Source organism: Streptomyces sp. NPDC020192 (assembly GCF_044388685.1).
Taxonomy (GTDB): domain Bacteria; phylum Actinomycetota; class Actinomycetes; order Streptomycetales; family Streptomycetaceae; genus Streptomyces.
On sequence record NZ_JBIRXG010000021.1, the window covers coordinates 1 to 57,671 of the forward strand.

The window sequence follows — 57,671 nt, forward strand, 5'->3', positions numbered from 1 at the left end:
GTCGTCACCGCCGGCGCCCTGCTGACCCTCAGTGTGGTCATGTCGCTCCTGCTGCTCGTCCCGATCAACAACCGGAACAAGACGTGGACCCCCGAGAACCGGCCCGCCGACTGGAAGGAGCAGATGAACCGCTGGAACCGCTGGCACTACGTCCGCGTCGCCGTGATCATCGCCGCCTTCGCCCTGCTGGTCGCCGCCCTCGCCTGACCCCGCGGACCGGCGCCGCGCAGGCGACGCACAACCCCCGCTCCCCGGGCGGCAGCGGGCCACCGGAATCCCAACATCCGGGAATGCGGCTGCCGCTCAGATCCCACAACTGCGACCCCGACACACCACGCCCCTCGATCAGCCGCGTCCGCGCGGCCTGATCAGGCCCCACACGACTCGGCAGGCTCCACGAAGCTCACCAAGTCGGCGAAGACTCGCAAGGAGAAGAACAATGTCGCTGAAGAAGATCAACACCGTCCTGGCCGCCGCCTTCGTCCTCTTCATCCTCTGGTTCGGGACGGAGTTCATCCTGAGCCCGGAGACGACGGCGCCTGGCTTCGGCCTGCCGAGCCGGCCGTCCGGCGACGGAGAGGGCTTCCTGATCATCAAGGGAATCCGCGACGTCGTCTTGGCCCTGGTCCTGGGCATCCTGCTGGTGACGGGCCACCGCCGGGCGCTGGGCTGGGTGCTGCTGGTGGAGGCCCTGGCCGCGTACGGCGACATGGCCACCGTGCTGGCCCACCACGGCTCCGTGGCCACCGCGCTCGGCGTCCACGCCCTGACCGCGACACTGATGGTGGTCAACGGCCTGCTGATAATGCGCGAGACCCGCAAGGTCGCGGCCGCTCCGGCAACGTCCGCCCCGCAGCCCGCCTGACGCCACCTTGGCGCGTGTCGGTATTCGCCTGCCGGCGCCCGCCGGGAAAGGCGAGGCGCACGATTTTCTTCCAGTGGGCGGCGGCCTGGTCCCCCTCTCTCCGGGATGGCGCAGCGCGGCCCCCTGTCGCCAAGCTCCTGCGCGTGCTGGCGCCCGCCAACCGCGGGCCCGGACAGCCGGGGCGGCCTGGCACCTCCGTTCCGCTCGCCCTCGCGCCGGACACCCCGAACGCCGACATCCGCATCGGGTACGCGAGGTGCTCGACGCTCACCCACGAACTTCAGTCCCAGCCCGACGCGCTCGCCAAGCACGGCATCCCGCGCGACAAGGTGTTCTCCGAGAGGATCAGCACCCGCGTACGGGTCCGCCCCCAGTTCGAGGCCGCGCTCGCCGACCACCTCACTGCCCACGGCCTGGTCTTGGAGACCAGCCCGACCTGATCATCCCCACCGGCAAGCGCAAGGGCCAGGCCCCCAGCGTCGCGAGCATCTACCGCGCACTCGACGAACACGAGAAGAAGGGGGCGTACCCCGAAGCCGTCGCGGCGGCCCCCGCCGACTTCGTCGACCTTCAGCCTCCGCCAGCACCTCCAGGACCAGGTCCTCCAGCCCACACAGACTGAGTAGCCAGCAAGATCAATCGCTTGGCGCCAACCGCTGTTCCGTTGTTCCCCGGGGCCGCCCTCAGTCTGGGACAGCAAACTGCAAGGCGCCAAGACATGACGGTGGCCATGGCCTGTTCACCCAGGGCCCGGATCTTGGCGTGGGAACGGTTGCCCACCTGCTGGCCGACGGACAGTTCGTCCCAGCGGCCCCGGGTAGATCACCCGGCCAGACGGATCGGTGATGACCCGCACGTTCACCCCGCGCCTCTTGCGCTTACCCGAGTAGGAGGGTCGGTCGACGGCGATCCGGTCGATCGGTAGCAGGGTGCCAAAGTCCCCTGTCCAGTCCTGGTTGAGTTGGCCAGTTGGGCTTTCCTCTGCATGAGCTCAGGTCCATCCACCCTGGCCAGATGAGGAGTATGTCGGCCTGTCTGCTGAACCCCTGAGCCGGACGCCACGTACCAGTCACGGCGGGTGGCATCGTGCCGCCCGCCGTACCGCCAGGGAAACGGGTCGGCAGGCACACGCATGCCGCAGGTCGCGTGGTGCAACGCCTGACAAGGCGTCGGCTGCATGCGGCAAACGGTGCCCGGAGAAAGGGTTGAACGATTTCAGTGGATTCGAGTCGTCCGGTCGGCAGTTCTCTCGACTTGGCCACGCCAACGGGGCAGGAGGTGACGGCGAGCGGAGCACCAGTCCGTCGGCAAGTGCTGGGGCTGGATGGTCTCCGGGGCCTGGCTGCCCTGTATGTGGTCCTGTTCCACTGCTGGCTGTACACCTTTCCGGGATACCCCGACAGTTCGGCCCCTCCGTGGCTGGAAGGGCTGATGTTCGGGCGCCTCGCCGTCGTCTTCTTTCTGGTACTGTCCGGCTTCTCCCTGGCGATCTCACCGGCGCGTCACGGCTGGCGGTCCGGTGGCTTCGGCCAGTTTCTGCGCCGCCGCGCCTGGCGCATCCTGCCTCCGTACTGGGCGGCACTGGCCATGAGTCTGATCATTTCCTGGTCAGTGGTGCCGGCTTCGCACTCCGGGCCACCTACCGGCACGTCAATTCTGGTGTACGGCCTCGTTGCTCAGGACATGTTCACCGCCCCGACACCCAACGGCGCATTCTGGTCGATCGGCGTGGAAGCCGAACTCTATCTCCTCTTCCCCCTTCTCCTCTTTATCCGGCGGTGGTGGGGCGCGGCGGTCCTGGTCGCGTGCGTGACGCTTCCGGTGATCGCCCGAGGCCTGATGGCAACGGACGCATCCCCTGTGGAAGGCGACAACTGGCTCGCTCCACATCTCGCTCCCGTGTTCGCCGCAGGCCTGGTAGGCGCAGGGATCGTCGTTGCGTCGGACAGAGTCCAGCGCCTGCCGTGGGGATGGTTCGCTGTCCTGGCCGCCCTGCCCGTCCTGGCTCTCGGCGTCATGCAGGGCTCTGTTTGGACGGTGAACCACTACTTCTGGATCGATCTCGCCATCGCTCCCGCCCTGACGATGCTGCTCGCCGCGGTCGCCACGGGCAGACCCGCCATCCTGGTACGGCTCCTGACCACACGCCCCATCCAGAGTCTCGGCAGCTTCTCCTACAGCCTCTACCTGATTCATCTGCCGATCGTCATGACCGTAATTCGCCGACTGGCCCCGCATTTTGTCTCGCCCGGCCTGCCCGTCTTCTGGTTCACGCTTATCGTGGCACTAACGGCTTCGGTGCTCGGGGCATGGCTCTTTTCCAAGACCTTCGAGATACCTTTCCAGCGGAACAGGTCATGGAGATCTCTGATCGAAGTCCTACCGCGAGGTCGCCGGCGCACTGGGGCCGGACTCCCCCGATGACGACGGCGGCCTGCACATCGTCGTCGGAGCAGACGTACACCTCCTGGGACTGCCTCAGGTACCAATTGTTGTTGTGGGGGTACTGGTCGGAGAAGGACAGGATCGGGCCGAGGACTCCGTCAACGTGGGCCGGCCCACGTGCGGGTCCAGGATGCCGATGCCGAGCACCGCGGCCGCGCTCGCGTGGCGCCAGACGTCGGTATCGCTGTCCAAGCCAGCCCGTGGGTTCTCATGATCGGCGGCTTCGGCAACAGTCGTGATCCCGACCGCCCGCGAGCTCCTCGCATCCGGCCTCAACCCCCACTGCGGTCACATGGCGCAACCGCAGAGCTCCTTCCTTCCCGCCCGTGCCCGCTCACGTTCGAGGACCCGGTTAGCGCGGATGGCTCATGGGTATGGCAGAGACGCATTCCCCCACACCTCGTAGCGACCGCATGTGTCGGGCAGAGCAGACACCGTGGCCGGCGGTGCAGTGCAACGAGAAGACGAGCGACACGTCCGCCGAGGCGGAGCACATCGCCTCTGGCCATCGGGGGGTGGTCCGTGGAGGAGTCCGAGTTCCATCGGGTGTGCCGAGACGCGATGCGTGAAACCGCGTCCCGGATGGAGAAGCCGAGCCGCCGCCTGCTCGAACTGATCGAGCGGCTCCGCGAACTCGCGCCGTTCGGGGGACAGTTCGCGGCGCTGCTCACCGAAATCGCCGGCGAACTGGCTCGTGTCCGCGCAGAGCGGCTGACGGACCTGCGCACCTTCAACATCGTGCTGTTCGGCAAGACCGGCGTCGGCAAGAGCCAGCATGTCGTCCATGGCGATGATCAGCACGACGCTGGGCGCCAAGGAGATCTGGACCATCAAGAACAGCACCCAGCTGGAGCACTCGTTCCACCTGCACGACGTGCCGTTCCAGGTGGTCTCCGTCAACGGCGCGGATCCCAGCGGCGTCGACCTCGGCTGGTACGACACGTTCGAGGTGGTCGGCGGCGGATCCATCGAGATCGCCATGGAGTTCGCCGACTTCGCCGACTTCGCCGACGACACATACATGTACATGCTCCACTGCCACCTCCTCCAACACGAGGACGAGGGCATGATGGCCGCCCTCATGGTGACCGAGAGCTAGCGTCCCGGTCCTGACGTCCTGGGCCGCCCCGTGCTCGCGGCTGGTCGACCGGCCCTGCGCTCGCAACGGCTGACGCTCCCCCGGCCGCTCGACTACTCAAGGCGGCACAGCGCCGCGCCGCCGACGCGCCGCTGCTCGACCTCGTCGTCGAGGCCGAGGCCGAGGGCCCCGTATGGCGCGGCGAGCCCGCGGACGCCGAATGGCGGCTGGGCACAGCCACCACCACTGACGCGCCTTCGTCGACGGCGTCGGCACGAGGTGTCAGGTGCCGGACGGAATCTCCGGACGATGCGAGGGTCCGCCCGCAAGGAGAAGGACTCCTGGTAGGAGGGGGGTTGTCCAGGCATGGGCCTGCCCCGCCTCGGCAAACAGGGTTCGGAGAGTTCTTCTCGGCCGGCGGTCGTGGAACCGGACAGAGCCCCCGCGCATCCTCCCGTTCGGCCCGTCGACGCTGGACAAGGGGAGACCGCCTCCTCATCGGAGGCCGGGGAAATGGGGGGGACGTACGCATAGTCGGCAGGCGGAAAGTGTTGCTCGGCGCCGGAGTCGGGATCCTCGGCGTGGGTGGAGCAGTCCTTGCCGCGGCCCGCCCGTCGGGGACCAGCACCCCCACAGCCCGCGGCAGGCCGGTCAAGCCACGCGCCGTCGTGTTCCGGGGAAAGAGCCGGATCGATGCATCGTGTGCCGAAGCTGCGTATCAGCTGATAAAGGATCACGGGGGCTTCACCGTCGAGTACGCCAGGCCTGGATTCGACTCCGACACGCTCAAGGGCGCCGCTTTGTACGTCCAGCCCGGCGGCGGGGACGTCGCCGCCGAAGTCCTCCATGACATGGGCGCATCCGCCGTTCGTGCCATCCGTGACTACGTCGCGGCAGGTGGCCGCTATCTCGGCCTGTGCCTGGGCGCGTACCTCGCCGGCCCGTCAGTCGACGACGACCCGACGAAGCCGGGTATCGGACTGGTCCGGTCCGTTCCCCAGCAGTTCCTGGACAGCGACGCCTCGGAGGTCATCCCCGTCATCTGGCTGAAAGGCCAGCGCGCACGGATCTATTACCAGGCAGGTCCGTACTTCAGCCGTCAGGACGGCAGCGTTCTGGCCACGTATGCCAAGAACGGCGCACCCGCCGCGGTGATCACACGCTTCGGCTCCGGCACCGTCTGCCTGGTCGGCCCGCATCCGGAGGCCGACGAGTCGTGGTACGAGGACGAGGACCTCGACTGTCCGCAGGGGGCCTACCCCGAACTCGGACTGCAACTGATCGACAAGGTCATGGCCTGGAAGCGGCGGTGAGGACCTGTTGGGTGAAGGCCGCGGCGGGTACGAGACGGGGTTGTTGACGTCGGCCATGGCGTACGCGGCTGTCCGGCTCGCGGTTCGGCGGTGCCGGATCTCCGGGGGCTCGCCCGGTTTTCGCAAGGGGCTTGTCGGCGGGAATCTCACGTCCGGGGCGCTTCGGAGGCTGGGAGCCGAGGCCCGGTCGCTGGCACCCGGACACCGCCGCGTCCGGGACCGCGTAGGGCCACCGGTGGATCTGCGACCTGCTCCCGGACGGGGCCGGCTCGACGGTCGTGACCGAGATCTTCGGCGGTTCGCGCAGGCCGGAGGACAAACGCGCGGAAGTGGACAGCGGGCACGCCTGGTGGCACACACAAATGGCGAGCACCCTGGAACGCCTCGCCGAACTGTGCGCCGCCCGGTGAACGCCGAACTCGACGCCGTCAAGGGCGCCCCAGCAACCCCTTCGTCGGCCAGAGGGTACTGAAAAGCCGGTGAGCGGGCATCACGACTGGGTCCGGGAGGACACGCCCCCGCGCGCATTGCCAAGCGGCTTTCCGTCACCCTCTGGATCAATGATGCTCGGCAGTATCCGCATCGCCTGATCACATCGCAGGGCACTGACGATCGCCGCCCCGGCCCCGGATACCGTGCTGTCCGACGGTTCACCAGGGGGGCAGATGGCAGCACCGCAGCGGGGACTGAACGACCAGCTCGTGGCGGCCGTGACCGCCAAGGACTCCGACACGGTACGGGCATGTCTGCAGGACGGCGCCGATCCGGACACTCAGGGCCCCGACGGCCTCCCGCTGCTCTGCACTGCCGTGGCCGGCTTCGACCACGAGACCGCCGAGGCCCTGACGGAGGGCGGCGCCGACTCCGACTCCGAGCTGCCGGACGGCACGACGCCGCTCCTGCGGGCCGTTGACCTCGGCTCCCCGGCGCTGGTCGACGCCATGCTCGGCAAGGACCCTCGGCTGCGACTCGCCGAGGCCGACCGGAAGCGGCTGCTCGACCTCGCCCGGCACTGGTACGAGACCGGAGAGGTCGATGAACTGCGCCGCCGCACGGGCGCCTCGGGCCCGGCCACCCGGCGCCTGATCGAGGACACCGAGGACACGTGCGTCGAGGAGGTCTCCCTCGGCGGGCTCACCGTCCGGGCAGGCCACAGCGCCGTCCTCACCTCGATGGAGCGGGCGTTCGGCGTCCTGCCGCCGGTGGCGGAGCTGGTGGCACGCGCCATCCCGTACCCGGACGAGACGCACGTCAACTGGTCCACCGCCAGCTACACCCTCGCCCACCGCCAGAGCCCGCAGGCCTGGTCCGCCCTGGCGGCCCTGCGCCACCACCCCGAACCCGTCCACCGCCGGTTTCTCGCCGGCGTCCTGTGGGACCGGAACTTCCTCGCGGGCATCCACAACCGCCAGGACACCGGCCAGGACCTCGAGTTCCTGGCCGCGTGGGCACTGGACGAGCCGGACGGCGAGGTGCTCGCCAAAGTCCTGGACGTTTACACGAACGAGGACCACGCCGGCCAGGAGGCCATCGGCCTCCGGTACGCCGACCACCCGGACCCGCGCGTGCGGCGTGAGGTGCCGTACTGCCTGAGCCAGTACCAGACCCCGCGGAGCGAGGCCGCCACCACCACCCTGCTCGCCCTGGCGCACGACCCCGACCCCGTGGTTCGGACCGTCATCGCCAGGGTCTTCGCTTTCCCGCGCGATCTCACCCCGGCAATCCGGGGGACCCTGCTCACCCTGATCCGGGACCCCGATCCCGGCGTCCGTGCCTGCGCCGCCGAATCCCTCTCCGGCTCGCATGACCGGACGGTCGCCGTCACGGAGGCTTTCGCCGCCCTGCTGGACGAGGAGGACCAGCTCCTGCCTGTGGAGGCCGCCTGCGCGCTCGCCCGTCGCGACGACCCGCGCACCGAGCAGGCCTACGAACGCGTCGGCCCGCTCGGCCCCGGGTTGGAACATGATCACCGCGTGGCCGCCCACTGGCGCTACCAGTGGCGCAACCGGCCCGACCGGACCTGAGTAGGCGCGGTCGGCGGTCTCGCGGCGACTCGGAGCAGGTAGTGCAGGTCGTACTGGTCGCGGGTGTACCAGATCAGAACCCATAAGTAACGGCGGGGCAGGTCCAGGGGCTCCATGCGCTGGTGGAACACCGTGCCGGGGTCCGCGCCTTCACCGGCTCTTTCGCCATCCGCACGGGCACCACGGCAGACAGTCCGCTATCGGGGCCGCGAATCCGGATCTTCGGGCAGGTGCGGGAGCTGCCTTCGGGGCCCGGCAGCGGCAGGTTCGAACCTTCGGGTGATGAAGCGTTCTTGTCCGCGCCGGCGCTGGGCCCGCAGCATCCCTGATCCGGCACGTACCTCGTCGGTCCTGGGGAGCGACAGTGCGTCGACGGGCGCCTGAACCTGGGTCAGTAGGCGGAGTTGACGTTGTCGATGGAGCCGTAGCGGTGGGCGGCGTAGTTGGCGGCCGCGGTGATGTTGGCCACCGGGTCGGTGACGCTGCGAGCGGTGCCGGAGACGTGGTAGGCGTTGAAGGTGGGGTCGATCACCTGGAGCAGACCCTTGGAAGGGGTGCCCTTCTGGGCGTTGACGTCCCAGTTGTTCTGGGCGGCGGGGTTGCCGCCGGACTCGCGCATGATGTTGCGCTTGAGGCCCTCGTAGCTGCCGGGAATGCCCTTGGCCTTCATGATCTGCAGAGACTGCTTGATCCAGCCGTCGAGCTTGTTGGCGCTGCCGGTCTTCTGCTGGGAAATGGCGCGGCTGCCGTTCCCGGAGGCCGTGACCGCGCTGGTGGTGTGCACCTGCGTCGCTTCGGCGGCCTGCGCGCTCGTCGGCATCAGGGTGAGGGCGGCGGCCGCGGCGCCTGTGGTGGCGATGCCGGTGAGGCCGAGGGTACGCAGGCGGGCGATGCGGGTGCGAGTGGTCTGGGTCATATGAAAGGCACTCTCCGGTAGGGGACATCGTCGGCGCTGGCCGCTGCTGGCGGCCGCGTGGGGTGGGGCTCCGTGCTACGGGCGGGAGAGGGAAGACCGGGCGGGAATCCGCTCGGTCCATCGCCTGGCTCCCGGCGACGACAGCAATGGTTAGCGGTGGCCGGAGCGGGGCGCAATGATGTGACGTACTACCCCACTTAGGAGAAATGTCTGGAATGCATGCTTATAGACATCTTTTTTCCTGTTCAAGGCGTTCTGCTTCTACGACCCTGGATAGGATGTGATCTGGCTCCTATGGGCAGCGTCACGACGCGACGCCCTCCACGGGCGGGCGGCGGCCCGGTTCGGCGGCCGTTTTCAGCACCCGCGCCCGGTCCGGACGGCGTCATCCCTGTCCGTGCGCCGATCCGGGACAGACACCGGCGAACACGGCCCGGACCCGGACCCTGGGCAACGTTGTCGTCACGGAGCGCCCAGGGCACGGGATCTTCCAGGGCGGCCCGGCCGCCGTGATCACGCCAGACGGGCAGAGATCAGCGGCCACCTGCCGCGTGGGCGCGGAAATCCCTTTGCCGGGACTCGCCGCGCGACTTCAGACTGAGGCCATGCTCGGATTCGTCAGGACCGACAACGAAGCCCTCGTCTCGTGCCTGGGCGATCCTCAGCGCACGGCTCCGGCATACCGCGAGCTGCTGCGACGCGGGGAGAACGCAGCGAGCGCCATCCGCGCCGGCCTGCGTGACGCGAATCCGGCCGTCCGCGAGCATTGCTGCCGTCTTCTCGACCACCTGGTCGATGCCGAGTCGATGGACGACCTCATCACCATGGCCGACGACCCCGATCCCCGCGTCAGGATCGCCGCATTCCACGCCCTGGCCTGTGACCGATGCAAGGACGACACCTGCGCACCGGGCCCGGACCGGGTCCTCGGACCCGCACTGCATCACCTGGACTCGGACCTCGACCCCCACGTCCGGGCCATGGCCGCCGAACTCGTCGGCAAGTTCGCCCACTCCGATGCACGCGCGACGGAGGCATTGAAGCGGGCCCACGCCCACGACCCGAGCCCCGCAGTACGGAAGAAGGCCGGTTGGTTCACTCCCGGCGGGACCATCTACGAGCGGACCCTGCCACCCACGACCAGGTAGAGGGACAACCCTTCGTCGTGGTGCTGCCGTTGTCCGGCAGGATGGCGGGATGAAGATCGAACTACTGTGCCGATACCCGGTGAAATCCCTGCTGGGCGAGGAGTTGCCGCGCGCCGAGGTGACCGAGCGAGGGCTGGCCGGGGATCGGGCGCTGGCTCTGCTGGACCTGGCGACCGGCAAGGTGGCCAGCGCCAAGTACCCAAGCCGCTGGCGGGAGTTGCTCCAGCTGTCGACGGCTACGGGACCGGACGGGGTTGAGATCACCGGACCCGAAGACCTGCGGCTGCGTGCCGCCGACCTCTCGGACGCCTCGGTGACACTGTCTCGGCTGCTCGGGCGCAAGGTCGCGCTGATCGACGAGCCGCCCGCCGAGGGCGAGCTCGACCGGGCCGTACCGGAAGAGGTGCTCGCCGCCGGGACAGCGGCCGACGTGCCCTACACCGTGAGCCGCTTCGGCAAGGATGCGCCCACCGGGACGTTTTTCGACTTCGCGCCCGTACACCTGATCACCACGGCCACGCTGGGCCGTACGGGCATGGCGTGGCAGCGGTACCGGCCCAACCTGGTGATCCGGACAGACACGGCCGAGGGCTACGCCGAGAACGACTGGCTGGACCGGGAGTTGCTGGTCGGCCCGCAACTGCGACTGCGGGTGACCGCGTTGACCCCGCGGTGTGCCGTCCCGACCCTGGCGCACGGCGAACTGCCGCCGGATCCAGAGGCGTTGCGGGTGGTTGCCCGGGAGAATCGGGCCGAGCCGCTGCCGGGGGCGGCCGCGCTGCCGTGCGCCGGGGTGTACGCGCAGGTGGTGCGGCCGGGCTGGATCGAGCTGGGGGACACGGTCAGCTTCGGATGATCTGACCGAGTACGTTGTCGAGCGACCGGGAGATCCCCGTCGCGGCCGCCCGGATCTCGGTGCTGAGCCGGTACGCGTCTGCCGACACGACGGCCCGCTGTACCTGCAATCCGCCGACACCCCTGGTCATCCCCTCGACCACCGGTGGCGCATGCGGTGTGGGGAAGTACACGGTCGGCTCCCGCACCTCTGGCCTGGAAATCTCTCCGCCGCGACGTGAAGAGGGGGCGCAGGGGTACCTCGACGATGTCGTCCTTGCAAGTCCCTCAGGCTCGAGCGGCGGCGCGAGGGCCGGCTGACGGCCACGGGACGGGGCGCTGAAGTCGACCGTTCTCGGCTCGGCTACTCTCGGCGCCACCGACGTTCACTCTGCGATCCGGGCAGACTGCCACCGAATCGTCACTCGGGAGACGGCAACGCATGAATGCGCCACCATCGGCACCTGGAGCGGAGCGGACTGACGAATCAGCCGTCCGGATCGGCGCTCTCGTTCCGCTGACTCGGCCCGGCTGGGTCGAGGCAGGCCGACACTTGCTCGCCGGACTGGAGCTGGCCGTTCGCGACGTCAATGACGCCGGCGGGATCGTCGGAAGGCCACTCGAGCTGGTGGTCCGAGACACCGCGGCTGATCCACACAGGGCCGCGGCGGCCGTGGACGAACTGGCTCGCCTGGGTGTGGCTGCCTTGGCAGGGGAATATCACAGCGTCGTCGCTCGCGCCGCTGCCGCCAGGGCCGACGCCCTCGGCCTGCCGTTCCTCTGCTCGTCAGCGGTTCTCGACGGGCTCACCGAACAGCCGACGGAATGGGTCGCGCGCCTCGCGCCGGCGCAGTCCCACGGCTGGCAGATCTACGCGGACTTCCTCCTCAGCGCGGGCCACGGTCGAATCGCCGTGGCAGCCCAGCCGAGTGTCTACTGGGCATCTGGAGCCCGCATTCTGCGGGACTACCTCGCTCCACGCGGCGGCACCGTCATCGAACTCGACATGGGCGCGCTCACCCCCACGGAGGTGTGCGACGAACTCGTCGACAACCGCGCGACAGCACTCCTTCTTCTGGTCGGCCACCCGGAGCCGGCGGTGTCGATCGTCACGTCCGTCCGCCGCGACCGGCGCCTCGCCGAGATCATGATCGGTGCTCCGGCCGGGCAACCGGAGTTCGCCGAATGGGGGGCGTTGCTGGGCAACGAGAGCGCCGGGATCCCGTTCCTGCGCTATCTGCCCGAGCGCCTCAGCCCACTCGGTTCACGGGTCGAGACGGCTCTGCGCGAGCGGCTGGCCGAAGCGCCCTCCTTCGTCGCCTTCGAGGGCTACGACACGGTCGCCGTCCTCGCCGATGTGCTGCGTTCTCACGGCGCGGACCGGGCGCGCACTGCCGCATCCTGGCCGCGCGTCGCAGTCGACGGCACCCGCGGGAAGATCCGGTTCTCCCGCACGCCAGGCATCAGCGTGTGGCAATGGACTTGGCCGCCGGTCCAGGTCGTTGATCGAGATCCGGCGGAACCCGATCGCTTTCGGATCCTCCACGCCGGCTGAGAGAGCAGGGAGATCCGACGCCCCTGGTAGGACAGGTCTCGCCACAAGATCATGCCCGCAACCACCAGAGGCCGGCCGCGCACCGACCGTATGAGTACTGCGGTACTGGTCCCCGGACGGATTCGGTCCCGCGGTGCCGGAGAGGCGCGGAGGTCTGCTCATAGCTTGGGCGCAGGGCCGAGCGGGCCCTGATTCTCGTACCGCCCCTCTTCTCCTGGTGGGAGTACTTCCGTGGCCACCTTCCTCTACCGCCTGGGCCGGCTGGCCTTCCGGCGGCGACGGCTGTTCCTGATGGCGTGGATCGTCGTGCTGGCCGCCGTCGGCATAGGCGCCGGCAGCGTCTCCGGCACCACGACCGACGACTTCACCCTCCCCGGGACCCAGTCCCAGAAGGCGGTCGACCTGCTGGGGAAGGAGTTCCCGCAGGCGTCCGCCGCCGGCGCCACGGCCCGTGTCGTGTTCGAGGCACCCGGCGGGCAGAAGCTGTCCTCCGCGACCAGCAGAAGTGAAATCGCCTCCCTGGTAGGCGAGTTGAAGGCCACACCGCAGGTGGCGAGTGTCTCCGAGCCCTTCTCCAGTGGCCTGGTCAGCAAGGACGGCACGATCGCCTACGCCCAGGTCACCTACGACGTCCCGAAAGCCGACCTCACCGATGCCGCCCACGACGCCCTGAACAAGGTCGCGAAGGAGGGTGAGAAGGCCGGGCTGAGCGTCAGCCTGGGCGGCAACGCCGTACAGGACAAGGCCAAGAGCAAGGCAGGCGAACTGATCGGACTCGCCGTCGCCGCCGTCGTCCTGGTGATCACCTTCGGCTCGATGATCGCCGCCGGTCTCCCGCTCGTCACGGCGGTGTTCGGCGTGGTCGCGGCCATTCTGTGCATCACCATCGCGACCTCCTTCGTGGACATGGCCTCGGCTTCGTCAACGTTGGCGCTGATGCTGGGCCTGGCCGTCGCGATCGACTACGCCCTGTTCATCGTCTCCCGCTACCGGAGTGAGATCCGTGAGGGGCACGAGCCGGAGGAGGCCGCCGGACGCGCGGGTACGCCCTGTTCGCCGTTGCCCTCACAGTCGGCGTTCACCTGGCCTTCGGCCGCCGCACCATCCTCAGCGTCGGCATCGGCATCGGCACAGCCGTGTACGTCGTCCTGCTCGACACCCTCTGAACCACCTGGGAGAAGCGCCCCAGCCCACAGGGCGGGCTCATCGTGCACGCCCTCGACCACCATCAGGCCGCCGGCCCGGACAACGGCCTGCTCAAGGCACGAGGCAAGGCCCGCAACTCCCTGCGCGCCGTGCAGTTCTACGGCCTCCTCACCGTCCGATCCGTCCGCCAGCTCGGCTGCGGCAGCAAGTGCCGACATCGCATCGGGTCGCGGGCGCAGGGAGCACAACCGCTCCGCCAGGCCGGTGAGCCCGAAGTCGCCGCCGTAGCCGAGCGTGACATGCGTGCGATGTTCGTGTGTCATGAATCCTGTCCCCGTGATGGTCACCAGTCACTGCTCGCCGTCCCCGGTCCTGGCGAGCCATTTCTCGGGTGGTGGAGTCGGGGGTTCTCATCGATGGCGTGACCGGTCACCTCCGCCTCGGCTAGCCTTGAGCCGACAAGCTGATACGTCATCACATCGGGGGCGCTGATGACGGACGGGGCACAGAGCGGCCAGTCCGGCAACGGCCCGGGCTCGCACGGCGGCGGAGCCTGGCGTCACGTACTGACACCTGTCGTGATTTCCGTGGTCACCGGGCTGATCTACCAGTTCCACGGGTGCAGCCCCGACACGTCGGACCCAGCTCCGTCGTCCACCGTGACCGAGACCCTCGCCGCCGGTACGCCGGGCCCCTCCGACGAGGACGTGTCCCCGGCCCCCAGTGTGTCTGCCCGCATCACCCGCATCGTCAGCAGGGGGACGGATTCGGGGAACTCGTCGTACGTGGACATCCGGGTCGACACCGACATCGTGGGGCTGCGGGGCCAGGAGTGCGTGATCAAATGGTCCTCCTACTACCCGGCCGAGGACGGCCGGGGCGGGACCAACACCGGTTATTCCGGGAGCAGTTCGACGGGCCTGCTCAGCTACGACGACGAGACGCACTGGAACGTGCTCGCCGTACCCAAGGCCCGGTACTCGGGCTGGATGGTGCACGTCTTCCTCTACGGACCCGACGGCACGCTGCTGGCCCAGGAGGACGGCCCCACCGAGTGAGCCGCGGCCGCGGCGGCGTGCCCGTCCGCCGGTGAGGGCGCCGCCGTGTCGAGCATCAGCGCGCAGGCCTCGGCCGGCGTGTCCGGCCGACGGGCCGCCACCAGGGTGAGCACCTCGTGCCACCGGTCACCCGCCAGGGCCTGCCGCAGTGCCCAGTCGGCGGCCTCGCGGGCCGCGCGGTCGGCGCCGGGACGAGCGGCTTCGGCTGCGAGGGAGTGCGCGAGCCGGGCCCGGACGACGTCGCGTTGCCACGGGCTGCGCACCTGTTCCAGCACGTCCTGGGCGCCGGACCGCTCGTCGAGGCAGGCGAGCGCCCTCGCGGTCATGGTCACGCAGTCGAGGACGGGCTCCGGGAGGACGAACTCCTGCCTGCCGAGGGCAGGATGCACACCCAGGCGGCCCCGGTACTCGCGCAGCAGACTGGACGCCTCCTGCGCCTGCTCCGCCGCTCGGTCGGGAACGAAGACGACCGTCCCGGCGGCGGTTCCGGCGAGCAGCACCGGCAGGACGTCCCCCGCAATGTCACCGGTGCCGGACTCCGTCAGCCTGGACACGCTCGGCAGTTCGCCGACGCGGCACAACACCGCGGTGGCATCGGCGACAGCGGTGGCCGGCCTCTCGCCGACCGTCACCGGGTCGAGAGCCGCCGCCGCTGCCAACGCCCTGGTGGCGAAGCGGGCGGCGGCCTCCTGATCGAGCGTCTCCAGTGCCACGGCGGCCCTCGCGGCCAGTGGGAGCACGCTGCCGGGTCTCGCGACGGAGTCCAGTGCGTCGGCCAGTTGACCGACGGCCAGCGACACCGTCGTCCGGTCCGTGGCCGGGCAGTGACGCAGCAGGCCCATCACGCATTCCGCGGTGCTGCTCGGGCTCAGCACCGCGGAGGCGGTCCAACGGGCTGCCGACTGTCTCAACTGGCCGGCCGCCTCCGGGCCGTGGAAGCCGGCCGCCGCGATGAGCGCGAGGCACTCGGGAACCGCTGTCACGTCCGTGGCACCGAGCACGTCCGTGGCCAGACGCCGGGCCTCGTCCGGCCGGCCGGCCGCGACCGCGGCGGCGACCAGCGCCACCCACGTCCGCCGTCGCCATGCGGGATCCTGCACCTGCCCGAGCGCCTCGGTGGCGGTGGCGTCGCCCGCGCGTGCCAGAACCACGGCGCGGCGGCCGCGCATGTCCTCGGTGGACGGGAGGGCCTGGGCGGCGTGGGCTGCTCGGATCGCCGCTTCGGGATGGCTGTGAGCCAGTGCCTCGGCGCAGCCGATCAGGGTGTGCTGCCGGCGGTCGGCGAAGGGCCCGTACCGGCCGGGGCGGACGAGCGGCGGTGTGCTCTCGGCCTCGTCCGCGAGGGCGGCGGCGCGCCGCGGTTCCCGCTCGGCGAGGGCCGCGGCCACCTGGGTGAGCGTCGTGCGCCGGTCCAGGGGCTCCGCGATGTCTCTGGCCAGCGACACCGCCGTACGCCACTGGCCCTGCCCGGCGCAGGCCCGGGCGAGGGCGGAGCGCCAGGTGTCCGGTCCCAGGACGGGGCAGAGCACCTCCAGTGCCTCTGTCCTGCGCTCGGGCTGCCGGGCCAGCAACTCGGCGGCCGATTCGGCGATTCCGGTGATGGTGTCGCCGGTCGGGAACAGGAGGGCGAGCTGTTCCGCGTGGGTGGCCAGTGCCTGCCAGTGTCCGGCTCGGGCGAGCACGTCGAGTGCCACCGACTCCAGCCGGTGCTGTTCCTGCGTGCTCAGCGGTTCCGGTGGTTCGGCCAGCAGTTCTGCCGCCAGCACGGCGGCCTCGTGCGAGGTGGTGTGGGATCCGGAGTGGATCAGGGAGACGGCGGCGCGGATCCAGCCTTCCGGCTCGTCCTGCGTCCGGTAGCGCGCGAGCAGGTCCCGTGCCTGCTGCCAACGGCCGTGCAGGGCCAGCGCGGTCAGCGTCTGACGACGTACCTCGGGGCGGAATGGCTGGGGGTGCGGGAGCGCGGACAGGGCGAGTGCCTCGTCCCACCGGTCCACGGTGCACAGCGCCCGCACGCGCAGGGCAGCGCACGCACCCTCGCAGGGCCAGCCGGACGGTTCCGCGTCGGGACCGTGCGGGCATGCCTCCTCGATCAGCCGCAGCCCGTCCCGCGCGTTCGACGCTCGCGGAGCCAGGTCCAGCAGTGCGCGCCGCCGGGCTCCGGCGTCGGTGACGGTGCGTGCGGCCCGCAGCGCCTCGGCGGGATGCCCGGCCTGCGCGAAGGCCTCGCTCATCGCCCTGAGCACGGGGTCCCGGTGTTCGGCAGGCACATCCTCTACGGCCGCCCAGGCGTGCTCGCCCGTGCCCGCGGCGGCCAGTGCGGCGGGCCATGCGGTGCGGGCCGCGTCCGGCCAGTCGGGGGTGTCGGGGCTCGCGTCCGCGAGCAGGTCCGTCGGCCACCGGTGGCCCTGGCGCGCGAAGGCACTGAGCGCACGCACCAGGACCGCTGCCCGCCCGGCCGGGTCACCGCAGGCGGACCATATGGTGGACACGCCCGCGAGATCACCCACGGCGCCGAAGGCCTCGCCCGCCGCCGCGAGCACCTCCTCGGCCCAGGGGGCATCCGCGCGGCCTTCGGCTCCCTCCCGCAGGGCCGAGCGTTCGGCGGCGACCAGGGCGAGAGCGGTATTCAGGGCCGGTACCGCTTCCGGGCTGCCCAGCCGCGTCAGCAGACCACCCGCGCGTACGGCGGCGAGGGCGGGCGCCGATCGGTAGGAGGACGGCGCCGCGTCGTGCACGAGGGCCATCGCTTCCTCCGCCAGGCCGCGAGCGCGCCGCGGGTCGGTCCCGGCGAGGCGGTCGGCCAGTTCGATGAGCGCGAAGCATTTCGCCCCGCCGTCCGGCATCGCCTCGGCGAGCGCCTGTGCCCGGTCGGTCTGCCCCAGCCGGGCCCGTAGCAGGGCCAGTGCGCCGTCGTCGTCCGGGGTGCGTGCGTGCAGCCGCTCCTGTGCCGCGGCCAGCAGGACGGCGGCCCGCAGCCCGTCCTCGCCGCCGTCCCGGACGACCAGGCGCCGGGCGGCGCTCAACTCGGCCAGCGCGGGGCCGTCACCGAGCAGCCGGGACGCCATCCGGTCATGGCGTGCCGGGTCGGCGAGCACCCGGGCGATGCGCCACGGCTCGGCGGCCGTCAGGACCATGCGGCCGTAGCCGCTGAGCAGGAAGTGAGCGGTGTCCGGCGGCCAGCCGCGTTCCTGGTGGGTCTCGGCCCAGCGGTGAATGCGCTCCCGTAGCGCGGGGAGTTCGTCGCCGAGCAGTTCGAGCGCGGTGGCGAGCAGTGTGTCGTGCGCGAGGACGAGCACGGTACGCACGTGCGGGGCCTCGCCGAGGAAGACGGGGAAGGTGCGCTCGGCCAGACTGCGGCCGACAGGGCCGCTCGTCACCTCGTCGAGCCGGTGCGGCGGCATACCGGTCAGCGCGCACAGTTCGGCGCGGCTCAGGCCCTCGCCCGCCGCGGCGAGCAGCCCGACGACCTGTCGCTCGGCCGCGTCCCCGGCCGGCAGTTCCCCGAGTTCGTGCTCCGCCTCGTACCGCAGCCGGGTGGCATGCGGCGAAGCGGCCAGCGGGCGCGGGGCGCAGTCCCGTAACGGGTGGTCGCCCGGCAGGTCCGTGGGAAGTCCCGGCCGGGGGCGGCTGGTGACCAGGACGGACACGCCCTGCGGGAGACTGCGCGGCAACAGCGAGGCGATGCTGGGCCGGCGGGGGGACGCGCCTCGCGAGAGATCCTCGTCCAGCCCGTCCACGATCACCAGCAGCGGCCCGCGGTGCCGCTGCCGGCGGGCGGCGGCTTCCAGCAGCCGGTGCCATTCCCGTACATGGGCGCCTGGGGTGCTGCCCTGCACCGGGGATTCACCGGCTACGGCCGCCAGCTGAGCGGTCATCGCCTGGGCGAAGGCGTCGCTGTCGCACTGGCCGGCGTCGCGCCGTGTGATGAAGAAGGAGGCCACCGTCAGGCCCTCGGGCGGGTGCGCGGCCAGCCAGGCGGCGAATGCCGTCTTGCCGTGCCAGGGCGGCGCCTGCCACCACTGGTAGCCGTCCGGTCCCGCGCAGAACCGCAGCACCTCCTCCAACTCCCGCTCACGGCTGAGTAGTTCCGGCGGGGCGATGGAGCGGGCCTGAGCCCGATAGCCCTCCGCGACCCGGGCCTCGAGGGCGGAGGTCCCGACCCGTTCCGGCGGGATGGTCAGGCCCGCCCGTCGCAGCAGCGCACCGCCCGGACCGTCGGGCCTTGCCGCCCAGCCGTCGGCGCGGCTGACAGCCAGGGTGCCGGGACCCTCCGCGCGATGATGTTCCACGACGATGCCGATGACGCGCCCTTCGGCCCACACGGCCGCTCCCGACATGCCCTCCCAGGGCGAGCCGTGTTCCGTGCGTTCGGGCGGGGGAACCCGGAACTCCAGTGTGCTGCTACGGCGGTTGGACAACACCGGTACGTGACCCCAGGCGTGGCAGACATCCCGGGCCAGCGAACCGTCGGGGCGCTGCCGCAGCTTGAACAGCGGAAATCCGACGGCAGTACAGGTCAGCACCGCGTCGGTGTCTCCCGGTGCGCCGAACGGCACCGGCTCGACCGCAGGGGGCGCGGAGTGCGCCCCGGGGCCCAGCTCCAGGAGAGCGGCATCCGTCCGGCCGGGGCCGAACCAGCCCGGCCGGGCAGGGGCGCTCCACTCGTCGCTCCGGTCCGGGTTGAAGCGGACGACGACCGTCTGCCCGCCCCGCACGACATGCGCGGCGGTGAGCACCAGGCCGGCCGCGACGAGATACCCCGATCCCCGCAGCCGAGTCCCGTCCACACGGGTGACGACGACCTCGGCGACGCGGTCCGCCCGCAGCTCCGCCACCAGCGTCTCACTCTTCCCTGACGTCGCTGAGACCCGAGATCCACACCTCCGGCTGCGTGACACCGGCGGCAGTGGCCCGGCGCGGCTCCAACGTCAGCCGCACCGTCTGCGTGTCCTGCCTCCCCAGCTTGCCGTCCGCGCCCAGCTCGACGACCCAGAACTTCACCTTGCCGCTCGCCGCCGCGTCCCGCTGCACGCTGACGGTCAGCTCCAACTGCACCGGGCCCAGCGCGAACCGAAGGTCCTCGCCCTCGCCCGCCGCCATCGCCGTGGCCAGCTCGGCGCGCAACTGAGCGATCATCTCGGACAGTTCGATCACCGCTGCACCTCCGCACAACCCCCCGGCCCCGCCGAATCCGCATGCTAACAGTCCGTCACCCGCTGATGGGATGTCAGCAGCCGCCTTCGTCTCACTCGTGCGGGAACTGCCACCGCCGGCGACGGCTCCCCGCGGGGCGAACGGGGCGGGTTCGCGGCGGGCCCCGGACCGGTGGCGCCGCCCGATGATCACGGCGCGCGTAGGCTCGTGCCCATGGTTGAGCATCGCATGATCGACGTGAACGGTATCCGGCTGCACATCGCCGAAGAGGGCAGCGGCCCCCTGGTGGTGCTGCTGCACGGCTTCCCCGAGTCATGGCACTCCTGGCACCACCAGTTCGGGCCCCTGGCGGAGGCCGGCTTCCGCGTGGTCGCTCCCGACCAGCGCGGATACGGACAGAGCGACCACCCCGCCGACGTCGGCGCCTACAGCATCCTCCACCTGGTCGGTGACGTCGTCGCACTGATCCAGGCCCTGGGCGAGGACAAGGCGTTCGTCGTCGGACACGACTGGGGCGCACCCGTCGCCTGGCACACCGCCCTGCTGCGGCCCGACATGGTCCGTGGCGTGGCCGGGCTGAGCGTGCCGCCGCCCTTCCGGGGCACGCAGCCGCCGCTGGCCGCCATGGACACGCGGTTCGACGGCCGCTTCTACTGGAACTACTTCAACCGCCCCGGCGTCGCCGACGCCGAGTTCGCCAGGGACGTACGCACCACCCTGCGCAAGTTCTTCTACGCCGCCTCCGGCGACGCCGCACCCACCGGCGAGATCATGCAGCCGCTGGTCGAGCCCGGCCAGGGGTGGCTGGACACCATGCCCGACCCCGACGTCCTGCCCAAGTGGTTCACCGAGGACGACCTCGACGCCCTCACCGACAGCTTCTCCCAGGGCTTCACCGGAGCCCTCAACTGGTACCGCAACCTCGACCGCAACTGGGAACTCACCGCCCCCTGGCACGGCGCCACCGTCAGCCGACCCGCCCTGTACGTCTACGGCGACCGCGACCTCGTCCCCGCCTTCCCCGGCACACCCGAACTCATCGCGAAACTCCCCCACCTGATGCCCAGCCTGTGGCGCGAGCCCGTCGAGCTGGCGGGCTGCGGGCACTGGACACAGCAGGAACGCCCCAACGAGGTCAACACCGCCCTCATCGAGTTCCTCAAGGCCCACTCCTGAGCCCGGCCTGCCGCGCCAACCGGCCACGCGCTGGAAGCCGGCGCCATCGTGGTTGCCCGTACGTGACTCTCTGGCGAAAACAGCCGGTGTTCGTCCCCTGGCACACCGGCCCAAGAGCATCTGATGACACCCACGGCGCGGGAGCACGCTGGACTAGGCTGACCGACATCAGACAGGACGCCGCACGAGCCCAGGCGTGCTAGCCGCACGCCTCCGCGGCATGGGGTTCGCGGGGTGTCCGGTCGTCCGGTGGTGGTGAAAGTCGCCTCGAGCAGAAGGTCCTTCGGTATGGCGGTACGGGAGCTTCGTCCGCATCAGCGAGAAGCGGTGGACGCGGTACTGCGTGCCCTGGAGCTGCCCGCGGGAGCGACGGTGCCCGAGCGGGGACTGCGGACGCAGGTGGTCATGGCGACCGGCTCCGGCAAGACCCTGGTCGCCGTGCGCAGCGCGGAGGAGTTGCGGGCCGGCCGTGTGCTGGTGCTGGTGCCGTCGCTGGACCTGCTCGCGCAGACCGAGGCGGCCTGGCGTGAGGGCGGGCGCCGGGGTCCGATGATCGGGGTGTCGTCCCTGCGTGGGGAGCAGGCCTCGTTCGCGAACACGACGGATGTGGGTGAGCTGGTCGCCTGGGTGCGGCCGTTCGATCGGGTGACGGTGTTCGCGACGTACGCGTCGCTGGGGCTGGGGACGCTGGAGCGCGCGCACGCCGCCGGGCTGCCGGGGTGGGACCTGGTCGTGGTGGACGAGGCGCACCGCACCTCGGGGCGGATCGGCAAGCCGTGGGGGGTGGTGCACGACAACACGCGGATCCCGGCCCTACGGCGGCTGTACATGACTGCCACACCCCGACTGTGGCAGCCCGACGAAGGCCAGGCCGAGGCCGGGGGGCAGGAGGTGCCGGGGGAACTCGTGGCCTCCATGGACGACGACCCCGACAGCCCCTTCGGCAGCCGCTGCCACACGCTGACCCTGTCCGCGGCCATCGACCGGGGCATCTGCGCCCCGTATCAGGTGGTGTGCGTCGATGTCACCGACACCCATCTGCAGGCCGCCCAGCTCCTCGGCATCGAAGGCCGCTCCGACCAGGTGCGCGGAGCGAGGCTCGCCGCCCTGCAGACCGCACTGGTCAAGGCCTGCACCGAGGAAGACTTCCACCGCACCCTCGTCTTCCACCACCTGGTCAAGGAGGCGGAGGCGTTCGCCGCCGGGCTTCCGGAGGTCGCCCGGAAACTGCATGCGGCCGAGCCGGGGCGGTATCCGGCACGGGTATGGGCCCAGTGGCTCTGCGGCGATCACGCCCCCCAGCAGCGCCGGCTCGTCCTCGACCGGTTCCACCACGGCACCGGCGACGACGGCACCCCCGTGGACAAGGCCTTCCTGGGCTCGGTGAAGGTCCTCGGCGAGGGCGTCGACACCAAGAACTGCGACAGCGTGTACTTCGCCGACGTCCGCGGCTCCATGCCCGACCTGGTCCAGGCCGTCGGCCGCGCCCTGCGCATCCGGCCCGGCCACGGCAAACTCGCCTCGCTCGTCGTCCCCGTCCTGCTGGGGCCCGGGGAGACGCCCGAGACCATGCTCACCTCCCGCGCCTACGACGGGCTCGCGAAGCTGCTCGCGGCCCTGCGGGCGCACGACGCCCGCATCGTCGAGCGTCTCGCCGAACCACAGGCCCAGAGCCGCGCCAAGGGCGTACAGACCCGCACCGGCGAACACGGCGCCGACACCGACACCGGCGGGGAACTCGGCCATCTGTCGGCGCCGGCCCGGGCCCTGCTGAAGTTCTCCACCCCACGTGACCCCACACACCTCGCCGCCTTCATCAGCCTTCGCGTCCTCAACCCGGAGCGCGCCCACTGGCGCCGCGGCGTGGAAGCCGCCGTCATCTACCAGCGGATCCACGGCGACCTGCGCGTCCCCTTCACCTACCGCGTCCCCGCCCCCCAGACCCACGACACCCACACCGACACGGAGACACAGGCCGAACCGACCGAGGGGTGGCCGGCCTCCCTCGCCGGCTTCCCGCTCGGACAGTGGACCGCCGATGCCCGACGAGCCCACGCCCACGGCCGCCTCGACGCCGAACGCGTCACCCAGCTGGAGAAGCTGGGGATGGTGTGGTCGCACCACGACACCTCGTGGGAGGAGGGGCTCGCCGCAGCGCGTGGGTGGGCCGCCGAGAACGGGCACCTCCTCGCCCCCCTGGACGCCACCCACCAGGGGCACAAGGTCGGCATCTGGCTGAAGAACGCACGGGCCGCCGCCCGGCGTGCGCGCGAGAACGAACAGCGCCGCACCCAGGGCCGCCCGGTGACGTCGACGGTCGGCGTGCTGTCGGAAGAACGCCGCGAACAGCTCGAGGAGATCGATCCGTCGTGGTGCCCCACCTGGCCCGTCGCCTGGCAACGCTGCTTCCACCTCGTCCGTCAGCACATCGAGAGGACCGGCACCCTCCCCACCCAGCCGGGCGTGGTCGTGCACCAGGGCGAAGACCTCGGACGATGGGTACACCAGCAACAACAGCGCTACCACCAGCTCACCACCGTCCAGCAATGGATGTGCGAACACATCCTCGGCATCCAACCCACCGACGAGCACGAAACACCCCAACCGCGCCGTACGCACGCCGACAAGTGGGCCCTGAACCTGACCGCCGCCCAGCAGTACCACCAACGCGAAGGACACCTCCGCGTGCCGAGAAAGCACGTGGAGACGATCGTGGTCAGCGGCGAGGGCGAGGACCGGGAACAGCAGGCCGTCAAGCTCGGGGCATGGATCAGCAACCAACGCTCACGAGCCGCGACCCTCTCCCCCGAACGCATCCGACAACTCACCGACATCGGCATGCACTGGACATGAAACCGGCCGGACTTTCGGCCGCTCACATCAGGGGTGAAATCCTTTTCAGGCGCAGGGTACGCTGGTCCCCACACACGGTGAAAGGATGCGCACGCTGGTGGTGACGATCCATGACGTGGCGCGAGCCGCCGGGGTTTCTCCGGCGACAGTCTCGCGCGTCTTCAACGGCGGCAAGGTGACGCCGGAGCGCGCCCTGTCCGTCCAGCAGGCCGCCGAGGCCCTCGGCTTCGCGCCGAACCGGGTCGCGCGGTCGCTGCGCAAGCAGCGCTCCAGCTTGATCGCGCTGATCATCCCGGACATCGAGAACCCGTTCTTCACGTCGCTCGCCCGCGGGGTCGAGGACGCCGCGCAGCGCACCAGTTTCTCGGTCGTCCTGTGCAACTCCGACGAGGACACCGACAAGGAGCGCCGCTACCTCGAGGTCGCCCTCGGCGAGCAGATGGCCGGCGTGATCGTGGCGGCGGCCTCGCGGGACGAGACGGACCTGGGGCCGCTGATCGCCCGGGGCGTGCCCGTGGTCGCCGTGGACCGGCGGCCGCACGAGGCCGAGGTGGACGCCGTACAGGTGGACAACCAGCACGGCGGCGAGGCGGCCACCCGCCATCTGCTGCAGGCCGGTTACCGCCGGATCGCCTGCATCACCGGCCCGCAGGGCACGTCCACCTCCGAGGAACGCCTGGCCGGGTACCGCATGGCGCTGTATTCCTCGGCCGATGCCGCCCCGCTCGGTGACGCCTACGTACGGCACGCCGACTTCCGGGTCGAGGGCGGCCGGGCCGCGATGCGCGAACTGCTGGCGCTGCCCGAGCCGCCGGACGCCGTGTTCGTCACCAACAACCTGATGACGATCGGCGCCTTGGACGCCCTGCGCGAGGTCGGACGCACTCCCCCGGACATCGGTGTGCTGTCCTTCGGCGATGTGCCGTGGGCGTCGCTGGTGCGGCCGTCGCTGACCGCCATGGAGCTGCCCTCGTACGAGCTGGGCCGTGCGGCCGCCGACCTGCTGCTGCAGCGCATCGAGGGCAAGCCGTCGCCGCTGCAGACCGTGGTGCTGCGTACCCGGCTCCAGGTGCGGGAGAGCACCGCCGGTCCCTGAGCCGGCCAGGCACGCGAAGGGCGCGGTACCGGTCGAGTGACTGGTACCGCGCCCTTTTTGTGGGCCCTGCGCCGCCGCACGCCCGGGCCCACGGCACGGCCCGGAGCTACTTCAGTCCGGACGTCTTGACCGACTCCACGATCTGCCGCTGGAACACGAAGAACAGCACCAGCATGGGCAGTGCCGCGATCGTGGCCGCCGCGAGGATGTAGTTCCAGTTGGAGGTGTACTGGTTCTGGAACGAGGCGATGCCGAGCTGGACCACCGTCAGCGACTGGTCGTTGGTGGCGACCAGGGGCCAGACGAAGGCGTTCCAGTTGGCGAGGAAGAAGAAGATCGCCAGGGCCGAGAGGATGGGCCGGGACATCGGCAGGACGATGTTCCAGTACACCCGCCAGTGGCCGCAGCCGTCGACGATCGCCGCCTCCTCCAGTTCCTTGGGCAGGCCCAGGTAGAACTGGCGCAGCAGGAAGATGCCGAAGGCGTTGAAGATGGCCGGGATGATCAGGCCGGCGTAGCTGTTGAGCAGGCCCAGCTCACGGGCGACCAGGAACAGCGGGATCAGCACGACCGGGGCCGTGACCAGCAGGGTGACGAAGATCGCGCCGAAGAGCTTCTCGCGGCCCGGGAAGCGCAGCCGGGCGAGCGCGTAGGCGGCCATGGAGTGGAAGAACAGGGCCGCCACGGTGATCACCGCGGAGATGAAGAAGCTGTTCCAGAGGTAGCGGGCGAAGGGGACCTCGGTGAAGACGTAGACGAAGTTGTCGAAGGTGAAGTCCTTCGGGATCAGGTTGCCGTCCGTCACCGTGGCCCGGGTCTTGAAGGACGACGTGACCATCCACAGCACCGGGAAGATGCTGATCAGGGACAGGACGACGGCCAGGGCCGTGAGTCCCGCGCGTGAGGAGAGCGGCCGGCGTCCGCCCACCCGGCCCTCCCGGGTCGTCAGGGCGTCACTCGCCATCGTCGAACCTCCCGCCTCTCGTCAACTTGAAGATCACGGCGGAGATCAGGACCATGATCAGCACCAGGAAGGTGCCCATGGCCGCCGCGTAGCCGAACTCTCCGAATCCGAAGGCCTGCTGGTAGATGTAGAAGATCGCCAGCGACGTGCCGTTGGCGGGGCCGCCGTTGGTCAGGACGAAGATCAGGTCGAGGCCTCCGGTGATGGCGGCGACCGTCGACATCAGCAGGACGAAGAAGCTGGTGGGGCGCCGCATGGGACCCGTACGGCAGAGCAGCGGCTTCCCGCTGATGCTCAGCGCCCGGTTCGCCGCGAGCGGCGCCGTACTGGAACTCGTTCACGAGGACGACCAGGTCGACACCGCGGACGCCGAACGGCTGCTGGCCTCGCTCGGGCATCTGCTCACCGCGTTCGCCGACCGGCCCGCGGCCCGGCTGCGCGAGCTGGCCGCACTGCCCGAGGACGCCCACGACCTGGTCGTCCGGCGGTGGAACGTCACCGAGCGGGAGTTCCCGCACGCCACCACCGTGCCCGCGATGATCGCGGGACAGGCCGCCCGCACCCCGGACGCGGTCGCCGTCGTCTCCGGCGGGCAGCAGCTGTCGTACGCCGAACTCGACGTCCGGGCACGGGCATTGGCCCACCGGCTGCGGGAGGCCGGAGTGCGGCCCGGGAACCGGGTCGCGCTGCGCGTCGACCGGTCCGCCGATCTGCTCGTCGCCGTGCTCGCCGTGTGGCGGGCCGGGGCCGCCTATGTGCCGCTGGACCCCGAGTACCCGGACGAGCGGGCCGCCTACGTCCTCACCGACTCCGGCGCTACGGCCCTGATCGCCTCGGACGAGCCGCCCGCCGCGCTGGCCGATGCCTGCGGCACGGTGCTCCGCGTCGAGGGAGCGGGAGAAACGCCGGACACGGACCCCCTCACCCCGCTGCCCGCCGATCTCGCCTACGTTCTGTACACCTCCGGCTCCACCGGCCGGCCCAAGGGCGTCGAGGTCTCCCACGGCTCGCTGGCGCGGCTCGTCGCCGCCATGGCGGACGTCCTCGCCCCGCCCCGGACGACGTGTGGCTCGGGCTGACCGCGCTGTCCTTCGACATCTCCACCGTCGAGCTGTTCGTGCCGCTGACCACCGGCGGCCGCGTGGTCGTCGTACCGGAGGAGGACCGCTGGGACGGCGGGGCGCAGCGGGCGCTGATCCGGGCGCAGGAGGTGACGCATGTGCAGGCCACCCCGTCCGGCTGGCGGCTGCTGCTCGCCGCCGGGTTCGGCAAGGTCGACGGCGTGCGCTGCGCCCTCACCGGCGGCGAGGCCCTGCCCGAACCGCTGGCCGCCGAACTCACCGCGGCTGTGCCCCGGTTGGTCAACGTGTACGGCCCGACCGAGGCGACCGTGTGGGCCACCTTCGACGAACTCACCGGCCACGAGGGCGAGATCAGCATCGGCCGGCCCCTGCCCAACTACACCGCCCACGTCCTGGACGACGGCATGCGCCCGGTGCCCATCGGCGCGCCGGGCGAGCTGTATCTGGGCGGTGCCGGGGTGGCCCGGGGCTACCACGACCGGCCGGGGCTGACCGCCGAACGGTTCGTGCCCGACCCGTTCGGGCCGCCCGGCGCCCGGCTGTACCGCACCGGCGACCTCGCCGCCCGCCGGGCCGACGGCCGGATCCGCTTCCTCGGCCGCGACGACCACCAGGTCAAGATCCGCGGCCATCGCATCGAACTCGGCGAGATCGAGGAGGCGCTGACCCGGCACCCGGACGTGGCCACGGCCGCCGTGGCGGTCCACCGGGACGACAGCGGCGAGCCCTTCCTGACCGGGTACGTCTGCGGCGGCGCCCCGGACCCGGCGGACGTCCGTGACTTCCTGCGCGGTGAACTGCCCCGCGCGATGGTCCCGGCCCGGTTCGTCGTGCTGGAGCGGATGCCGCTCAGCCCGGCCGGAAAGATCGACCGCAGGGCACTGCCGGACCCCGGCGCCGCCGCCCCGGAGACCGCCCGGCACATCGCTCCGCGCACCCCCGCCGAACAGGCCCTCGCCGATATCTGGCAGCAGGTGCTCGGGGTCGCCGAGGTCGGCGTGAGCGACGACTTCTTCGCGCTCGGCGGCAATTCCATCAAGGCGGTCCTGGTCACCGCCCGCGCCCGGGAGCGGGGCCTCGCCCTGACCACCCGGCAGCTCTTCGCCCACCCGACCGTCGAGGCGCTGGCCACCACGCACACCGAGGTCACCACCACCCCGGCATCCGACACCACGCCGTTCGCCCTCGCCGGCCTCGCCCCGGCCGAGCTGGACACGCTCCTCGACGCCGTCGGGCGTGCGGACACCGAGGACGTGCTGCCGCTCTCCCCGCTCCAGACCGGCCTGCTCCTGCACACCCTGGCGGAGACCGCCGACTATGTGCGCACCTTCGCCGTGGACCTCGACGGCGCCTTCGACCAGGACGCCTTCGAGGAGGCGTGGCGGTACCTCGTCGACCGGTACGCGATCCTGCGCTCCACCTTCCACTGGGCGGACGTACCCCACCCGGTGCAGGTCGTACGGCGGTCCGCGCCGCCGGAGTTCACTCGCCTCGACCTGTCCGTGCTGCCCGAGGAGCTTCGCGAAGCGCGGCTCGCGGAGCTGACCGAGGACGAGCGGTGCACGGTCTTCGACCTGGCCGAGGCGCCGCCGGCCCGGTTCCTGCTGGTGCGGCTCGCCGAGGACCGGCACCGGTTCGTGTGGACCACGCACCACATCGTGTTCGACGGCTGGAGCCTGCACGCCCTGTTCGCCGAGGCCTTCGCCGCGTACCGGCACCGCAGGGACACCGGACGGCTCCCGGACGCGCCCCCGCCGCCCCCGTACCGGGACTATCTGCGCTGGCTTCAGCGGCAGGGCGCGGACGGCGGCACCGCACGCGCCCTGGACGAGTGGCGGACCGAGCTGGCCGGCTTCACCCGGCCCACCCCGTTGCCCGGCAGCCGCCCCACCGGCCGACGCGCCGCCGTCCACACCGAACGGCAGGTGCTGCCCCCGGACCTCCTCACCGCTCTGGACCGCACCGCCCGCCGTCACCACGTCACCGTCGGCACGCTCGTGCACACCGCGTGGGCGCTGCTGCTCGCCCGTACCAGCGGCGAGCGGGACGTGTTGTTCGGGACCACCCTCTCCGGCCGGTTCGGGGACGTCCCCGGCATCGAGTCGATGGTGGGGCTGCTGATGAACACGCTGCCGCTGCGCCTCGACGTCGACCCGGACACCCCGCCCGCCGCCCTGCTGCGCTCGGTGCACCAGCGGCTGACCGGCCTGGCCGGACGCGAGCACGTGTCCCTCGGCGAGGTGCAGCGCGCAGCCGAAGTCCCGGGCGGGAAGCCGCTGTTCGACTCGCTCGTGGTCTTCACCGACATTGGCACCGGCAGCCTCCCGGCGGGTGTGCGGCCGGTCCCGGAGAGCGAGGTCCGCGACACCGGCTACCCGCTGGTCCTGGAGGCCGTACGCACCGACCGGCTCACCCTGGAACTCGGCTGCGACCGTTCCCGCTACGACGAGTCGACCGCCCGCCGGCTGCTCGCCCAGACGGCACGGCTGCTGACCGGGCTCACCGAGGACCACGACCGCGCGGCCGGGCTGCCCATGCTGTCCGCGGAGGAGTACGGCCTGGTCGTCCGCGACTGGAACGCCACGGTCGCCGGCTTCCCCGCCGAGCGCACCCTGCACTCCCTCATCGAGGAGCAGGCCGCACGCACCCCGGACGCCCTCGCCGTCCGCTGCGGCGCCGAGGGCCTGACCTACGCCGAGCTGAACAGCCGGGCCAACCGGGTCGCCCACCGGTTGCGCCACCTGGGCGTCGGCTCGGGGTCCCTGGTGGCGCTGTGCACCGAGCGCTCCCTGGAGCACGTGATCGGGGTCGTCGCCATCCTCAAGGCGAGCGCCGCCTTCGTACCCGTCGACCCGGAGCACCCGGCCCGGCGGCAGGCGTACATCCTCGCCGATGCCCGCGCCCAGGCCGTGCTCACCCAGCGTCGGCTGGTGGAGTCGCTGCCGGACGGGGCGGAGACCGCCGTACCGGTGCTCGCGCTCGACGACCCCGCCCTGTGGCAGGACGAACCGGACCACGATCCGGCGCCCGTGGCGCTGCCCGCCGATCTGTGCTCGCTGTACTACACCTCCGGCTCCACCGGCCGCCCCAAGGGCGTGGCCTCCACGCACGAGGGCTGGGTCAACCGGATGTGGTGGATGCAGCGGCGGCACGGGCTCAGGCCCGGTGACGCGGTGCTGCACAAGACCACGCTCACCTTCGACGACGCGGCCGTGGAGATCCTGTGGCCGCTGATCACCGGCGGCCAGGTGGTCCTGCTGCCGCCGGGCGCGCACCGCGACGCGCACGAGATCGCCGACGCGGTGATCCGCCACGGGGTGGTGCACGTGCAGTTCGTGCCCAGCGTCCTGGAGGTGTTCCTGGACGTGCTCACCCCGGAGCGGGCGGCAGCCATGACCCGGCTGCGCTCCGTCCTCACCAGCGGTGAGGCGCTGCGGCCCGTACTGGTGCGCAGGTTCCGGGAGCTGTTCGGGGACCGGGTGAGCCTGGACAACACCTGGGGCGCCACCGAGGTGTCCATCGACTCGACCTTCCATGTGTGCGGGGAGGCCGATGCCGCCGCGGAGAACGGGGCCGTCAGTCTGGGCCGCCCGTTCGACAACAACACCGTGTACGTCCTCGACGAGGACATGGCCCCCGTGCCCGTCGGGATCACCGGGGAGCTGTTCATCGGCGGTCTCGGCCTGGCCCGCGGCTACCACGGCCGGCCCGCACTGACCGCCGAGCGGTTCGTGCCCGACCCGTTCGGGCCGCCCGGCGCCCGGCTGTACCGGACGGGGGACCTGGGGCGGTGGCGGGCGGACGGCACGCTGGAGTTCGGCGGCCGCACCGACCACCAGGTGAAGATCGGCGGCGTCCGCGTCGAACTCGGCGAGATCGAGGACGCGTTGCGCCGCGCCCCGGGCGTGAAGGACGCGGTCGTCGACGTCCGGACGCTGGACGGCGTGAAGATCCTCGTCGGCTACACCACCGGCGGCACCGCGCCCGAGCAGTTGCGGGCCGCCCTGCAGGCCGAACTGCCCGACGCCATGGTGCCGAACGCCTTCGTCGCCCTGGCCGCCGTACCCCTGAACGCCAACGGCAAGGTGGACCGCGCCGCCCTGCCCGACCCCGAGCCGGACGCCCAGAGCGCGGGACAGTCGTACGTCGCCCCGCGCACCCCGACCGAGGAGACACTGGCCGGCATCTGGGCCCGGGTGCTGCGAGTGGGGCAGGTGGGCGTGCACGACAACTTCCGTGTCATGGGCGGTGATTCGATCCTGCTGATCCACACCGTCGCCCGGGCACGGGAGGCGGGCCTGCCCGCCACCCCGCGCATGGTGTTCGAGCATCCCACCGTCGCCGGTCTGGCCGCGGCGGTCGACGCGGCGGCCGCCCGGGGCCGGGAGGTGGTGGTCCACGCAGAGCAGGGCCGGGTCACCGGCGAGGTGCCACTGGGGCCGATCCAGGCGCAGTACGCCGAGCTGGGGCCCCGCGACCGCTTCAACCAGTCGTTGCTGCTCGCCGTCGACGAGACGGTGCGGGCCGACCCGCTGCGCGCGGCGCTGTCGGCGCTCGCCGGCCACCACGACGCCCTCCGGCTGCGCTGGGCACGGGAGGCGGCCGGATGGCGGCAGCACCTGGCCGAGACAGAGGACGCCGACCTGCTCACCGTCGTCGACGCGCCGGAGGAGGAGGCGGCCGCGGTGGAGGCGGCGCACGCCGGACTGGACCTGGCCCACGGGCCGCTGCTGCGGGCCGTGCTGCTGAGGCCGACGCGCCGCCTGCTGCTGGTCGTGCACCACGTCGCCGTCGACACCGTCTCCTGGAACATCCTCGTCGAGGATCTCAACACCCTGGTCAGCGGTGGCGCGTTGCCCGCCAAGACCACCTCCGTGCAGTACTGGGCGCGGCGGCTCGCGGAGCACGCGGCGAGCGCGGAGTTCCGCGCCGAGGCGGAGTACTGGGCGCTGCCCAGGCCCGCCGTCCCGCCGCTGCCACTGGACCGGGCCGACGGCGAGAACACCGAGGGCCGCTCCCGGACCGTACGGGTCGTCCTCGCGGCCGGCGCCACCGAGGCGCTGCTGCGCCAGGCCCCCGCCGCCCACGGGGCGGAACCGGACCATCTGATGCTGGCCGCGCTGGCCCGCACGCTCACCGAGTGGACGGGCGGCGACACCGCCGCCTTCGATGTCGAACGGCACGGCCGCGAGGCCCTGTTCGACGACGTCGACCTCTCCCGCACGGTGGGCTGGTTCACCGGCGTGCGCCCCGTCGTGGTCACCCTCCGCGACCCGGACGACACGGCCGCCTGCGTCACGGCCGTCCGCGAACACCTGCGGACCGCACCCGCCGGAAGCATCGGGCACGGACTCGCCCGGCACCTGCGCCCCGGCACCCGGGACGTCCTGGCCGACCGGCCGCAGCCGCATGTCTGCTTCAACTACCACGGCCGCCGCGACGGCACCGGCACCGTGGCGGGGCCCCTCCGGCCGCTGCCCCAGGCCCTGGGTAAACCGGTCGACCCCGAGCAGCGGCGCTCACACCTCCTCGAGATCGACTCGGCCGTCCTCGAAGGGCAGCTGCACCTCGTCTGGCGCTACGCCGCCGACCACTTCGCCGCCGCCACCGTCGAGGACCTGGCCGAGCGGCACCTGCGCCGGCTGACCGCCCTGGTGGAGCACAGCACCACTCCGGGCGCGGTACGGCGGCCCGTCGAGCCGTTCGTGGAGCGGCTGTTCGCCGGGACACCGGCCCCGCTGCTGCCGATGCTGCGGCACCGGGTGCCCGGCGTGGGCATCGCGGTCATCGCCGACGGCGACCTGCGTGGCGCCTGGGGCTTCGGCGCCCTCGGGGCCGACGACCCCACCCCGGTGGACGCGCGGACCCTCTTCCAGGTCGGATCCATCAGCAAGCACGTCACCGCGCTGGCCGTCCTGCGTCTGGTCCAGGAGGGCCGCCTCGACCTCGACACGGACGTCAACCGGCTGCTGACCACCTGGCAGTTGCCCGGCGAGGGCGGCGTGACCCTGCGTCACCTGCTCAGCCACACCGCCGGGCTGGGCGAGCAGGCCTACCACGGCTACCGCGGCGACGAGCGGATGCCGACGCTGCGCGAGGTGCTCGACGGCCGCCCGCCGGCCGTGACACCTCCTGTGCGCCCGGAACGCCCGCCCGGCTCCGGGTACCAGTACTCCAGCAGCAACTACACCGTCGTACAACAGGTGTTGGAGGACGTCACCGGGCAGCCGTTCGTGCCGCTGCTGCGCTCCCTGGTGCTGGCGCCGCTCGGCATGACCGACAGCGACTTCGCACCGGACGCCCCGCACCGCTACGACGGTCCGGTCGCCCTCAACCACCGCCTCGACGGCACCTCCTACCCCGAGGGCTGGCACCTGTACCCGGAGTCCGCCGCGGGCGGCCTGTGGTCCACGCCCGCGGACGTGGCACGGGTCGCGATCGAGATCCAGCGGGCGGTGGCCGGCGGGCCGACGGCCTTCCTCACCGCCGAGTCGGCGGCCGAGATGCTGCGGCCGGTGCCCGGCACCCCCGGGCGGCCTCGGCACGATCGGCAAGCCCTACGGCGAGCGGCGCTGGTTCGGTCACACCGGCGGTGTGCCCGGGTTCCGCTCGCTCACCTGGGCGGACCCGGACCGCGGCCTGGGCCTGGTCGTCACGTCCAACTCCGATGCCGGAGAGGACTTCCTGCGAGAACTGCTGCACGAGCTGGGCGTCGGACTGGAGGACGCGCGATGGTGACCCTCGACGAGGCGTTCCGCCGCTGGGCGGAGCGCACTCCGAACGCGGTGGCGCTGGAGAGCGCGGACACCGTGCTCACCTACCGGGAACTGGACGAGCGGGCCGAGCTGTTGGCCCGTCGGCTGCGTCGGCACGGGGTACGGCCCGGGGAACTGGTCGGGCTCGCCGCCCGCCCCTCGCCGCGGTTCGTGGTGACGATGCTCGCGGTGATCAGGGCCGGGGCCGCCTATGTGCCGCTGGACCTGTCGTATCCGGCGGACCGGCTGGCGCACATGCGCCGGGACAGCGGCATCCGGCTGCTGGTCACCGACTCGGCCGAGGAGCTGACGGACGGGCTCGCCGACTGCGAGGTGCTCGCGGCGGACCTCCTCGTGGATGAACCCAACGGGTCCGGCTCACCCTTGGGTGAGTCTGTGGCGGCCGACGACCTGGCGTACGCCATCTACACGTCGGGCTCGACCGGGCTGCCCAAGGCGGTGCTGGTCGAACACCGCAACGTGCTGGCCTTCGCCCTCGGCCAGGACTTCGTCGGCCTCGGGCCGGGCCGGGCGATGCTGCGGACCAGCTCCTTCTCGTTCGACGCGTCCGTGCTGGAGACCTGGGGTGTGCTGCTGCGCGGTGCGCGGCTGGTCTTTCCGCCCGAGGACATGCTCGGCACGGACGAACTGGCCCAGGTGCTGGCCGCCCGTCGGGTGACCGACCTGTGGCTGTCGGTCGGCCTGTTCCACCAGCTCGTGGACGAGGACCCGGCCGCCCTGGCCGGTCTGCGCACCGTCGTCACCGGCGGCGACGTCGTCTCCCCGCAGCGGGTGCGCAGCGCCCTGGCCGCAAATCCCGGGCTGACCGTGGCGCATGTCTACGGGCCGACCGAGACCACCGTGATCTGCTGCCGGCACTTCGTGTCCGCCCCGGAGGGCGTGGAGCGCCCGCTGCCGTTGGGCACCCCGATCCCCGGGGTCCGCTTCCACGTGGTCGGCGAACACGGCGAGGTCCTGCCGCCCGGACAGACGGGCGAGCTGTGGATCGCCGGGGAGACGGTGGCCCGCGGCTACCACGACCGGCCCGAGCTGACCGCCGAGCGCTTCGTCACCGAGCCCGGCACCGCGGACGGGCGCGCCTACCGCAGCGGCGACCTGGCCCGGATGCGCCCGGACGGGGTGGTCGAGTTCCTCGGCCGGGCCGACCGGCAGGTGAAGGTGCGCGGCTTCCGGGTCGAACCCGGCGAGATCGAGGCGGCCCTGCTCGACGTGCCGGGCGTGCGCGCCTGCCTGGTCGTCGCCCGCCCGGCGCCGCCGGGCGACAAGCGGATCGTCGCCTACGTCGTCCCCGAACCCGGTGCGCGCGTCCCGGCGGCCGAGGCTCACCGGCTGCTCGCCGGCCGGCTCCCCCGGCACATGCTGCCCGCCGAGTACATGGCGATCGAGGCGCTCCCCCTGGACGCCAACGGCAAGCCCGACCGGCACCGGCTGCCCGACCCGGTGTGGGGCAGCGGCACGCAGGCCGTGCTCGCCGCCCCCGCGCTTCCGGCCGTCCCGTTCGAGAGGATCTGACCGAGCATGTCCACCTCCCTCGACCCCACCGGGGTCCAGGTTCCGCTGAGCCGCGACCAGGAACGCACCTGGTTCGTGGACCAGATCAGCAGCCACCCCTCGGACTACCTCATCCCGCTGCGGCTGCGGCTGGCCGGCCCGCTCGACGTGGCCGCACTGCGCCGGGCCCTGACCGGACTGGTGGCCCGCCACGAGGTGCTGCGCACCTGCGTCGTCGCCCGGGGCGAGACGCCCGCCGGGCTGGTCCGGCCGCCGGAGGCCTTCGTCCTGCGCGAGACGGACGCCGCCGACCCCGCCGCCCTCGACGCCCTGCTGGCCGAGGAGGCGACCGCGCCGATCGACCTGGCCACCGAACTGCCCCTGCGCGCCCTGCTGGTGCGCAGTGCCCCCGAGGACCACACTTTCGCTCTGACGGTGCATCATGTCGCCGCCGACGACTGGTCTCTGGCCGTCCTCTATGACGAACTCGCCGCCGACTACGCCGCGTTCACCGCAGGGCAGCCCTCGCCGCTCGCAGCGCCCGCCGAGCAGTACCGCGCGGTCGCCGCCGAGCTGGACGCCCGCGCCGACGCCGAGGCCGTACCGGTGGGCCTGGAGCACTGGCGGAAGGTCTTCGACGACTTCACCCCGTTCGAGATACCCGGCGACCGGCCCCGCCCGCCGGTGCGCGCCGGGCGCGGCGCCGGACGCACCGCCTTCGTGCTGCCGCCGGCCGTGGCCGCCCGGCTCGGCGACCTCGGCCGGGCGCACGGCGCGACCCCGCCGATGCTGCTCACCGCCGCCTGCCAGGCCGTCCTGTACCGCTACACCGGCCGGCCCGACGTCACCACCGGAACCACCTACGCCCGCCGCGACGACCCGGCCACCGAGCGGCTGATCGGCGTCCTGATCAACATGCTGCCCCTGCGCGGCGACCTCGTGCCCGGGCTGACGTTCCGTCAACTCCTCGAGCAGGCACGAGATGTGGCGCTGGACGCGTACGATCATGCGGAGGTCCCCTTCGACCGGCTGGTCGGCGAACTCGCCCCCGAACGCGACCCGTCGCGCACCCCGCTCTTCCAAATCCTGGTCAACTTCCGCAGCGGCCGCCGCCGCGCCCCGAAGCCGCCCGGCCTGGAGGTGACCGAGCTGCCGATGCCGTACGAGGGTGCCAAGTACGACCTGTGCGTCAGCTTCGAGCAGGTGCCGGACGGGCTGTGGTGCGGGATCAACTGGGACACCGACCTGTACGACGAGAGCACCGTCGACCGGCTGGCCGACTGGCTGGAGCGGCTGCTGCGGCACGTCGCCGAGGACCCCGACAGCCGGATCGACGACATCCCGCTGCTCACCGAGGCCGAACAGGGCGGGCTGCGGACCCTGTTGCTGCGCCCGGCCACCGATGTCCCCGACGCCTGTCTGCACGAGCTGGTCGCCGCGCAGGCCGCGCGCACCCCGGACGCCGTGGCCCTGGTCGACGACGCCGGCGCGACCGTCACGTACGCCCGGCTGGAGGCGGCGGCCAACGCGGTGGCCCGGCAGCTGGCCGAGCGCGGTGTCGGCCCGGACGTGCCGGTGGGCCTGCTGGTCGACCGGTCGGTCGGGATGGTCGTCGGCCTGCTCGGCATCCTCAAGGCCGGTGGCGCCTACCTGCCGATCGAGACCGGCACCCCCGCCACCCGCATCGCCACCCTGCTCGCCGACTCCCGGGCGCCGGTGTGCCTGGTCGAGGCCGAACTGGCGGACACCGTCACGGAGGCCGGCGCCACCCCGCTGGCAGTGAACCAGGACGCGACCGCCGAGCCGCTTCCGGTGCCGGTGCACCCCGACCAGTTGTGCGCGGTGTACTACACCTCCGGCTCCACCGGCCGCCCCAAGGGCGTGGCCTGCACCCACCGCGGCTGGGTGAACCGCATGGTGTGGATGCAGCGCCGGCACGGCCTCCAGGCCGGGGAGAGGGTGCTGCACAAGACGACCCTGCCGTTCGACGACGCGGCGGTGGAGATCCTGTGGCCGCTGATGACCGGCGGTACCGTCGCCCTGCTGCCGCCCGGCCTGCACCGCGACCCGCGCGCCATCGCCGACGCCGCGATCCGGCACCGCGCGGTGCACGTGCAGTTCGTGCCCAGCGTCCTCGAGCTGTTCCTGGAGGAGCTGACCGCCGAGGACGTCGCCGCCCTGCGCGGGCACCTGCGCAGTGTGCTGTCCAGCGGCGAGGCGCTGCGCCCGGCCCTGGTGCGCCGTTTCCGCGAGGCGTTCGGCGATGCGGTGAGCCTGGACAACACCTGGGGCGCCACGGAGGTGTCCATCGACTCCACCTACCGGGTCTGCGGGCCGGAGGACGCAGAGGGCACCGGCGCGGTCAGCCTCGGCCGGCCCATGGACAACAACGAGGTGCTGGTCCTCGACCACCGGCTGCAGCCGCTGCCGCCCGGCGTCCCCGGGGAACTGTGCATCGCCGGCACCGGTCTGGCCCGCGGCTACCTGGGCGACCCCGCCAAGACGGCCGCGGCCTTCATCCCCCATCCCTACCGCGCCGGCGAACGCCTCTACCGCACCGGCGACCGCGGGCGGATGCGCGCCGACGGCACCTTCGCCTATCTGGAGCGGCTGGACCGCCAGGTCAAGGTGCGCGGGGTGCGGGTCGAACTCGGCGAGGTGGAGGCCGCGTTGCGCGAGCATCCGGCGGTCGCCGACGCCGCGGTGGTGGCCCGCCGCGCCCCCTCCGGCGACCTGCGGCTGGCCGCGTACGTCGCCTTCGCCGGCGGCGCGGTCACGGTACGGCAGCTGCGTGAGCACCTGCTGGCCCGGCTGCCCGGATACGCCGTACCGTCCACCGTCACCGTCCTGCCCGCCCTGCCCCGCTCGGCCAGCGGCAAGCTCAGCCCGGCCACGCTGCCCGAGCCGGACCCGGCCGACTGGGACGACAGCGGCCACGTCGAGCCCCGTGACGAGACCGAACGCGTCATCGCCGACATCTGGGCCGAGGCCCTCGGCGTGCCCCGGGTGGGCGTCCTGGACGACTTCTTCGCGCTCGGCGGCCACTCGCTGCTCGCCACCCGCGCCGTCAACCGGATGCGCCGCGCGTTCGACACCCACCTTCCGCTCAGCGTGATCTTCGAGTGCCCGACCGTCGCCGCCACGGCGGAACGCGTGCACGATCTGATCCTCGCCGAGATCGAGGCCATGCCCGAGGAGGAGGCCCACCGCCTCCTCGCCGGGCCGGCCGCCGCCCCCGACACCGCGCGCACCGAACGAGGTATTCCGCGATGAAGGCACCCCTGCCCCTGCTGCACGAGGCGTTCCTGGCCCACGCGGCCCGGACCCCCGACGCGCCCGCTCTCATCCATGCCGACGGCACCGTCACCTATGCCGAACTGGAGCGCCGCTCGGCCGAGTTGGCGCACCGACTGCCGGCCGCCGGGACCGGCCGTGACGACCTGATCGGCATCTGCGTCCAGCGGGGTCCGGCGCTCGCGGTCGCCCTGCTCGCCGTGATGCGGGCGGGCGGCGCCTGGGTGCCGCTCGACCCCGCCTACCCCCAGGACCGGCTGGAGTACATGCTGCGCGACTCCGGCGCCGGACTGGTGATCGCCGACCGCGCGTCTGCCGGGCGGCTGCCGTCCGGCACGCGCCTGCTCGACCCCGAGGCACCGGCAGACGGCACCCCCTGCGGGGAACTCCCGCGCCGGGGCCGCACCGATCTCGCCTACGTCATCTACACCTCCGGCTCCACCGGCCGCCCCAAGGGCGTGCTCGTCGAACACGGCACCGTCGCCGCCACCGTGGCCGGCATGCGCGACGAGTGGGGGGTCACCGCGGCCGACCGCGTCCTGCAGTTCGCGCCGTCCAGCTTCGACGCCTCCGTGTGCGAGACCGGCATCGCGCTGAGCGCGGGCGCCGCCCTCGTCCTCGCCGGCCAGGACAGCGTCGTACCCGGCCCCGGCCTGGTGCGGCTGATGGCCGGCCACGACGTCAGCGTCGCCGTGCTGCCGCCCTCCGTGGCCGCCGCCCTGCCGGACGCCGAACTGCCCGCGCTGCGCACCCTGGTGTGCGCGGGAGAGGCCCTGCCCGCCGAGGTGGCCGCCCGCTGGGGCCGCGGCCGGCGGATGATCAACGCCTATGGGCCGACCGAGACCTCCATCTGCGCCACCTCCGGTGACGTCCTCGGCACCGGCAGGCCCGACATCGGACTGCCGATCCCCGGGGTGCGCCTCGCCCTCCTGGACGCCGACGGGCTGCCCGTGCCGGACGGCGAGGTCGGGGAACTCGTCGTCTCCGGGGTCGGCGTGACCCGCGGCTACCACGGTCGCCCCGGCCTGACCGCCGAGCGGTTCGTCCCCGACGAGGGCGGCGGACGCGCCTACCGCACCGGCGACCTCGCCCGCCGCCTGCCCGACGGCCGCTACGCCTACGCCGGCCGGGCCGACCACCAGATCAAGGTCCGCGGCTTCCGGATCGAGCCCGGCGAGATCGCCGAGGTCCTTCGCGCCCACCCGGCGGTGGCGGACGCGGTGGTCGTGCTGCGCGACGGGATCCTCGTCGGCTACGCCGCCGCCCCCGCCGGCACCGCCGTACCGGAACTGCGCGACTGGTGTGCGCGGACGCTGCCCGCGCACATGGTGCCGTCCGCCGTCGTCGTCCTGCCCGCCCTGCCCCTCACCCCCAGCGGCAAGGTGGACCGCGAGGCGCTGCCCCGGCCCGACCGGGCCAGCGCGGGACTGGACGCGGACCGTGTCGAGGCCGGGACCCCCACCGAGCGGGCGCTCGTCGGCTTCATGTCCGACCTGCTCGGCGGCGCCGGCGTCGGAGCCCGGGACGACTTCTTCCGGCTGGGCGGCCACTCCCTGCTGGTGGGCCGCCTCGCCGCCCGGATCCGCGACGAACTCGGCGCCGAGGTGCCGCTGCCGGAGATCTACCGCAGCCCGACGGCCGAGGCGATCGGGGCGCTCGTGGACGGCACGGCCGTACCGGCCGACGACACGGCCCCCGCGCCGCCCCCGCTGCGGCCCGCCGACCGCACCCGGCCCCTGCCCCTGTCGTACCCCCAGGAACGCATCTGGTACCTGGAACAGCTCTCGCCGCAGAACCCCGCCTACCGGGTCCAGGCCGCGCTGCACCTGACCGGAGAACTGGACCTGGCCGCCCTGCGCGCGACCCTCACCGAACTGCTGCGCCGCCACGAGATCTTCCGCACCGCCTTCCGCGAGATCGACGGGGTGCCCGCGCAGGTTCCCGTGGCCATGGACGACATCGAGTTCGACGTGCCGCTGGTCGACCTGTCGGGCCTGCCGGAGAGTGAACGCGAGTCGGCCTGGCGGGAGTTGGTGGAGCGGGAGAAGGCGCGGCCGTTCTCCCTGGACATGCCTCCCCTGGTGCGCTGGGTGGTGGTGCGCACGGCTCCCGGCGCGCACCGGCTGCTGCACCTGGAGCACCATCTGGTGCACGACGGCTGGTCGTTCGCCGTGTTCGTCGACGAACTGACCACGCTGTACGAGGCGTTCGCCGGCTCCGGTGACCTGCCGGACGAGCCGCGGTTCCAGTTCGCCGATCTCGCAGCCTGGCAGCGCGACTGGCTGGACGGGCCCGTCCTGCGGCGCTGCCTCGACCACTGGACGGGCGCCCTGGCCGGCGCTCCCGCCGCGCTGGAACTGCCCACCGACCGGCCCCGCCCGCCGGAGTTCACCTTCCGCGGCGACGTCGTACGGCTCGTCCTCGCCCCCGAGGAGTACGCGGCCCTGCGCTCCCGGGCCCGCGAACACGGCGTCACCCTGTACTCCGTCATGCTGACCGGGTTCACCGCCCTGCTGTCCCGGTACACCGGCCAGGACGACTTCGTGGTCGGCGTGGGCACCGCCAACCGGCGGCTGGCGGAGGCCGAGCGGCTGATCGGGATGATGGTGAACACCGTCCCGCTGCGCGCCCGCCTCGACGGCGACCCCACCTTCCGGGAGCTGCTCGACCGGGTGCACCGGACCGCGGTGACCGCCTACGCCTGGCAGGACGTGCCGCTCCAGCGGCTGGTCAAGGCGCTCGCGCCGGTCCGCGACCTGTCCCGCAACCCGCTGTTCTCCGCGATGTTCAGCTTCCACGACTCCGCCGTGCCCGACCTGGACTTCGGCGGGCTGCGCGGCGAGGTGGTCGTGGAGCACAACGGCTCCGCCAAGGCCGACCTCAACGTGGTGGTCATCCCCCGCGCCGAACAGCGGGTGGGCCTCGCGCCGAGCGCCGAGGACGAGTCGATCACCATCCTGTGGGAGTACGCCACCGACCTGTTCGACGCGGCCACGATGCGGCGGATGACCAGGGCCTACCGCGACCTGCTCCGCGCGGCCCTGCGCGACCCCGACGTCCCGGTGTCCCGGCTGCCGCTGACCGGCGCGGAGCCCGTCGAGCACATCACGGCCGGGATGCTGGGCCCCACCGTCCTCGACCTGGTGGAGCGGCACATCGCCGCGCGCCCGGACGCGGTGGCCGTCCGGACGGCCGGCGGATCCGTCGGCTACGGCGAACTCGGCGCCCGCGCCCACCGGTTGACGTCGGTCCTGGCCGCCGAGGGAGCCGGGCCCGACCGGCCGGTGGCCCTGCGCCTGGCCCCCGGTGCCGACCTGGTGGCGGCGGCGCTCGCGGCGGCGCGGGCCGCAGTGCCGTACCGGGTGCTGGGACCCGAGGGAGAGGCCGGGCCGGACGAGATCGTGCTGACCGGCTCCTCGCTGGGCGAACGGGGCGCGGTCCGGGCGGACCGCGGCGGCCGCAGCGACGTCGTGGCCCTGACCGACGACGGTGAGCTGACCTACGCGGCCCTCTCCGCCGCCCTCGGCGCGCTCGACTCGCTCGGGATGCGGGCGGACCGCGTGCTGCAGGCCGCCTCCCCGTCCGGACCGCTGTTCGCGGTCGAACTGTGGACCACCCTGGCGCGCGGCGGCACCCTCGTGCTCCCGGACCGGTCCACCGACACACCCGCCGCACTGGCCGCCCTGCTCGCCGGGCTCGACGAGCCGCTGTCCGCGTTGCTGCTGCCCGACGGCATCGCCAACGCCCTGCTGGCCCACCACCGCCTGGCACTCGCCCACGGCACGGAGGCGCTGCTCGTCCTCGGGCCGGACGCGGACCCGGCCGCGCTGCGGGAGGCGGCCGGAGCGGTACGGACGGCCGTCGGGTTCGGCACGCCCGGTCTGCCCCTGGCCCTGTGCCGCGCGTACCGGGCCCCGGCTTTGGACGGCGACCAGGTGCTGGTGGCGGTCGGCGCGCCGGCGCCCGGTGTCGTCGCCACCGTCGTGGACCGGCACGGCCAGCCGCTGCCGTCCGGGATCCCGGGCGAGCTGCGCCTCGCTCATGCCGAGGCGGGACCGCCCGGGCTCACCGGATTCCGGGCCCGGCGCACCGTGGGCGGGGCCTACGAGGTGCTCGGCCCGGCCGGTGCCTGGCCGACCGTGGCCGGCTTCCGGGTCGCGCCGTACGAGACCCGCGCCCGGCTGACCGCCCACGGCCGGATCGCCGAGGCGGCCGTGCTGCCCGTCGGCGGCGAACTGCACGCCTATCTCGTGCCGTCCGCCGGAGTCGCGGCGCCGGACGCGGACGAACTCGTGGAGTTCCTCGCCGAGCGGCTGCCCGACTACCAGATCCCGGCCCGGTTCATCACGCTGTCCGCGCTTCCCTTCGACCCGGCCGGGCACCCCGCCCCGAGCCTGCTCACCACCCCGTGACGGCCCCACCGGCTCCGCGCCGCATCACCCCTGAGGAAGCCATGCCACTCAACGCGTCCACAGCCCCCGCCGGGACGGCGGTCCACGTCCGGGGCACCTACCGCAGCATCGCCCACCACGGAGAGATCCTCCAGGGCGTGTTCGAGGTCGGCGGGCGGCTGCGCCGCGGACTGATCACCCTGCCCTGCCCGCTGTACAGCTCGCAGGCCGTCTTCGAGCCGTCCACGACGACCGGCGAGGTCACGGTGCGGGAGCCGTGGCGCACCAAGGCCGGGCGGGCCGCCGAGCTGGCCCTGTGCACCCTGGGCGGCCCCTATACCGGCGGGGTGTTGCGGGTGACCAGCGACATCCCGCTGGGCCGCGGGTTCGGTTCGTCCACGGCCGACGTCCTGGCCGCGATCGGCGCCGTGTTCCGGGCCGCCGGCCAGGATCCCGGCCCCGCCCAGAGCGCCGCCCTCGCGGTGGCCGCCGAGACCGCCTCCGACGCGCTGATGTACCCGCACCGGGCGGTGCTCTTCGCCCATCGGCAGGGCGAGAGCCTGGAGGACCTCGGCGGCGGGCTGATGCGGCTGGGGGTGCTCGGCTTCGGCACCAGCCGCGACGGCGCGGGCGTCGACACCCTCGAGCTGCCGCCCGCCCGCTACACCGTGTGGGAGATCGAGGCGTTCCGCCCGCTGCTCGGCATGGCCCGCCGCGCGGTCCGCGCCGGTGACGTGGCCCTGCTGGGCCGCGTCGCCACCGCCAGCGCCCGGCTCAACCAGCGCCATCTGCCCGTGCCGGGCCTGGACGAACTCCTGCGCGTCGCCGAGGAGGTGGGCGCGGCGGGCCTGCAGGTCGCCCACAGCGGCGATGTCGCCGGACTGCTCTTCGATCCGTGCCGGCCCGACGCCGAGGCGCGGACCGACAAGGCCCGCACGCGGCTGGCCGCCCTCGGTATCGAGGAGACCTGGCACTTCACCATCGACGGATGAGGACGGGGACCATGCCTTCACTGTCTTTGCCCACCCCCAGCGCCTCCATCGTGGAGGCCACCGAACTGCCGCGGCTCGTGCGCCTCGGCCCGAACCTGTGCGGAGCGGCCTTCACCCTGATGAAGCTGCTGCCGGCCCGGTTCATGCTCGACCGCGCCGAGCAGCGCGGCGAGCTGGGCCCCGGCACCACCGTCCTGGAGACCTCCTCCGGCACCTTCGCGCTGGGCCTGGCGATGGTGTGCCGGCTGCGCGGCTATCCGCTGGTGATCGTCGGCGACCCGGCCATCGACCCGGTGCTGCGCCGCCGGCTGCGGGACCTGGGCACCCAGGTCGAGATCTGCCACGAGCCCAGCCCCGAGGGCGGTTTCCAGCGGGCCCGCCTCGACCGGCTGGAGCAGCTGCGCGCCGAGTACCCCCGCCACTACGTGCCCGGCCAGTACCACAACCCCGACAACCCCAACGCCTACGCGGTGGTCGCCCAGCAGATCGCCGAGGCCGTCGGCCCGGTGGACTGTCTTGTCGGCCCGGTCGGTTCGGGCGGCTCCACGGGCGGCACGGCGTCGTTCCTGAGGCTGCTGGCGCCCGGGCTGCGCCTGATCGGCGTGGACACCTCGCCCAGCACCATCTTCGGCCAGCCCGACGGACCGCGCGCCGTGCGCGGCCTCGGCAACAGCCTCGTACCGCCCAACGTGCGCCACACCGCCTACGACGAGGTGCACTGGGCGGGCGCCGGCGAGGTGTTCCGCGCCACCCGTGACCTGCACGCGGGGCACGCCCTGTACATGGGGCCGACCAGCGGCGCCGCCTTCCTGGTCGCCCGCTGGTACGCCGAACGCCACCCCGACGAGCAGGTGGTGGCCCTCCTGCCGGACGAGGGCCACCGCTACCAGGACTCGGTGTACCAGGACGACTGGCTGCGCGGACAGGGCGTTCTCGACCAGGAGATCGCCGCCGAGCCGCGCACGGTCGCCTGCCCCGACGACGCTCTCGGCGGCTGGGCCCGCATGGAGTGGGGCCGCCGCAGCCTCGACGACGTCGTGCAGCCCGCCGCATCCTCTTCCCCGATGGAGACCCCATGATGCCGCCCACTCTCGTGCTGGTCGAGAGCAACACCACCGGCACGGGACGGCTGTTCGCCCGCCGGGCCCGTGAACTGGGCGCCATGCCCGTCCTGTTGGCCGAGGACCCGGACCGCTACGCCTACGCGCGCGAGGACGACGTCCCCGTGGTGCGCACGGACACCGGCAGCCTCGACGCGGTCCTCGCCGCGGTGCGCGCGCTGCCCGGCGCGTCCCCGGCCGGCCTGACCACCAGCTCCGACTACTTCGTGCCTGTCGCCGCCGCCGCGGCGCGCGCCCTGGACCTGCCCGGTCCCGACCCGCGGGCCGTACGGCGGGTCCGGCACAAGGGCAGCCAGCGCGCCGACCTCGTCGCGGGCGGCGTACCGGTGGCCGCCCATGCCCTGGTGTCCGGGCTGGAGGAGGCCCTTTCCGCCGTGGACCGGATCGGTCTGCCGGTGGTGCTCAAGCCGGCCGACGGCTCGGGCAGCATGGGCGTACGGCTGTGCACGACCCGGCAGGAGGCGGCGGAGCACGCGGCCCGGCTGCTGGCGCGCACCCACAACGAGCGCGGCATGCCGGTCGCCCGGGACTTCCTCGTCGAACAGTACGTGGACGGGCGGGAGTTCTCGGTGGAGGTGTTCGGGCAGCGGGCGGTGGCCGTGGTCGCCAAGCACCTGGGCGCGGCCCCGCACTTCGTGGAGATCGGGCACGACGTCCCCGCGCCCGTCCCGGCAGCCGAGGCCGACGCGCTCGCGGCCACCGCCGTCCACGCCGTCAAGGCGCTCGGCCTCGGCTTCGGCGCCGCCCATGTGGAGCTGCGCCTCGGCCCGGACGGCCCCGTGCTGATCGAGGTCAACGCACGGCTCGCGGGCGGCATGATCCCCGAACTGATCCGCGCGGCCAGCGGAGTCGACCTCGTGCTGGCGCAGGTGACGGCGGCGCTCGGCCGCCCGGCCGACCTGGAACCCCGTAGCGCCCGCCACTCCTCGCTGCGGTTCCTGGTCGTCGACGCTCCGTCGGAACTCGGCGACGCCCCGGACACCGGGGACCTGCCCCACGTCACCGGCACCACCCTCACCGGCCGCCGAGGGATCCGGCTCGTGCCGCAGCACGACTACCGCGACCGGGTCGGGCACGTGACGGCCACCGCCCTCACCGCCGAGGACGCGGCGCGCGCCGCCGAGTCCGCCCTGGCCCGGCTGCGCACCGCGCTGCGGCCCCACCCCCACGAGGAGGCCACCGTATGACCGCCACCGGCCGGCTGACCACGTCCGTCGCCCCCGCCGCCGCGGAGATCCTCTTCGAGAGGCACTTGCGCGCCCCCGAGGACCCGGTGGCCGCCGAACTGCGGCCCACCAGCCAGGTCGACCGCGCGCACGTCGTGATGCTCGCCGAACAGGGCGTCGTGGGCCGTGAGACGGCCGCCCGGCTGCTGGCCGGCATCGAGGAACTGCGCGCCACCGGCTTCGCGCCACTGCGCCACCGTCCCGCCCCGCGCGGCCGGTATCTCGCCTACGAGGGCTACCTGGTCGAGCAGCTCGGCGCCGAGACCGGCGGAGTGCTGCACAGCGGACGCTCCCGCAACGACCTCAACGCCACCGTCCTGCGCCTTCAACTGCGGGTCCCCTACGACCGGTTGCTCACCGAGTGCGACGCGCTCGGCAGCGCCCTGACCGTTGGGGCGCGCCGTTGGCACACCACCGTCATGCCCGCCTACACCCACCACCAGCCGGCCGTGCCCATCACCTACGGCCACTACCTCGCCGGAGTCGCCGCCGCACTCGTCCGCGACCTCGACCAACTGGAGCATGCCGGCCGGGAGTTGGACGAGAGTCCGCTCGGCGCCGGCGCGGTCGGCGGCACCTCGCTGCCGATCGACCCGCACCGCACCACCGAACTCCTCGGCTTCACCGACCCGTTGCCCAACTCCCTGCACGCCGTCGCCTCCCGGGACCTGGTGCTGCGCCTGCTCGCCGGCTGCGCCGTGCTGGGCGTCCTGCTCACCCGGGTCGCCCACGACCTGCAGTCGTGGACCAGCGCCGAGAACGGCCTGCTGCACCTGCCCGACGACCTGGTCGGCAGCAGCTCGATGATGCCGCAGAAGCGCAACCCGTTCCTGCTGGAGAACATCCAGGGCAAGGCCGCCGCCGCGCTCGGCGCGCTGACCGCCGCGACGACAGCCATGTCCACCGCCCGCTACACCAACGCCATCGCGGTCGGCACCGAGGCCACGGGTCACATCTGGTCGGCCCTGGAGGCCACGACCGACGCCGTGGTCCTGCTCCGGCTCATCGTCGAGGGCGCCGAACCCCGCGCCGAGCGCATGCTGCGGCGGGCGACCGACGGCCAGACCAGTGCCACCGCGCTCGCCGAACGGCTGGTCGTCGCGGGGGTGCCGTTCCGCACCGCCCACCACGACGTCGGCGACATCAGCCGCGAGGCCGTCGAGACCGGCCGCCCCTTCGAGGAGGTCGCCGCCCAGCGCCTGACCGGGCATCCGGCCCGGCTCCTCGCCGACCTCGACCCGGCCTCCGTCGCCGCGTCCGCCACGGCCGGCGGCGGCCCCGGCCTGGCCTCCGTGCTCGCCGCCGCCGACGACGCCACGGCCCGCCTCGACGCACTGCGCACCGCCGCCGACGCACGCCGGGAGCGCTGGTCGGCCGCCGACAAGACCCTGACCGCCGCCGTCACGACCCTGATCTCCGGGAGCACCGTATGAACCGCGTCGTCGAACTGCGCAGCGACACCTTCACGTTGCCCACGCCCCGCATGCTCCACGCCGCCGCCGAGGCCCGCCTGGGCGACGACGTCTACGGCGAGGATCCGACCGTCGCCGAACTCGAGGAGCTGTCGGCCAAGCTGCTCGGCAAGGAGGCGGCCTGCCTGATGCCGAGCGGTACCATGGCCAACCTCGCGGCCCTGCTGACCCACAGTCCGCGCGGCGGCAAGGCCATCGTCGGCGCCGAGTCCGACATCTACGTCTACGAGGCGGGCGGCGCCGCGGTGCTCGGCGGGGTCGTCTACGAGCCGATCCCGACCGCGGCCGACGGCACCCTGCCCTTGGACGCCGTCGTCGAGGCCTGTGAAGTGGACTCCGACGACCCGCAGTTCGCACTGCCGGCTGTCCTGAGCATCGAGACACCGCAGAACCGCAGGGGCGGCATCCCGCTGCCGCCCGCCTACCTGGCCGAGGCCGCCGCGCTGGCCCGCGCCCAGGGCATCGCCCTGCACCTGGACGGCGCCCGCATCTTCAACGCGGCCCTCGCCCTCGGTGTGCCGGCCGCCGAGCTCGCCGCCCACGCGGACACCGTCCAGTTCTGCCTGTCCAAGGGACTGTCCGCGCCGATCGGATCCATGCTGGTGGGCGACGCGCGGTCCATCGGCACAGCACGCCGCATCCGCAAGATGCTGGGCGGCGGCATGCGGCAGGCCGGCATGGTCGCCGCCTGCGGGATCATCGCGCTGACCGAGATGGTCGACCGCCTCGCCGACGACCACGCCCACGCCGCCCGGCTGGCGGCGGGCCTGGCCGAACTCCCGGGCCTGCGCCTCGATCCTGAGCCGCCGCGCACCAACATGGTCTTCTTCTCGGTCGATCCGGAGGCCACCGGCCACACCACCGCATCGCTCATCGAAGCCGCCCACGAGCGGGGCGTGCGCGTCGCCGAGCTCGGCCGGGACCGCATCCGTGCGGTCACCCACTCCGGCGTCACCGCCGACGACGTCGACCGCGCCGTCGCGGTCCTCGCCGAGGTGCTCTCCACCGCCCCCGCGGCAGGGCGGTGAGCGTGGCCCGGTCCGTCACCGCACCGCGTCCGCCGTCCCTGCTCGCCCACCGGGGTTTCCGGCTGTTCTGGGCGGCGGACACGGTCAGCCAGTTCGGCACCTACGTCGGCAACACCGTTCTTCCGCTGGTGGCCGCGACGACGCTGGCGGCGACACCGCTGGAGATGGGGGTGCTGGGCGCGGCGGAGACGGCCGGGTATCTGCTCATCGGGCTCCCGGCCGGCGTCTGGGTCGCCCGCACCCGGCAACGCCGGCTGATGTGGCGGGCCAACCTGGCCCGGGCACTGCTGCTGGCCACGATCCCGGCAGCCTGGTGGCTCGGTGCGCTGACCACGGTCCAGCTCATCGTCGTGGCCCTGCTGGCCAGCGTCTGCGGAGTCCTGTTCGACATCGCCTACCAGTCCCACCTGCCCGCCCTCGTCGCCCGCGACCAACTCCTCGAAGGCAACGCCAGACTCCAGTCCAGCCAGTCCCTGGCGCAGATCACCGGCCCGGGCATCGGCGGCACCCTGACCCAGCTCACCGGCGCCGCGGGCCCCGTCCTCGGCACAGCGGGCGGCTACGTCCTGGCCGCCGCCCTGCTGCGCCGGGTGCGCGAGCACGACCCGCTCCCGCCGGAAGAGGCCTCGCGGGGCTCCGTGCCCGGCCAGGTGCGCGAGGGCCTCGGCTACGTCGCCCGTACTCCGGCCCTGCGGGCCATCACCTGCTGCACGGCCACCGCCAACCTGTTCAGCGGGGTCCTCAGCGCGGTCAACGTCCTCTTCCTGACCCGTACCCTGAGCCTGTCCGACGCGGCCGTCGGCCTGATGCTGAGCGTGCTCGGCATGGGCGGCGTCCTCGCCGCCGCCACCGCCGGTCGTCTGATCCGCGCCGTCGGACAGGCGCGGGCGGTATGGCTGGTCCCGCTCACCACCTTCCCCGCCCTGCTCCTGGTCCCGCTCGCGGGCCCGGGAGCCCTCCTGGCCCCGGCCGTGATCGGCCTGTTCGTCACCGGATACGGCACCGTCGTCTACAACATCGCCCAGGTCAGCTACCGGCAGGCCGTCTGCCCCGAGCGCATGCTCGCCCGGGTCAACGCCACCGTCCGCTTCGTGGCCTTCGGCGCCGTCACGCTCGGCACGCTCGCCGGCGGGCTGCTGGGTGAACTCCTAGGGGACCGGGGCACGTTGTGGATCGCGGCGACGGGCAGCTGCCTGGCGGCCCTGTGGGTGGTGTGCTCACCCCTGCGGGACATGCGTGACTTCGAGCGCACCGAACCGTGAGCGCCTCATCCCCCCGGGAGACGCAGCACCATGTCGTGCAGACAGTGCTCCGACGGCTCGGGCAGGCCGGCCGCGTCGTCCAGACCCCAGTACTCCTGTGCGCGGGCGACGAGGATACCGGCCTGGAAGCGGCTCTCGGCTCCGAGGAGCCTCATGATGTCGGCGATGTGGCGCCGGGTGGTGCGCAGGGACATGCCGACCCGGCGCGCGATGGTCTCGTCCTTGAGTCCGGCGGCCAGCAGCCGCACGATCGTCTGGTCGATCTCCTTGGCGACCTTCTCCAGGTGCTCCGGGGCCGCGGGGTGGAAGGGCGTGGCATGGGCCCAGACGTGTTCGAAGAGCTGGTGGAGAAAGGCGACGACGGACGCCTCGCGGATGGCGACCGCGCCGTTGTCGTCGTCGCGCAGCGGGATGAAGGCGAGTCGGTGACCATCGAAGATGATCATCCGTCCCACGAGATCGTGGACGGTGCGGTACTCCGTGCCGAGCGCGCCGGCCCGGGCGACGTACACCTGGCTGGGGCCGTTGAAACGGGAGGTGTGATGGTAGACCGTGCGCATCCGTACGCCCCTGGACAGCAGCGCGTGGTCGCGGGCCATGGCCTCCTCCAGCGCCTCCGGCTGGCGGTTCCCGCCGGGCTGCATGGTGACCATCTCCTCGCGGCACTCGGCGGCGGCGCGGTTCAGCGCGGCTCGTACCTCTTCCAGGCTGGGGATGACCTGCAGGGCGCGGCTCTCGCCGCCGCGGGCCCGTAAGAACCGGTTGCGCAGCAGGTCGAAGTCGTGCAACAGCCGGTCGAGCTGGGCCTGCTCACGCCGGATGGTCTCGTGCAGGGGCCGGGTGCGCAGGACCGAGGCCGCGTCCGGGTCGACCGCCCAGGCCACCTCCGCGTCCTCCGGGTCGACGCGCACCACCCGCAGTCGCACCAGCCGTTTGAAGGCGGTCGCCGCCTGCAGCCGGCTGATCCCGAGGTCTCGGGCGGCCCGGCAGAGATCGGCATCCCTGTTGTCCAGAATCCATCCATACAGCTCGATCGCGTACTCGTCGAGAACGGGCTCGTCGAATGTGTCCGCACTCATGGTGCTCCGTAAGTTGCTCGACGGCCCCCAGGGCCGGGTCTGACTGCTCCCAGAACTTCCGTTTCTCACGGCTGAGTTGTCAGGTCAAAGTACCCAATCCTCATGGCTCCCTCCAGTGCCCTCTCTGTCGTTTACCTGACAGGAGCGTAAATTTCGCCTTTACGGATAATTCGGCCACAAGGTCTCTGAATAGGAGTCAACAAGGCCTGGACACAGCCCGTTCGGGCAGGACACACCAGCTCGGTGCGATCGAAACCTGCATGAGGAAAGGTGGCGTAATTCCGCGATGAATTTTTCGCCGCAGCTTGCCGGATTCGACCGCACCTCATCACGGTCGCATGGTCCGAATACGGGGAACAGAACACCCTCCCGGAGCGTCGTGTCATTCCGGGAGGGCGGCGGTCGTCGGAGTGCGGTGTCGCCCGCGTCGGCTAGCGGACGACGCGGACGGTCACCGGCGCGGAGACACGGTCCGTCTTCGCATGCCGGTGGTGCTTGTCGGTCTCGTATAGCACGGAGCGGAACTGCAGCTCGCCGGTGTGCGTGGCTTTGACGTCCACACGGACACCGCCGTCGTAGCTCTGCTTGACCGCGTGCCAGTGGCCCCAGTGGCCGGGTTTGCCGGAACGTTCCTGTACGACGAGCGTGGTGTACGGCGCAGCGTCGTCGTCACCCTGGCCGCGCACCTTCACCACATGACCGACATGCACGGTGTGAGGGGTTGCCTGGATCGAGATGTCGCCCTTCGCGAACGCCGGGGAGGCCGCCAGTGCCGCCGAGGCCACACCCAGCGCGCCGACCACCGCGAGACGCTTCCAGCCATGCTTCATGCCCGGGTCTCCTTGGTTCTCCTCGTTCCCACGCGCCGACGAGAGTCCATCTGTCCCTCATTGACGCACTTTCGCAGATGAAGAGCGGGTGACGTGCCAAGAAGTTGACCCCTGTTTGTCACTACTTCGTAACTGCCGGCCCAAGTGGTGCCGCATCCCAGGGTGTTCCTGCCGACGGCGCCGAAGCCCGCTGACCGGCACCCTCCTGGTACGTCGACAGGGGATGGCCGCCCCGCTCATGCTGCTGACCGCCGTTGCCGTATCCCCACCCGGCCATGACTCTGAACATCCGATACTCACACACGTGAGCACATCTGCCGGCGCCTGGTCAGCTGCGGGGCGGGGCGGTGCTCTGTCTGATCACCAAACGCACCGGGACGAGGTCGGTGCCGGGGCGCGAGCCGTCGTGGGTGCGGATCTGGCGCAGGGCTCCCTGGACACAGCGGCGTCCGACCTCCGCGAAGTCCTGGTGGACCGTGGTGAGGGGCGGGATGAAGAAGGCGGCGTCGGGGGTGTCGTCGAAGCCGACGACGCTGATGTCCGAGGGGACGGACAGGCCACGTTCGTGGAAGGCACGCAGCAGCCCGAGAGCCATCTGGTCGTTGGAGGCGAACACGGCGGTACAGCCGGGTTCTTCGGCGAGGGCGAGACCGGCCGCATAGCCGGACTCGGCCGACCAGTTGCCGTGCAGGGGGGCGGGGACCGGGCGCCCCGCCCCCTCCAGGACCGCGCGCCAGGCCTCGGTGCGCCGTTGCCCGGCGTAGGACGTCTCGGGACCGGACACATGCCACACGGTCCGGTGACCCAGGTCGATCAGGTGCCTGACCGCCTGGCGGGCGCCGTCGGCCTGGTCGGTGTCGACCACGCTGTAACGATCGCCGGCATCGGAGTCCACGACGACCACGTGGACGCCCGGGGGCAGTTGCACGGTGCCGGTGTCGAGCAGATGGCTCTCCAGGATGACGATGACGGCGTCGACGGCCAGCTCACCCATGCGCGTGAAGGCGCCCAGCACGTTGTCCTGCGTGGGTACGTCGATGGGGATCAGGGTGATGGCGTACCCCTCGGCCGCGGCGTGGGTGGCGATCGCCTCGACGGTACGGCTGTTGCCGGTGGTGGAGAGGTTGAACAGGATTACGCCGATGGTGTTGAACTGGCCGTACCGAAGGGCGCGTGCGGCGCTGTTGGGCCGGTAGCCCAGCTGCCGCATCGCGGCGAGCACCTGTTCGCGGGTGGAGCCGATCACCCCGGCGTGGCCGTTGGCGACCCGGGAGACCGTCTGCGACGAGACACCCGCCAGCTTGGCCACGTCCGCCATGGAGACCCGCTGCCTGCGGCGCCCGCCGGGCACGCCGGAGCCGCCCCGCCACACGCCGCCCGTCGTCGGCGAGACCCGCTGCTCCGGCTCGTTCGGGTTCATCGCGCCACCCCTCCTGCCTCTTTCCCGCACCCGGATGTTACGCGTGGGAAAACCTTGACGACCGCTGAAGCGGGTGCCACGATTCCGACGCCTTCGTGTTTACGTAAACATCCCCTCCCGTGACCAGTCCAGTGCGAGCGGAGATCCCGCTCCACTGTCGGCCACACCGGATGTTTACGTAAACATCGTGCCGTGGTCGCGGCCGGGCCGAGAAGCTCCGGGGAGGTTCTGGTGCGTCCAGCTCAGCACCCCGGCGGCCCCTCTCCCCCGCGCCCGCGCCCCGAGCCGCCATCTCCTGAAAGGGCACGTCCGATGCGCAAGTCCCCCGCCAGAGCCCGTTTCGCCCCCCGCCTTCGCGCCGCCTTCGTCGCGGTCGCGATCGCCGCGGTCAGTGGCACGACGCTCGCCGGCAGTCCCGCCTCCGCCGCTGTGCCGGGCACCGGCACCACCCAGTTCAAGGGTGTCAACTGGGCCGACCCCCGCGACAACTACGCCGACGACTACCTGCACCTGTCCGGTCTGTCGCTCTCCGACGACTACGCCCAGACCTACGCGAAGGCCAGCCGGATCATCGAGGCCTTCCGCGCGAACCTCGGTGCCAACACCGTACGACTGCCGATCAACCCCTACACGGTCAACGGCGCCTACTGGAAGTCGTACCGCGGAGTCATCGACGCGGCGACGGCCCGGGGCTTCAAGGTGATCCTCTCCTACTGGGAGGGCACGGGCGCGCGGAAGGACGGGTTCATCGACGACCCCAGCACCTTCTGGCCCATGTGGGACACGGTGGTGAAGACGTACACGGGCAACCGGCTCGTCCACTTCGAGCCGATGAACGAGCCGCACGGCTACACCGACAGCCAGTGGGCCGACATCGCCGCGCAGTGGCTGTCGACCTACCCCTCGGTCCCGCGCGACCGCGTCTTCGTCAGCGGCGCGGGCTACAACGACCACGTCACCTCGGTGTGCGCCGACCCGCGTCTGAAGGGCACCTACCTGTCGCTGCACCACTACGGGTTCTGGAAGAACTACGCGACCTACGACCAGTGGGTGGCCGACCTCAAGGAACGCCTCGGCGACTGCGCGAACCGGACGGTCGCCGACGAGTTCGGCGCCCCGATGACCACGGGCCTGAACTACGACAAGCCGGCTCCCGACAACAACTCGATCAACTTCATCCAGGCCGACACCGACACCTTCCGCAAGCTCGGGATGGGGTCGGTCTACTGGCCCGGCCTGCGCACCGACGACACCTACTCGATCCAGACCCTGACCGGCACCACCGCCCGCCCCTGGCTCGCCACCACCAATCAGTCCGGTGCCGACCGGCTCGCCTGGGGCTGGGGCCGCGGCAGGCCCGTGAGCCGCTGAACGAGCCCGGTACTCGAGGGACTTGCGTAAGGACTTGCGCACGCCTGAACCGGCGTGAGCGGGAAACCGGCCCCTGGTGCTCGCGAGGGCCACCAGGGGCCGACGGCCCTGCCGCCCAGGCGTCCGTGTGATGCGGGTACAGAGAGCGGCCCGAGCGGACATGTGTGCGCAAGCCACGTCAACTGCCGCTTTGCTGGCTGCCCTTCACATATCCCGGTCCGGGGAACCAGTCGTACGGTCCGCATCCAGCACGTCGGCATGTCCCCCACGTATCGGAGCCGCCCCATGCTCTCCTCCACTGTGCGCAGACTCTTCGGGCGCACCGCTGTGACCACCACGCTCGGTGCCCTGGCCGCCGGACTGAGCCTGGTCACCCCCCTCGCAACCGCCACCCCGGCCGCCGCGGCCTCCGGCACTCTGCAACGGGTCACGGACTTCGGTTCCAACCCCGGCAACCTGGCCATGTACGAGTACGCGCCGGCGGACCTGCCCGCGCACGCCCCGCTGGTCGTCGCTCTGCACGGCTGCACCCAGTCGGCGAGCGACTACCACGCACACTCCGGCTGGCAGAAGTTCGCCGACGCGTGGGGTTTCGCCGTGGTCTACCCGCAGACCAGCACGGCGAACAACAGCCTGTCCTGCTTCAGTTGGTTCGACTCCACCAAGGACACCCGGGACAGGGGAGAGGCAGCCTCGGTCCGGCAGATGGTCGACACCGCCGTGGCGCAGTACGGCTCGGACCGCAGCCGTGTCTTCGTCACCGGCCTGTCCGCCGGCGGTGGCATGACCGCCGATCTGCTCGCCGACTACCCGGACGTGTTCGCCGGCGGCGCCGTCGACTCCGGGATTCCGGCGCAGTGTGCCACCACGGTGAGCGCGGCCTCCGGGTGTCAGTACAGCGACCAGCACCTCACCCCTCGGCAGTGGGGCGACAAGGTCCGCGACTCATATCCGGGACACACCGGGCCGTGGCCGCGGGTGGCGGTCTGGCAGGGAACCTCGGACACCACGGTCGTCCCGGTCAACGGCACCGAGCTGCGCGATCAGTGGACCGATGTCTGGGGCATCGGTCAGACCGCCTCCAGCACCCAGAACCTCACCGGCGGCACCACCGAGAGCGTCTACGACGACTCCGCCGGCAAGCCCGCCGTCGCCCTCTTCTCGGTCTCCGGCATGGCCCACGGCCTCGCCGTGAACCCCGGTGCGGGCACCGACCAGTGCGGCAGCACCGGGACGTACTACCTCGACTCCATCTGCTCCAGCTACTACACCGCGAAGTTCTGGGGCCTGGACGGCTCCGGCGGCAGCTCCGACGGCAGCGGTCTGCCGGCGCCGTCCGGGGTGACGGTCACCGCCATCACCGACACCGGCGCATCGCTGTCCTGGCACGCCGTCAGCGGCGCCGCCTCGTACGACGTCTACCGCGACGGCACCAAGGCCGGCTCCGCGACGAGCACGTCGTACACCGACACCGGCCTGTCCCCCGGCACCTCCTACCAGTACACCGTCGCCGCGGTCGACTCCACCGGCGCCGTCGGGACCTCCTCGGCGCCGGTCACGGCGACCACGACCGGTGCCGCGCCCCCGTGCTACACCGACAACAACTACCACCAGGTGGCGGCCGGCCGCGCCCACCAGAGCGGCGGTCGCACCTACGCCGACGGCTCCGACCAGGACATGGGCCTGTACAACATCGCCGTCATCCATACGCTGAAGGAGACCTCCCCGGGCTACTTCGTCATCGCCGACCCCGGCTGCTGAGGAGGGCCGTACCCACTCGGGCCCTGCGCCGGTCAGGAGGTGGGTGGTCCGGATGCGCCCGGCGGTGATTCCCTGAGGGTGGCCAGACGGCGGCGGTATTCCTCCTCGTCGATCTCGCCGCGCGCGTACCGCTCGGCCAGGATCTGCTCGGGGCCGCTGACCGGGGGTGTTCTCTGCCAGGTGTGGTACTCGGCGCCGGGCCGGGCGGGACGCGCCAGGGCCCGGAAGAGCAGGATGCCGACGGCGATGATCAGTACCCAGAACAGCACGGTGCCGAGCAACATCACGAACCAGCCCCAACCGTTCATGCCGTGGCCGTACCAGAACATCATCCGCGCCTCCCGTCCAGGGCATGTCGGTCACCAGGCACGCGCGACGACTCTCCTGTCCTCCATCATCGCGCGCCACCGGGGAGGGCGCCGGGCGGCCGCGGCCACAGGACGGACAAGCCGCGCCTGGCGCCCGTGCCCTCGGCGAAGGGAGCTCTTCGGCCATCTGCGGGTCCATTCGAGGCGGATTGCCCCTGACAGGGGGAAGTCCGCGGTCCGCCGGTGAAGGATCCTGTCCGTGGAGAGCCGAATATCCCGCAGTGGGAGCAGGCCGGCGCCCCGGGCCGGCGGCGAGGCGAGGGCGAGGGCGGGCGGACCGTCCGTGACGGTGGGGGTGGAGGAGGAGTTCCTCCTCGTCGATCCGCACACGCACCTGGTGATGCCGGCGGCCGCCCCGGTCATCGCGACCGCCCGGCACAAGCTCGGCGACCTGGTCGCCCCGGAGTTGACCTGCTACCAGGTCGAAACGCGCACCGAACCCCACCACGATCTCGGCACGCTCGCCGAACAGCTCTATGCCAACCGGCTCCACCTGTCGCGTGCGGCCGCCGCGCACGGCGCCGGGCTGATCTCCAGCGGCACCCCGGTCCTCGTGCCCACGGGTGCGCCGACGTTCATGCCGGGTGAACGGTACGAACGCAGTGCACGGGCCTTCGGCGCGCTGGACGAGGAGCAGGTGTGCTGTGCGTGTCATGTCCACGTCGGCATGGACAGCCGCGAGGAGGCCGTCCAGGTCAGCAACCACCTGCGGGCCTGGATCGCGGTGCTGATCGCGGTGGCGGCGAACTCACCGCTGTGGGGCGGGCGGGACACCGGCCACGCCAGCTGGCGCACCGTGTGCTGGGCACGCTGGCCGGCTGCCGGTCCGCCGCCGTACTTCGAGTCCGCCGGACACTACGACGATCTGGTCGCCACCCTGATCGGCACCGGTACGGTCCTCGATACCGGCGGGATCTACTGGGACATCCGGCCCTCCCACCACCTGCCCACGCTGGAGGTGCGGGTCGCGGACGCGGGCCTGACCGTCGACGACACCGTGCTGATCGCCGCCCTCGTACGCGCGGCCGCCGCCACCGCGCTCGCCGCGGTCCGCGCGGGCCGGCCGGCCCCACGGCCCGACC

The 57,671-nt window shown here is 72.2% G+C and carries 36 protein-coding genes and 4 pseudogenes (1 of these 40 running past the window's edge); 30 read left to right on the forward strand and 10 right to left on the reverse strand.

What is annotated here, in order from left to right; all coding sequences use genetic code 11:
- The 3 genes from ACH47Z_RS33090 to ACH47Z_RS33100 form a co-directional block, all read left to right on the forward strand.
- Positions 1–207 (forward strand): anthrone oxygenase family protein (locus tag ACH47Z_RS33090; protein ID WP_399080351.1); only part of this gene is annotated, 207 nt, incomplete at its 5' end.
- Positions 208–439: 232 nt separating this feature from the next.
- Complete coding sequence (locus tag ACH47Z_RS33095) at positions 440–865, forward strand: DUF4267 domain-containing protein (protein WP_399080354.1); 426 nt, start codon at positions 440–442, stop codon at positions 863–865.
- Positions 866–1,008: 143 nt separating this feature from the next.
- Positions 1,009–1,305, forward strand: a complete 297-nt coding sequence (locus ACH47Z_RS33100; RefSeq protein ID WP_399080355.1) for a recombinase family protein — start codon at positions 1,009–1,011, stop codon at positions 1,303–1,305.
- A gap of 265 nt (positions 1,306–1,570) precedes the next feature.
- Here ACH47Z_RS33100 and ACH47Z_RS33105 read toward each other — a convergent pair.
- Positions 1,571–1,799, reverse strand: a pseudogene (locus ACH47Z_RS33105) (IS5/IS1182 family transposase); the annotation flags it as partial.
- A gap of 377 nt (positions 1,800–2,176) precedes the next feature.
- Here ACH47Z_RS33105 and ACH47Z_RS33110 point away from each other — a divergent pair.
- The 5 genes and pseudogenes from ACH47Z_RS33110 (at position 2,177) to ACH47Z_RS33130 (ending at position 7,725) form a co-directional block, all read left to right on the forward strand.
- Positions 2,177–3,289, forward strand: a complete 1,113-nt coding sequence (locus ACH47Z_RS33110; RefSeq protein WP_399080357.1) for an acyltransferase family protein — start codon at positions 2,177–2,179, stop codon at positions 3,287–3,289.
- Between the two features lie 796 nt (positions 3,290–4,085).
- Positions 4,086–4,409 (forward strand): annotated as a pseudogene (locus tag ACH47Z_RS33115) (multicopper oxidase domain-containing protein); the annotation flags it as partial.
- A gap of 560 nt (positions 4,410–4,969) precedes the next feature.
- Positions 4,970–5,701, forward strand: a complete 732-nt coding sequence (locus ACH47Z_RS33120; protein ID WP_399080359.1) for a BPL-N domain-containing protein — start codon at positions 4,970–4,972, stop codon at positions 5,699–5,701.
- A gap of 278 nt (positions 5,702–5,979) precedes the next feature.
- On the forward strand, positions 5,980–6,111 hold the full coding sequence (locus tag ACH47Z_RS33125; RefSeq protein WP_399080361.1) for a hypothetical protein: 132 nt from the start codon (positions 5,980–5,982) through the stop codon (positions 6,109–6,111).
- 255 nt (positions 6,112–6,366) lie between these two features.
- On the forward strand, positions 6,367–7,725 hold the full coding sequence (locus tag ACH47Z_RS33130; protein WP_399080363.1) for a HEAT repeat domain-containing protein: 1,359 nt from the start codon (positions 6,367–6,369) through the stop codon (positions 7,723–7,725).
- A 391-nt stretch (positions 7,726–8,116) separates the two neighbouring features.
- Here ACH47Z_RS33130 and ACH47Z_RS33135 read toward each other — a convergent pair whose 3' ends face one another.
- Positions 8,117–8,641 (reverse strand): transglycosylase SLT domain-containing protein, encoded by a 525-nt coding sequence (locus ACH47Z_RS33135; protein ID WP_399080366.1) that lies wholly within the window; start codon positions 8,639–8,641, stop codon positions 8,117–8,119.
- 605 nt (positions 8,642–9,246) lie between these two features.
- On the opposite strand from ACH47Z_RS33135, the gene ACH47Z_RS33140 reads away from it, so the two are divergent.
- From ACH47Z_RS33140 to ACH47Z_RS33160, 5 genes are all read left to right on the forward strand, one after another.
- A complete protein-coding gene (locus ACH47Z_RS33140; RefSeq protein WP_399080368.1) occupies positions 9,247–9,789 on the forward strand; it encodes a HEAT repeat domain-containing protein in 543 nt (180 codons plus the stop codon).
- Between the two features lie 49 nt (positions 9,790–9,838).
- Entirely contained in the window at positions 9,839–10,645 is an 807-nt protein-coding gene (locus tag ACH47Z_RS33145) for an MOSC domain-containing protein (RefSeq protein WP_399080370.1), read from the forward strand.
- A gap of 420 nt (positions 10,646–11,065) precedes the next feature.
- Complete coding sequence (locus ACH47Z_RS33150; protein WP_399080372.1) at positions 11,066–12,178, forward strand: ABC transporter substrate-binding protein; 1,113 nt, start codon at positions 11,066–11,068, stop codon at positions 12,176–12,178.
- 231 nt (positions 12,179–12,409) lie between these two features.
- Positions 12,410–13,612 carry an MMPL family transporter gene (locus ACH47Z_RS33155; RefSeq protein WP_399080374.1) on the forward strand — a complete coding sequence of 401 codons (1,203 nt, stop codon included), beginning with the start codon at positions 12,410–12,412 and terminating at the stop codon, positions 13,610–13,612.
- Positions 13,613–13,815: 203 nt separating this feature from the next.
- Positions 13,816–14,382 carry a hypothetical protein gene (locus ACH47Z_RS33160; RefSeq protein ID WP_399080376.1) on the forward strand — a complete coding sequence of 189 codons (567 nt, stop codon included), beginning with the start codon at positions 13,816–13,818 and terminating at the stop codon, positions 14,380–14,382.
- Here ACH47Z_RS33160 and ACH47Z_RS33165 read toward each other — a convergent pair.
- Positions 14,331–19,217, reverse strand: a complete 4,887-nt coding sequence (locus tag ACH47Z_RS33165; RefSeq protein ID WP_399080378.1) for a trypsin-like peptidase domain-containing protein — start codon at positions 19,215–19,217, stop codon at positions 14,331–14,333. The two genes, ACH47Z_RS33160 and ACH47Z_RS33165, sit on opposite strands and share 52 nt — an antisense overlap.
- Before the next feature lie 7 nt (positions 19,218–19,224).
- Positions 19,225–19,536, reverse strand: coding sequence for a trypco2 family protein (locus ACH47Z_RS33170; protein ID WP_399080380.1), 312 nt, complete (start codon positions 19,534–19,536; stop codon positions 19,225–19,227).
- Positions 19,537–19,749: 213 nt separating this feature from the next.
- Here ACH47Z_RS33170 and ACH47Z_RS33175 point away from each other — a divergent pair, with 213 nt between their 5' ends.
- The 3 genes from ACH47Z_RS33175 (at position 19,750) to ACH47Z_RS33185 (ending at position 24,661) form a co-directional block, all read left to right on the forward strand.
- Positions 19,750–20,712, forward strand: coding sequence for an alpha/beta fold hydrolase (locus tag ACH47Z_RS33175; protein ID WP_399080382.1), 963 nt, complete (start codon positions 19,750–19,752; stop codon positions 20,710–20,712).
- A 288-nt stretch (positions 20,713–21,000) separates the two neighbouring features.
- Positions 21,001–23,565 (forward strand): Helicase associated domain protein, encoded by a 2,565-nt coding sequence (locus tag ACH47Z_RS33180; RefSeq protein ID WP_399080384.1) that lies wholly within the window; start codon positions 21,001–21,003, stop codon positions 23,563–23,565.
- An 85-nt stretch (positions 23,566–23,650) separates the two neighbouring features.
- Positions 23,651–24,661: a LacI family DNA-binding transcriptional regulator gene (locus ACH47Z_RS33185; RefSeq protein WP_399080386.1), complete on the forward strand. Its 1,011-nt coding sequence runs from the start codon at positions 23,651–23,653 to the stop codon at positions 24,659–24,661.
- A gap of 106 nt (positions 24,662–24,767) precedes the next feature.
- Here ACH47Z_RS33185 and ACH47Z_RS33190 read toward each other — a convergent pair whose 3' ends face one another.
- Together ACH47Z_RS33190 and ACH47Z_RS33195 are read right to left on the reverse strand one after the other, a co-directional pair.
- Positions 24,768–25,625 (reverse strand): carbohydrate ABC transporter permease, encoded by an 858-nt coding sequence (locus ACH47Z_RS33190; RefSeq protein ID WP_399080388.1) that lies wholly within the window; start codon positions 25,623–25,625, stop codon positions 24,768–24,770.
- Entirely contained in the window at positions 25,615–25,881 is a 267-nt protein-coding gene (locus ACH47Z_RS33195; protein ID WP_399080391.1) for a carbohydrate ABC transporter permease, read from the reverse strand. The genes ACH47Z_RS33190 and ACH47Z_RS33195 overlap by 11 nt, the downstream gene beginning before the upstream one ends.
- Here ACH47Z_RS33195 and ACH47Z_RS33200 point away from each other — a divergent pair.
- The 11 genes and pseudogenes from ACH47Z_RS33200 to ACH47Z_RS33250 all read left to right on the forward strand — a co-directional run bounded on the left by ACH47Z_RS33200 (position 25,880) and on the right by ACH47Z_RS33250 (position 49,760).
- Positions 25,880–26,704, forward strand: coding sequence for an AMP-binding protein (locus ACH47Z_RS33200; protein WP_399080393.1), 825 nt, complete (start codon positions 25,880–25,882; stop codon positions 26,702–26,704). The genes ACH47Z_RS33195 and ACH47Z_RS33200 overlap by 2 nt on opposite strands.
- Positions 26,689–33,445: pseudogene (locus ACH47Z_RS33205) on the forward strand (amino acid adenylation domain-containing protein). Before ACH47Z_RS33200 ends, ACH47Z_RS33205 begins: the two are co-directional and overlap by 16 nt.
- A 20-nt stretch (positions 33,446–33,465) precedes the next feature.
- Positions 33,466–34,995, forward strand: a pseudogene (locus ACH47Z_RS33210) (amino acid adenylation domain-containing protein); the annotation flags it as partial.
- 6 nt (positions 34,996–35,001) lie between these two features.
- A complete protein-coding gene (locus tag ACH47Z_RS33215) occupies positions 35,002–38,247 on the forward strand; it encodes an amino acid adenylation domain-containing protein (RefSeq protein ID WP_399080394.1) in 3,246 nt (1,081 codons plus the stop codon).
- Positions 38,244–42,680: an amino acid adenylation domain-containing protein gene (locus ACH47Z_RS33220; protein WP_399080396.1), complete on the forward strand. Its 4,437-nt coding sequence runs from the start codon at positions 38,244–38,246 to the stop codon at positions 42,678–42,680. Before ACH47Z_RS33215 ends, ACH47Z_RS33220 begins: the two co-directional genes overlap by 4 nt.
- 41 nt (positions 42,681–42,721) lie before the next feature.
- Positions 42,722–43,651: a hypothetical protein gene (locus ACH47Z_RS33225; RefSeq protein WP_399080398.1), complete on the forward strand. Its 930-nt coding sequence runs from the start codon at positions 42,722–42,724 to the stop codon at positions 43,649–43,651.
- 11 nt (positions 43,652–43,662) lie between these two features.
- On the forward strand, positions 43,663–44,730 hold the full coding sequence (locus ACH47Z_RS33230; protein ID WP_399080400.1) for a pyridoxal-phosphate dependent enzyme: 1,068 nt from the start codon (positions 43,663–43,665) through the stop codon (positions 44,728–44,730).
- Positions 44,727–45,959: an ATP-grasp domain-containing protein gene (locus ACH47Z_RS33235; protein WP_399080402.1), complete on the forward strand. Its 1,233-nt coding sequence runs from the start codon at positions 44,727–44,729 to the stop codon at positions 45,957–45,959. The genes ACH47Z_RS33230 and ACH47Z_RS33235 overlap by 4 nt, the downstream gene beginning before the upstream one ends.
- Positions 45,956–47,431: an argininosuccinate lyase gene (gene argH / locus ACH47Z_RS33240; protein ID WP_399080404.1), complete on the forward strand. Its 1,476-nt coding sequence runs from the start codon at positions 45,956–45,958 to the stop codon at positions 47,429–47,431. Before ACH47Z_RS33235 ends, argH begins: the two co-directional genes overlap by 4 nt.
- The gene (ltaE, locus tag ACH47Z_RS33245) at positions 47,428–48,498 is read left to right on the forward strand and encodes a low-specificity L-threonine aldolase (RefSeq protein ID WP_399080406.1); all 1,071 of its coding nucleotides are present in this window, start codon (positions 47,428–47,430) and stop codon (positions 48,496–48,498) included. Before argH ends, ltaE begins: the two co-directional genes overlap by 4 nt.
- Positions 48,499–48,500: 2 nt before the next feature.
- Positions 48,501–49,760, forward strand: coding sequence for an MFS transporter (locus tag ACH47Z_RS33250; RefSeq protein ID WP_399080408.1), 1,260 nt, complete (start codon positions 48,501–48,503; stop codon positions 49,758–49,760).
- Positions 49,761–49,765: 5 nt separating this feature from the next.
- Here ACH47Z_RS33250 and ACH47Z_RS33255 read toward each other — a convergent pair whose 3' ends face one another.
- The 3 genes from ACH47Z_RS33255 to ACH47Z_RS33265 all read right to left on the reverse strand — a co-directional run bounded on the left by ACH47Z_RS33255 (position 49,766) and on the right by ACH47Z_RS33265 (position 53,089).
- Positions 49,766–50,839: a LuxR C-terminal-related transcriptional regulator gene (locus ACH47Z_RS33255; RefSeq protein ID WP_399080410.1), complete on the reverse strand. Its 1,074-nt coding sequence runs from the start codon at positions 50,837–50,839 to the stop codon at positions 49,766–49,768.
- 431 nt (positions 50,840–51,270) lie between these two features.
- Positions 51,271–51,669, reverse strand: coding sequence for a hypothetical protein (locus ACH47Z_RS33260; RefSeq protein ID WP_399080411.1), 399 nt, complete (start codon positions 51,667–51,669; stop codon positions 51,271–51,273).
- A gap of 328 nt (positions 51,670–51,997) precedes the next feature.
- The gene (locus ACH47Z_RS33265) at positions 51,998–53,089 is read right to left on the reverse strand and encodes a LacI family DNA-binding transcriptional regulator (protein WP_399080413.1); all 1,092 of its coding nucleotides are present in this window, start codon (positions 53,087–53,089) and stop codon (positions 51,998–52,000) included.
- A gap of 312 nt (positions 53,090–53,401) precedes the next feature.
- On the opposite strand from ACH47Z_RS33265, the gene ACH47Z_RS33270 reads away from it, so the two are divergent.
- Entirely contained in the window at positions 53,402–54,460 is a 1,059-nt protein-coding gene (locus tag ACH47Z_RS33270; RefSeq protein WP_399080415.1) for a cellulase family glycosylhydrolase, read from the forward strand.
- A 285-nt stretch (positions 54,461–54,745) separates the two neighbouring features.
- Positions 54,746–56,221, forward strand: a complete 1,476-nt coding sequence (locus ACH47Z_RS33275) for a PHB depolymerase family esterase (RefSeq protein WP_399080417.1) — start codon at positions 54,746–54,748, stop codon at positions 56,219–56,221.
- A gap of 32 nt (positions 56,222–56,253) precedes the next feature.
- Here the strand turns inward: ACH47Z_RS33275 and ACH47Z_RS33280 are convergent, their stop codons facing one another.
- Positions 56,254–56,553 (reverse strand): SHOCT domain-containing protein, encoded by a 300-nt coding sequence (locus tag ACH47Z_RS33280; protein ID WP_399080419.1) that lies wholly within the window; start codon positions 56,551–56,553, stop codon positions 56,254–56,256.
- 235 nt (positions 56,554–56,788) lie between these two features.
- On the opposite strand from ACH47Z_RS33280, the gene ACH47Z_RS33285 reads away from it, so the two are divergent.
- Positions 56,789–57,671: the 5' portion of a glutamate--cysteine ligase gene (locus ACH47Z_RS33285; protein ID WP_399080421.1), read on the forward strand. It continues 338 nt past the right edge of the window; the window shows 883 of its 1,221 coding nt (coding positions 1–883); the start codon lies at positions 56,789–56,791; its stop codon lies beyond the right edge, outside the window.

What these genes read in the sequence shown, in the direction of transcription:
- ACH47Z_RS33180 (WP_399080384.1), top strand. Translation starts at nt 21,001, where the DNA reads ATGGCGGTACGGGAGCTTCGTCCGCATCAGCGAGAAGCGGTGGACGCG.
- ACH47Z_RS33200 (WP_399080393.1), top strand. Translation starts at nt 25,880, where the DNA reads ATGGGACCCGTACGGCAGAGCAGCGGCTTCCCGCTGATGCTCAGCGCC.
- ACH47Z_RS33280 (WP_399080419.1), bottom strand. Translation starts at nt 56,553, where the DNA reads ATGATGTTCTGGTACGGCCACGGCATGAACGGTTGGGGCTGGTTCGTG.
- ACH47Z_RS33095 (WP_399080354.1), top strand. Translation starts at nt 440, where the DNA reads ATGTCGCTGAAGAAGATCAACACCGTCCTGGCCGCCGCCTTCGTCCTC.
- ACH47Z_RS33230 (WP_399080400.1), top strand. Translation starts at nt 43,663, where the DNA reads ATGCCTTCACTGTCTTTGCCCACCCCCAGCGCCTCCATCGTGGAGGCC.
- ACH47Z_RS33225 (WP_399080398.1), top strand. Translation starts at nt 42,722, where the DNA reads ATGCCACTCAACGCGTCCACAGCCCCCGCCGGGACGGCGGTCCACGTC.
- ACH47Z_RS33215 (WP_399080394.1), top strand. Translation starts at nt 35,002, where the DNA reads ATGTCCACCTCCCTCGACCCCACCGGGGTCCAGGTTCCGCTGAGCCGC.
- argH (WP_399080404.1), top strand. Translation starts at nt 45,956, where the DNA reads ATGACCGCCACCGGCCGGCTGACCACGTCCGTCGCCCCCGCCGCCGCG.
- ACH47Z_RS33140 (WP_399080368.1), top strand. Translation starts at nt 9,247, where the DNA reads ATGCTCGGATTCGTCAGGACCGACAACGAAGCCCTCGTCTCGTGCCTG.
- ACH47Z_RS33130 (WP_399080363.1), top strand. Translation starts at nt 6,367, where the DNA reads ATGGCAGCACCGCAGCGGGGACTGAACGACCAGCTCGTGGCGGCCGTG.
- ACH47Z_RS33195 (WP_399080391.1), bottom strand. Translation starts at nt 25,881, where the DNA reads ATGCGGCGCCCCACCAGCTTCTTCGTCCTGCTGATGTCGACGGTCGCC.
- ACH47Z_RS33270 (WP_399080415.1), top strand. Translation starts at nt 53,402, where the DNA reads ATGCGCAAGTCCCCCGCCAGAGCCCGTTTCGCCCCCCGCCTTCGCGCC.
- ACH47Z_RS33255 (WP_399080410.1), bottom strand. Translation starts at nt 50,839, where the DNA reads ATGAGTGCGGACACATTCGACGAGCCCGTTCTCGACGAGTACGCGATC.
- ACH47Z_RS33265 (WP_399080413.1), bottom strand. Translation starts at nt 53,089, where the DNA reads ATGAACCCGAACGAGCCGGAGCAGCGGGTCTCGCCGACGACGGGCGGC.
- ACH47Z_RS33185 (WP_399080386.1), top strand. Translation starts at nt 23,651, where the DNA reads ATGCGCACGCTGGTGGTGACGATCCATGACGTGGCGCGAGCCGCCGGG.
- ltaE (WP_399080406.1), top strand. Translation starts at nt 47,428, where the DNA reads ATGAACCGCGTCGTCGAACTGCGCAGCGACACCTTCACGTTGCCCACG.
- ACH47Z_RS33190 (WP_399080388.1), bottom strand. Translation starts at nt 25,625, where the DNA reads ATGGCGAGTGACGCCCTGACGACCCGGGAGGGCCGGGTGGGCGGACGC.
- ACH47Z_RS33235 (WP_399080402.1), top strand. Translation starts at nt 44,727, where the DNA reads ATGATGCCGCCCACTCTCGTGCTGGTCGAGAGCAACACCACCGGCACG.
- ACH47Z_RS33135 (WP_399080366.1), bottom strand. Translation starts at nt 8,641, where the DNA reads ATGACCCAGACCACTCGCACCCGCATCGCCCGCCTGCGTACCCTCGGC.
- ACH47Z_RS33160 (WP_399080376.1), top strand. Translation starts at nt 13,816, where the DNA reads ATGACGGACGGGGCACAGAGCGGCCAGTCCGGCAACGGCCCGGGCTCG.
- ACH47Z_RS33145 (WP_399080370.1), top strand. Translation starts at nt 9,839, where the DNA reads ATGAAGATCGAACTACTGTGCCGATACCCGGTGAAATCCCTGCTGGGC.
- ACH47Z_RS33220 (WP_399080396.1), top strand. Translation starts at nt 38,244, where the DNA reads ATGAAGGCACCCCTGCCCCTGCTGCACGAGGCGTTCCTGGCCCACGCG.
- ACH47Z_RS33260 (WP_399080411.1), bottom strand. Translation starts at nt 51,669, where the DNA reads ATGAAGCATGGCTGGAAGCGTCTCGCGGTGGTCGGCGCGCTGGGTGTG.
- ACH47Z_RS33150 (WP_399080372.1), top strand. Translation starts at nt 11,066, where the DNA reads ATGAATGCGCCACCATCGGCACCTGGAGCGGAGCGGACTGACGAATCA.
- ACH47Z_RS33175 (WP_399080382.1), top strand. Translation starts at nt 19,750, where the DNA reads ATGGTTGAGCATCGCATGATCGACGTGAACGGTATCCGGCTGCACATC.
- ACH47Z_RS33275 (WP_399080417.1), top strand. Translation starts at nt 54,746, where the DNA reads ATGCTCTCCTCCACTGTGCGCAGACTCTTCGGGCGCACCGCTGTGACC.